45 protein-coding genes, 1 tRNA gene and 2 riboswitches are annotated in these 47,829 nt (G+C 67.2%); of the genes, 18 read left to right on the top strand and 28 right to left on the bottom strand.

Annotation, left to right across the window (positions count from 1 at the left end; genetic code table 11):
* Positions 1–344 precede the first annotated feature (344 nt).
* Positions 345–1,202, bottom strand: a complete 858-nt coding sequence (locus LQV16_RS10260) for an inositol monophosphatase family protein (RefSeq protein WP_229993788.1) — start codon at positions 1,200–1,202, stop codon at positions 345–347.
* Positions 1,203–1,279: 77 nt separating this feature from the next.
* Between LQV16_RS10260 and LQV16_RS10265 the strand changes: the two genes are divergently transcribed.
* On the top strand, positions 1,280–1,930 hold the full coding sequence (locus LQV16_RS10265; RefSeq protein WP_229993789.1) for a hypothetical protein: 651 nt from the start codon (positions 1,280–1,282) through the stop codon (positions 1,928–1,930).
* Positions 1,931–2,066: 136 nt separating this feature from the next.
* Here LQV16_RS10265 and LQV16_RS10270 read toward each other — a convergent pair whose 3' ends face one another.
* Positions 2,067–3,089, bottom strand: coding sequence for a hypothetical protein (locus tag LQV16_RS10270; protein WP_229993790.1), 1,023 nt, complete (start codon positions 3,087–3,089; stop codon positions 2,067–2,069).
* Positions 3,090–3,306: 217 nt separating this feature from the next.
* Between LQV16_RS10270 and LQV16_RS10275 the strand changes: the two genes are divergently transcribed.
* Positions 3,307–3,456 carry a hypothetical protein gene (locus LQV16_RS10275; protein ID WP_229993791.1) on the top strand — a complete coding sequence of 50 codons (150 nt, stop codon included), beginning with the start codon at positions 3,307–3,309 and terminating at the stop codon, positions 3,454–3,456.
* 89 nt (positions 3,457–3,545) lie between these two features.
* Here the strand turns inward: LQV16_RS10275 and LQV16_RS10280 are convergent, their stop codons facing one another.
* The 3 genes from LQV16_RS10280 to LQV16_RS10290 form a co-directional block, all read right to left on the bottom strand.
* Positions 3,546–5,078, bottom strand: a complete 1,533-nt coding sequence (locus LQV16_RS10280; RefSeq protein WP_229993792.1) for an EAL domain-containing protein — start codon at positions 5,076–5,078, stop codon at positions 3,546–3,548.
* Positions 5,068–5,637, bottom strand: a complete 570-nt coding sequence (locus tag LQV16_RS10285) for a hypothetical protein (RefSeq protein WP_229993793.1) — start codon at positions 5,635–5,637, stop codon at positions 5,068–5,070. The genes LQV16_RS10280 and LQV16_RS10285 overlap by 11 nt, the downstream gene beginning before the upstream one ends.
* 403 nt (positions 5,638–6,040) lie before the next feature.
* Positions 6,041–6,850: a hypothetical protein gene (locus LQV16_RS10290; RefSeq protein WP_229993794.1), complete on the bottom strand. Its 810-nt coding sequence runs from the start codon at positions 6,848–6,850 to the stop codon at positions 6,041–6,043.
* Between the two features lie 88 nt (positions 6,851–6,938).
* Here LQV16_RS10290 and LQV16_RS10295 point away from each other — a divergent pair.
* From LQV16_RS10295 to LQV16_RS10305, 3 genes are all read left to right on the top strand, one after another.
* A tRNA-Arg gene (locus LQV16_RS10295) sits at positions 6,939–7,011 on the top strand.
* A gap of 1 nt (position 7,012) precedes the next feature.
* Positions 7,013–7,570 carry a DUF6314 family protein gene (locus LQV16_RS10300; RefSeq protein WP_229993795.1) on the top strand — a complete coding sequence of 186 codons (558 nt, stop codon included), beginning with the start codon at positions 7,013–7,015 and terminating at the stop codon, positions 7,568–7,570.
* Positions 7,567–7,977, top strand: coding sequence for an NUDIX domain-containing protein (locus LQV16_RS10305; protein ID WP_229993796.1), 411 nt, complete (start codon positions 7,567–7,569; stop codon positions 7,975–7,977). Before LQV16_RS10300 ends, LQV16_RS10305 begins: the two co-directional genes overlap by 4 nt.
* 74 nt (positions 7,978–8,051) lie before the next feature.
* On the opposite strand, the gene LQV16_RS10310 is transcribed toward LQV16_RS10305, so the two are convergent.
* Together LQV16_RS10310 and LQV16_RS10315 are read right to left on the bottom strand one after the other, a co-directional pair.
* Positions 8,052–9,962, bottom strand: a complete 1,911-nt coding sequence (locus LQV16_RS10310) for an ABC transporter ATP-binding protein (protein WP_229993797.1) — start codon at positions 9,960–9,962, stop codon at positions 8,052–8,054.
* Complete coding sequence (locus LQV16_RS10315; RefSeq protein ID WP_229993798.1) at positions 9,959–11,626, bottom strand: ABC-F family ATP-binding cassette domain-containing protein; 1,668 nt, start codon at positions 11,624–11,626, stop codon at positions 9,959–9,961. The genes LQV16_RS10310 and LQV16_RS10315 overlap by 4 nt, the downstream gene beginning before the upstream one ends.
* Before the next feature lie 277 nt (positions 11,627–11,903).
* Between LQV16_RS10315 and LQV16_RS10320 the strand changes: the two genes are divergently transcribed.
* Genes LQV16_RS10320 through LQV16_RS10330 form a run of 3 tightly spaced genes read left to right on the top strand, consistent with a single transcriptional unit; the run spans position 11,904 to position 14,165 of the window.
* Complete coding sequence (locus LQV16_RS10320; RefSeq protein ID WP_229993799.1) at positions 11,904–12,650, top strand: hypothetical protein; 747 nt, start codon at positions 11,904–11,906, stop codon at positions 12,648–12,650.
* The gene (locus LQV16_RS10325; protein WP_229993800.1) at positions 12,647–13,378 is read left to right on the top strand and encodes a hypothetical protein; all 732 of its coding nucleotides are present in this window, start codon (positions 12,647–12,649) and stop codon (positions 13,376–13,378) included. Before LQV16_RS10320 ends, LQV16_RS10325 begins: the two co-directional genes overlap by 4 nt.
* 43 nt (positions 13,379–13,421) lie before the next feature.
* Positions 13,422–14,165 (top strand): hypothetical protein, encoded by a 744-nt coding sequence (locus LQV16_RS10330; protein WP_229993801.1) that lies wholly within the window; start codon positions 13,422–13,424, stop codon positions 14,163–14,165.
* Positions 14,166–14,409: 244 nt separating this feature from the next.
* On the opposite strand, the gene LQV16_RS10335 is transcribed toward LQV16_RS10330, so the two are convergent.
* The 9 genes from LQV16_RS10335 to LQV16_RS10375 all read right to left on the bottom strand — a co-directional run bounded on the left by LQV16_RS10335 (position 14,410) and on the right by LQV16_RS10375 (position 25,083).
* Positions 14,410–17,445, bottom strand: coding sequence for a glycoside hydrolase family 38 C-terminal domain-containing protein (locus LQV16_RS10335; RefSeq protein WP_229993802.1), 3,036 nt, complete (start codon positions 17,443–17,445; stop codon positions 14,410–14,412).
* Positions 17,446–17,534: 89 nt separating this feature from the next.
* Positions 17,535–18,407, bottom strand: a complete 873-nt coding sequence (gene fdhD / locus LQV16_RS10340) for a formate dehydrogenase accessory sulfurtransferase FdhD (protein ID WP_229993803.1) — start codon at positions 18,405–18,407, stop codon at positions 17,535–17,537.
* A 101-nt stretch (positions 18,408–18,508) separates the two neighbouring features.
* Positions 18,509–20,047, bottom strand: coding sequence for a molybdopterin molybdotransferase MoeA (locus LQV16_RS10345; RefSeq protein WP_229993804.1), 1,539 nt, complete (start codon positions 20,045–20,047; stop codon positions 18,509–18,511).
* Positions 20,044–20,331, bottom strand: a complete 288-nt coding sequence (locus LQV16_RS10350; RefSeq protein WP_229993805.1) for a DUF6457 domain-containing protein — start codon at positions 20,329–20,331, stop codon at positions 20,044–20,046. The genes LQV16_RS10345 and LQV16_RS10350 overlap by 4 nt, the downstream gene beginning before the upstream one ends.
* A gap of 21 nt (positions 20,332–20,352) precedes the next feature.
* Positions 20,353–21,030, bottom strand: coding sequence for an NTP transferase domain-containing protein (locus tag LQV16_RS10355; protein ID WP_229993806.1), 678 nt, complete (start codon positions 21,028–21,030; stop codon positions 20,353–20,355).
* 85 nt (positions 21,031–21,115) lie between these two features.
* Positions 21,116–21,616, bottom strand: a complete 501-nt coding sequence (locus LQV16_RS10360) for an HNH endonuclease (protein ID WP_229993807.1) — start codon at positions 21,614–21,616, stop codon at positions 21,116–21,118.
* A gap of 219 nt (positions 21,617–21,835) precedes the next feature.
* Positions 21,836–22,594: an NlpC/P60 family protein gene (locus LQV16_RS10365; protein ID WP_229993808.1), complete on the bottom strand. Its 759-nt coding sequence runs from the start codon at positions 22,592–22,594 to the stop codon at positions 21,836–21,838.
* 295 nt (positions 22,595–22,889) lie between these two features.
* Positions 22,890–23,073: riboswitch (cyclic di-AMP (ydaO/yuaA leader) on the bottom strand.
* A gap of 123 nt (positions 23,074–23,196) precedes the next feature.
* Positions 23,197–24,018, bottom strand: coding sequence for a M23 family metallopeptidase (locus tag LQV16_RS10370; RefSeq protein WP_229993809.1), 822 nt, complete (start codon positions 24,016–24,018; stop codon positions 23,197–23,199).
* Positions 24,019–24,022: 4 nt separating this feature from the next.
* A riboswitch (cyclic di-AMP (ydaO/yuaA leader) is annotated at positions 24,023–24,242 on the bottom strand.
* A 145-nt stretch (positions 24,243–24,387) separates the two neighbouring features.
* Positions 24,388–25,083 carry a metal-dependent transcriptional regulator gene (locus LQV16_RS10375; protein ID WP_229993810.1) on the bottom strand — a complete coding sequence of 232 codons (696 nt, stop codon included), beginning with the start codon at positions 25,081–25,083 and terminating at the stop codon, positions 24,388–24,390.
* A 360-nt stretch (positions 25,084–25,443) separates the two neighbouring features.
* Between LQV16_RS10375 and serC the strand changes: the two genes are divergently transcribed.
* Positions 25,444–26,574 carry a phosphoserine transaminase gene (gene serC / locus LQV16_RS10380; RefSeq protein WP_229993811.1) on the top strand — a complete coding sequence of 377 codons (1,131 nt, stop codon included), beginning with the start codon at positions 25,444–25,446 and terminating at the stop codon, positions 26,572–26,574.
* Positions 26,575–26,639: 65 nt separating this feature from the next.
* Here serC and LQV16_RS10385 read toward each other — a convergent pair whose 3' ends face one another.
* From LQV16_RS10385 to LQV16_RS10395, 3 genes are read right to left on the bottom strand one after another with little or no spacing between them, the layout of a single operon-like run.
* Positions 26,640–27,983, bottom strand: coding sequence for an MFS transporter (locus LQV16_RS10385; protein ID WP_229993812.1), 1,344 nt, complete (start codon positions 27,981–27,983; stop codon positions 26,640–26,642).
* A gap of 44 nt (positions 27,984–28,027) precedes the next feature.
* Positions 28,028–28,696: a DUF3027 domain-containing protein gene (locus LQV16_RS10390; RefSeq protein ID WP_229993813.1), complete on the bottom strand. Its 669-nt coding sequence runs from the start codon at positions 28,694–28,696 to the stop codon at positions 28,028–28,030.
* 8 nt (positions 28,697–28,704) lie between these two features.
* Positions 28,705–29,088, bottom strand: coding sequence for a cold shock domain-containing protein (locus LQV16_RS10395; protein ID WP_090582694.1), 384 nt, complete (start codon positions 29,086–29,088; stop codon positions 28,705–28,707).
* Positions 29,089–29,265: 177 nt separating this feature from the next.
* On the opposite strand from LQV16_RS10395, the gene LQV16_RS10400 reads away from it, so the two are divergent.
* The 6 genes from LQV16_RS10400 (at position 29,266) to LQV16_RS10425 (ending at position 36,416) form a co-directional block, all read left to right on the top strand.
* A complete protein-coding gene (locus LQV16_RS10400; RefSeq protein ID WP_229993814.1) occupies positions 29,266–29,499 on the top strand; it encodes a hypothetical protein in 234 nt (77 codons plus the stop codon).
* Positions 29,500–29,509: 10 nt separating this feature from the next.
* Entirely contained in the window at positions 29,510–31,999 is a 2,490-nt protein-coding gene (locus LQV16_RS10405; protein WP_229993815.1) for a helicase-associated domain-containing protein, read from the top strand.
* Positions 31,996–33,642, top strand: coding sequence for a DNA repair helicase XPB (locus LQV16_RS10410; protein ID WP_229993816.1), 1,647 nt, complete (start codon positions 31,996–31,998; stop codon positions 33,640–33,642). The genes LQV16_RS10405 and LQV16_RS10410 overlap by 4 nt, the downstream gene beginning before the upstream one ends.
* Positions 33,643–33,750: 108 nt before the next feature.
* The gene (locus LQV16_RS10415; RefSeq protein ID WP_229993817.1) at positions 33,751–34,461 is read left to right on the top strand and encodes a response regulator transcription factor; all 711 of its coding nucleotides are present in this window, start codon (positions 33,751–33,753) and stop codon (positions 34,459–34,461) included.
* Positions 34,462–34,463: 2 nt separating this feature from the next.
* Complete coding sequence (locus LQV16_RS10420) at positions 34,464–35,930, top strand: ATP-binding protein (protein WP_229993818.1); 1,467 nt, start codon at positions 34,464–34,466, stop codon at positions 35,928–35,930.
* A 198-nt stretch (positions 35,931–36,128) separates the two neighbouring features.
* Positions 36,129–36,416: a WXG100 family type VII secretion target gene (locus LQV16_RS10425; protein ID WP_229993819.1), complete on the top strand. Its 288-nt coding sequence runs from the start codon at positions 36,129–36,131 to the stop codon at positions 36,414–36,416.
* Positions 36,417–36,429: 13 nt separating this feature from the next.
* On the opposite strand, the gene LQV16_RS10430 is transcribed toward LQV16_RS10425, so the two are convergent.
* The 6 genes from LQV16_RS10430 to LQV16_RS10455 form a co-directional block, all read right to left on the bottom strand.
* Positions 36,430–37,455 carry a ribonuclease HI family protein gene (locus LQV16_RS10430; protein WP_229993820.1) on the bottom strand — a complete coding sequence of 342 codons (1,026 nt, stop codon included), beginning with the start codon at positions 37,453–37,455 and terminating at the stop codon, positions 36,430–36,432.
* Positions 37,456–37,601: 146 nt separating this feature from the next.
* Positions 37,602–39,239 carry a chaperonin GroEL gene (gene groL, locus LQV16_RS10435; RefSeq protein ID WP_229993821.1) on the bottom strand — a complete coding sequence of 546 codons (1,638 nt, stop codon included), beginning with the start codon at positions 39,237–39,239 and terminating at the stop codon, positions 37,602–37,604.
* A 295-nt stretch (positions 39,240–39,534) separates the two neighbouring features.
* Positions 39,535–40,803, bottom strand: coding sequence for an ABC transporter substrate-binding protein (locus LQV16_RS10440; RefSeq protein WP_229993828.1), 1,269 nt, complete (start codon positions 40,801–40,803; stop codon positions 39,535–39,537).
* Between the two features lie 59 nt (positions 40,804–40,862).
* Complete coding sequence (locus LQV16_RS10445; protein WP_026266832.1) at positions 40,863–41,066, bottom strand: cold-shock protein; 204 nt, start codon at positions 41,064–41,066, stop codon at positions 40,863–40,865.
* 158 nt (positions 41,067–41,224) lie between these two features.
* On the bottom strand, positions 41,225–41,848 hold the full coding sequence (locus tag LQV16_RS10450) for a LytR C-terminal domain-containing protein (protein WP_229993822.1): 624 nt from the start codon (positions 41,846–41,848) through the stop codon (positions 41,225–41,227).
* A gap of 94 nt (positions 41,849–41,942) precedes the next feature.
* Complete coding sequence (locus LQV16_RS10455; RefSeq protein ID WP_229993829.1) at positions 41,943–42,215, bottom strand: DUF3263 domain-containing protein; 273 nt, start codon at positions 42,213–42,215, stop codon at positions 41,943–41,945.
* A 202-nt stretch (positions 42,216–42,417) separates the two neighbouring features.
* Between LQV16_RS10455 and LQV16_RS10460 the strand changes: the two genes are divergently transcribed.
* Positions 42,418–43,200: a uracil-DNA glycosylase gene (locus tag LQV16_RS10460; protein ID WP_229993823.1), complete on the top strand. Its 783-nt coding sequence runs from the start codon at positions 42,418–42,420 to the stop codon at positions 43,198–43,200.
* 50 nt (positions 43,201–43,250) lie between these two features.
* A complete protein-coding gene (locus LQV16_RS10465; protein ID WP_229993824.1) occupies positions 43,251–44,090 on the top strand; it encodes a siderophore-interacting protein in 840 nt (279 codons plus the stop codon).
* Positions 44,091–44,339: 249 nt separating this feature from the next.
* Here LQV16_RS10465 and LQV16_RS10470 read toward each other — a convergent pair whose 3' ends face one another.
* Entirely contained in the window at positions 44,340–45,836 is a 1,497-nt protein-coding gene (locus tag LQV16_RS10470) for a threonine/serine exporter family protein (protein WP_229993825.1), read from the bottom strand.
* Positions 45,837–45,895: 59 nt separating this feature from the next.
* The gene (locus tag LQV16_RS10475) at positions 45,896–46,969 is read right to left on the bottom strand and encodes a peptidoglycan bridge formation glycyltransferase FemA/FemB family protein (RefSeq protein ID WP_229993826.1); all 1,074 of its coding nucleotides are present in this window, start codon (positions 46,967–46,969) and stop codon (positions 45,896–45,898) included.
* A 114-nt stretch (positions 46,970–47,083) separates the two neighbouring features.
* On the opposite strand from LQV16_RS10475, the gene LQV16_RS10480 reads away from it, so the two are divergent.
* Entirely contained in the window at positions 47,084–47,650 is a 567-nt protein-coding gene (locus LQV16_RS10480) for a TspO/MBR family protein (protein WP_229993827.1), read from the top strand.
* Between the two features lie 39 nt (positions 47,651–47,689).
* Here the strand turns inward: LQV16_RS10480 and LQV16_RS10485 are convergent.
* Positions 47,690–47,829 (bottom strand): L-serine ammonia-lyase, iron-sulfur-dependent, subunit alpha (locus LQV16_RS10485; protein ID WP_229993830.1); only part of this gene is annotated, 140 nt, incomplete at its 5' end.

Genomic DNA, 47,829 nt, shown 5'->3' on the forward strand with positions numbered 1-47,829 from the left:
GGTGGACATAATCCCCTTATGCCCAGCCCTTACCGCGAAGAATGAGCATGCCCTCTGCGCCCGTGCCCAGTGGACATTATCCCCCTATGCCCAGTCCTAACCGCGAAGAATGAGCATGCCCCACGGAGGCTGTCCTGAAGAATGGGCATGCCCCACGGAGGCTGTCCTGAAGAATGGGCATGCCCCACGGATACACCACCGCGGAACGAGCATGCCCTCCGCCGCCCGTGCCCAGTGGACATAATCCCCCTATGCCCAGTCCTGGTCGCGAAGAATGAGCATGTCCCCCGGACCCGCACCGCGGCACGGGCATGTCCTCCGGCCAGGTCCTGCCGGCGGGAAGCCTAGCCGACGGCGCCGGAGCTGAGCGCGGCGCGCAGCTGCCGCACCGCCGTCGCACCTCCCGCGATGAACCAGTTCAGTCCGTTGACGCGCACGACGTCGGTCGCCCCGCCCGCCGCTTCTACGATGGCCTTCCCGGGCAGCCAGTCCCATTCAGGGCAACTGTGCTGGAACCAGCAGCCGAGCTGCCCGTCCGCCACCCGGCCGAGGTCGCAGGAGCCGGACCCGAACATCCGAAGTGCGGCCGCCGACGTCGCTGCTGCGTGCCAGGGCATGGCACACATTGGATCGGCAAGCCACGTCGGGTGGATGTACGTTGCCGCGCCGAGTTCAGACACCGGGGTGTCAGAACGCCCCGTGCCGCCGGACGCGCTGGGGAGGAATGTGACCAGTTTTTCGCCGTTGAGCGTGGCCGGCCGGGACGTCCCGCCCAGCCAGAGTTTGTCCTCCTCCGGCTGGAAGATGGCGCCGAGCCCTGCACCGGAGGAATCCTTCAGGGCAATGGCCGAGCACCAGTACGTGGATCCGTGCAGGAAGTTGAATGTCCCGTCGACGGGATCAATGACCCAGGTCCGGCCGCTGCTGCCCGTCACGGAGGCGCCCTCTTCGCCCAAAACAGAGTCGTTGGGCCGGCAGCGCCGAAGCTGTTCCAGCACGTAGGACTCGGCGGCGTGGTCGGCCGCGGTGACCACGTCCGAGACCGACGTCTTCTGCCTGCCCTCAAGCCCCGCCTGCCGCATCAACAGCGCCAGCGTGCCGGCCTCGCGGACCAGGGCCTCGGCCAGTTGGTAGTCGTCCAGTGACGGGTCGAGATCTGCGGTGCTGTGCCGGCCAAGCCGGTGTTTTCCTAGTTCGGTCACGCGTTCCAGACTAACGGCGCCCGCTGGCACTGAACAGCCGGCGCGGGATGCTGTGCAGGACGGGCGATAATGGAGCCATGGCCAAGACACCCGCGCAGCGGATCAAAAAGCACGGCGCTAACGCGGCGGTCCCCCAGCACCATCTCCCGCCGGTGATCAATCCGACCACCAACCGGACACCGCAGAAGGCACAGAGCAACAGCACTCTGATTGTGATCGCCGGCGTCGTGGCCAGCCTCTTCCTGTTCTGGTATCTGCACCTCCTCACCCTCAACCAGCTCACGCAATTGTCGGACGGCCTGGCAATGCCGGACTCGTTGATCGGCGGTTTTGACCAGGGGTTCGTGGAGCAATTGCGCGCGGCCATGGACGCCGACGCCGTGGGCCAGCTGAGCTACGTCCACAAAACGGCCGGGACGCTCTTCCCGCTGATCTTTGGCTTCACCTGGCTGCTGCTGATCGGAACCAACGTGGCCCGGAAATCCCTGCGCTGGGCGCTGTGGTCACTGCCGCTGCTCTTTGCGGCGGTCAGGCTGTGGGGCAACACCGTGATCGATGCAATGATGTCGGCCGGAAACCTCGACGGCGGTCAGGTGGCCCTGGCGTCCATGCTGACCGTCGCCGGCTGGGTACTCCTGGCGCTGAGCCTCGTCGCCGGCGGTGCGGCCGTATTCCTCGGCCGCAAGGCCTCCGCTGCTTCCCCTGCCACGGGACATGCCCAGCCTTAGCCGCGGCGGCTGGAGTCTTCCCTTGCACCTGACCTCGGGCGCGGGACATGCCCAGCCTTAAGCCCGGCCGGCGGACATCTTGCCATTATGTCCAGGGCTCACGTCCAGCGGAGGGCATGTCCACCTCAGCGCAGGGTCAGGGCACGTCGTTCAGGAATTCAAGGGCCTGCTCCGCACGTTGCGGGGCTCCTGATTTCTCAAAGTGGTCGGCGGCTTCCATCAAGTACTTCCGGGCCTCGGCCCGGTTTCCCAAGGCGGCGTGGGACCGGCCCAGCAACAGAAATACCTCGCCCAGAATTTGCGGTGATGTTTTCTCGGGGACCGGGAAGATGCTTTCGAGGGTGTCGACCGCCGCTTTTTGGTCCCCGGCAAGGAAATTCCAGTGTCCGCGGTTTAGTTTGAGCAGTACGTGATCTTCCTCAGTGCCGCCAATGACGTCGGTGGCCAGCTCAGCGCGTTCGATGCAGCGCAGGGTGTCCGCGTCCGCAACATCGGCTGCGAGCCGCATGGCCGCGGACGCCTTGTTGAATTTTGCCCAGACAGTGAGGTTTCGGGCCGGTGAAAAGGTGGCAGCGGCGAGCTCGTGATAGTGGAGCCCCTCGGCGACTTTGCTGCAAAGGAATGCGACGTTTCCAATGACCCAGTACGCCTTACCTACGATTTGGTCATCAACTTCGCCCGAAATGATGTCGGCCATGACGAGGCTTTCCGCCCACGCTTCGTCAAGCCTACCGCTGTCGGCGAGAGCCGCAATGAGGGCCTGCCGGGCCTTGACCGCGATTTCTACGTCGTCCTCGTCGTCCATGAGGTCCGCAGCGATCCTGGCCTCATCGGCGGCCTCTTCGAGCAGACCCATGCCCCGTCGGGTCAGGGCCAGGAGGATATGTACCTGGGCCTGGAGCTGCAGGTTCCCGTCCCGGGGTTCAGCAATCAATGTGGCGGCAAGTTCCGCGCAAGCTTCAATTTCTCCGGCGGCAATGAGGCTCTCGGCCCGGAACAACGTCATGTGCCACCACGAAGACGAATCACCTTCGGCACTGGCAATGTCTGCCGCCGCCTGCGCGGCATTCGCGGCCTCGCGGAAGTCGTGGCTGGACCGGAACTCGCGCGCCTGCAGCTCTGCAGCGGCGTACGAGGGTGAAACGGAGCTTTGTTGCATGTCCCAATTATCCGTTGCCGCGGGAGCGGAAACGAACAAACCGCGCAAGCAAGACCTGCGCAGTATTGACTCAGGACTTCCGCAGCTTCGCGCGAATATCACGAATCCGCTCGCAGCGGAACGAATTGTTACCCAACGGCGTGTCGTTTGGCCCTATACTAAATCTGCACCACAAGTCACACGCGTCACATCAGCCTCTTACGTATCAGGAGTCCTTATGAAGAAGACCCTTGCAACACTCCTCGTCGCCGGTGCGCTGGCAGCCGCGGGCATGTCCGCCTCCGCAGCGATTTCTGCTGCAGCCGACACCTCCGGCCAGAGCTCCGTCGCCGCTATCGGTTGGTGGCCGGACTCCATCAAGAAGTAACGGAGACTGCTTTGACAGGCGGCGGGTGCTGGAAGTGATTCCAGCACCCGCCGCTGCTTAACTTCCGAAAATAACCATCAAGACCGGCGCTAAGAACCGAATTTACCCCGGTTGATCAGCGCCATAATCTCCTCGGCCGGTGCCGGCCGGCCGAAATAGTAGCCCTGGCCGCTGCCGCAGCCCATCTCCCGGAGCACATCGGCTTGCTCCACCGTCTCGATGCCCTCGGCCAACGCTTTGAGGCCGCAGGCGTGAATGAGGTGCAGCACCGCGGCCACAAAGTCCCGCTGTTGCTCGTCGGCACCGAGGCCGCTGATCAGGCTTCGATCGATCTTGACCACGTTCACCGGCAGCTTGCGCAGGTAGCTAATGGAGGAATAGCCGGTCCCGAAGTCATCGATTTCAAGCTGCACGCCGAGGCGCCGCAGGCCGTTGAGCGAATACTGGTCGACGTCCCCGCCGTTGACGGCCATAGACTCCGTCAGCTCCACGATCAGGTTTGATGCGTCGACGCCGGTTTCCCTGAGGATGTCGCGCACGTGTTCGATCAGTTCGAGATTCTGAAGTTCGGTGGTGGAAATGTTGACGCGGACGTTGAACGCGCTGTCCACCTGCAGATCCTGCTGCCATTTGCGCAATTGACGCACGGAATTGCGCAGTACCCAGTGGCCCAGGTCCACAATCATGCCGGTTTCCTCGGCCAGGGGAATGAACTGGTCCGGCATGAGGAGACCACGCTCCGGGTGATTCCACCGGACCAGCGCCTCGACGCCCTCGATCCGGCCCGAGGCGAGGTCCACCACCGGCTGGTAGTGCAGGGTCAGCTGGTCCTGCCGGATCGCTTCGCGCATTTCCGTGACCATGACGCTCTGCAACCGGCGGGCGTACAGCAGGGCCGGTTCGAACACTTTGATGCTGCCGTGCGGCTGGGCCTTGGCCGCGTACATGGCGGTGTCGGCCTCCATGACCAGGTCGTCCACGGACTGGCCAGGTTCCGCGATCCGCAGGCCGATGCTCGTTCCGCACGTGATTTTCAGGTCCCCGACGGCGAGGCTCTCGCTGAGCGCCGTGAGGATCCTGTTCGCCACCCTGCGTGCCCTGACCAGATTGGACTTCGGCAGCATGACGGCGAATTCGTCGCCGCCGAGGCGCGCCACAGTATCCGTTTCGCGGACGGCGTCCTGGAGCCGGCGTGCGATGACCCGCAGCACGTCGTCGCCGGCGCTGTGCCCGAGCGTGTCGTTGATGCCTTTGAAGGAATCGAGATCGAGAATCAGCAGTGCCGGGGGCATCTCGCCGCGCGAGGACTCCGCCAGGGCATGGCTCAGGGCCGAGTTCAGTGCCGTCCGGTTGGCCAGTTGGGTCAGGGGGTCGGTGAGCGCCATGCGTTCGAGTTCCACCTGCGCCGCTCGCAGCATGGCCGTACGGCTTTCGACCCGCTCCTCCAGCTCCTGGTATATGGTCTGCAGGTCATCGGCCATCAGGTTGATTCCGGCAATGACGGCGGCGACGTCGTCGCGGGCTCCGGAATGCGGGATCCTGGTGCTCAGATCGCCTCCGGCGATCCGCACGATGCCTTCTACGAGGGCGTGCAGCCTGGGGTCCGGCGCCTCATTCTTCACGGGTGTACTGCCTTAACCATTCGACGGCCGCGGATTCTGAGGTGAAGAACTGCGCGGGGATCGTCTCGCTTCTGGACCGCAGGAGATAGTGGGCAATAACCCGGTCCACGGGGCTCTCGCCCACCAGGGCGAACGCTGTCGCCGCTATGGAACCGCTGTAGACCCGCCGCGCCTCAATACTGACACCGACGACGCCGGTGATCACCAGGAGCACCGGCATCCGCCGTCCCGCGGCGAGCGTACGGACGGTGTCACCGGCGATGCGCGCCTCCGGACCCTCGATCTCCTCGTTGGCGGGCAGCAGGACCTCGATGATTCCGCCGTCGATCATCCGTACGCCAATGGCACGGGCCGCGGCGCCGTCAACACCACCGTCCACATCACGGTCCGCGAAGGCCCCGTCGATCGCCCGGGGCGCGGCCACAGCCGCCACTCCCAGGCCAGCGCCGGCTGCGGCACCGGCTGCCTTGTCCGGCAGCTGTCCGTCTGGCAGCTGTCCGTCTGGCAGCTGTCCGTCTGGCAGCCGCCCCTCGGGCCCGGCCAGGGCCTCGAGCGTCATCGCACCGCAATTCGACGGCGGCGGCCGGTGGAGCCCCGGAGGTCACGGTTCAGCCGTCGGTCGCCGTGGTAAGGAATCGTTTCCCCGTCGACTTCCTCGCTTGTCTTGGCAATCACGGGGCGCTCCTTCACTTTCTTGGGCCGGGAACTGACATACACGGAACGCCCCTCGGCGCCCCGTTGCAGGCGCCTGATCGCAACCTTCTGTTCGGTTGTCACGCTCTCCGCATCCAAGCGCGGCAAGACAAGCTGCTCTGGCATTCGTCCCCATAAGACTGCAAAGTCGGCATACTGGCGTGCGCCGACGGCAAATCCCGCACGCCCGCACCGGAATGTTCCGGTGAGTGCCCTCATGATAATGCAAGCTCAGACGGTTGCCAGTTATCAGACACACCGGAAATGCCTCAGCGGGCCTGGGCCCGGGCCAGCTTGCGCACTGTGCGTTCGTGCTGGACCCGCTGGGCGATGACCAGTCCGGCCGCGGCGATGCCAAGCGTTATGGGGTAGCCCATGAGTCGCTCCAGGGCGCCGGGTTCCGGCACGTGCATGCCCGTCAGGCCGCCCGCAATGAGCGCCGCCAGGGACACGGCGCCGCAGGCAAGAATGAACCACCCGAGCGGCGTCTGCCGCAGCCAAAGCCAACCGAGGACCAGGAGCGCCAGGGCACCGGCCGCGAAGTACATCAGGGCGCCGGCCACGTGCCAGGCTGATCCCGTGTCTTCAGGCACCAGCCCCACGATGACCGTTCCGGCCCCGGCGGTGCCGGTCAGCAGCCGTGCGGCGCCTGCTGCCACCGCTCCCGCGCCCCAGCCCGCCCGGCCGTGCGCCCGGGCAGCCATCCGGCCCGGCATCCGGCCGCGCCTGAGGGGCACGCCGGGCCGCGCGGCACAGCACAGAAGCGCAGAGCCGAGCAGGAGCGCACCGACCACCATGCCAAGGCCCTGGACCACAAAGGACGCGTTCATCAGCAGATGCGCCGGCGAGCAAACGTCCCGGCCGTCGAAATCCCCGCACGCCAAAGCACCGAGGTCGCTGATGTAGCCGGTGCGGCGGCTGTATGGTTCCGCTCCCGCCCAGGCGCCGATCACAGCCGCCTCCGCCACGAAATACTGCAGCACGCTCAGCTTCGCCAGGGCCCCGACGTAAAACCGGGTCGCGGCCACATCCGGGTAGTAGAGGGCTCCGGCGGAAAGCTCGGTGGTTCCTGCAGTCATGCCAAGAGCGTAGTACGCGCGCTCACCTTGTATGCTTATATCCGTGTCCGACCGGACCGGCCCCCTGGCCGCCCGCACGCGGATGCCCGCCCTCGTAGCTCAGTGGATAGAGCACGGCTCTCCTAAAGCCGGTGTCGTTGGTTCGATTCCAATCGAGGGCACTTGAACATTCCTGCCCCGGACGAAACCCCGGACACGGGTCCGGGCTTTGACCTCCGCGCCTACCTGCGCGGCTCCTGGTCCGTCGACCGCACCCTGCTGGACCGCAGCACCGGGACCAGCGGAACCTTCACCGGCGTCGTACGCTTCACGGCCAACGACGACGGCGGCCTGTTGTGGCGTGAAGACGGCACCGCGCGCTGGACATCCGTGGGCGGCGCGCCGTTCACCGGGCCGGCGAGCCGGGAATATCTGTTGCAGCCGGCAGACACGCCCGATGTCTTGGACGTGTACTTCCCGGACGGCCGCCCGTTCCACCGCATGGGCTTTGCCGGGGAGGCCAACCAGGACGTGCACTGGTGCGACCCTGACACCTACCGCGTGACCTACAGGTTTCTCGGGCCGGACGAATGCGGCTACCGCTGGGACGTCACCGGGCCCGCCAAAAACCAGCTGCTGGAGTCCGTCCTGCACCGGCTGGCGGCAGGACCAGACGAAGCACCCGACGCAGCAGGCGACGTAGCACCTTACGCCGCTCCGGACGCAAGGCGGGCTGAGTGAACCCGCGCATTATCGTCTCAGCCGTCTGCGTCTTCGATCGCTCCGGACGCCTCCTGACCGTCCGGAAACGGGGCACCGACAAGTTCATGCATCCGGGCGGCAAACCCGAGCCCGGCGAAACGGCGGCCCAGGCAGCGGCGCGTGAGCTCCAGGAAGAGGTGGGGATCGTGCTGGCCCCGGACCGGCTGGACCTGCTGGGCTGCTGGCTGGCGGATGCCGCCAACGAGGCGGCCACCCAGATTGAGGCCACCGTCTTCACGGCTCCGGGTGTGTGGAGCGCCCGGCCGTCGGCGGAAATCGCCGAGATCCGCTGGCTGGACCTCGCCGCCGAGCTGCCGGGCGATCTCGCCCCGCTGCTGACGGACCATGTGCTGCCGGCCCTGTCCGCCAAACCGTCAGCGGGCTAGGACCCGTCCCGCACGGGCCCCAAACACCCGCCCCCAAACACGCTGCCAAACACCGCCCCAAACACCCAGGCTCGTTATCCGGGCACAGCCTCCTGCGCGAACGCGCTGGCCTCGGAGAACTGCGTCCGGTACAGCTCCGCATAGCGGCCCTCGGCGGCGAGGAGCTCCTTGTGGGTGCCGCGCTCCACGATCGAGCCGTCCTCCACCACGAGGATCGCGTCCGCTGCGCGGATCGTGGAGAGCCGGTGGGCGATCACGACGGCGGTGCGGCCTTCCAGCGCGGCGCCCAGGGCCTCCTGGACGGCGGCCTCGTTGGTGGAGTCCAGCGCGGCGGTGGCCTCGTCGAGGATGACCACCCGCGGCTGCGCGATGAGCAGGCGGGCGATCGTCAGGCGTTGCCGCTCGCCGCCGGAGAGGCGGTAGCCGCGCTCCCCCACCACGGTGTTCAGGCCATCGGGCAAGGACAGGATCATGTCTTCGAGCCGGGCACGCCGCAGCGCATCCCACATCTGCTCGTCGGTGGCCTCCGGGCGGGCCAGGCGCAGGTTGGAGGCGATGCTTTCGTGGAACAGGTGACCGTCCTGCGTCACCATGCCGAGGGTTGCCCGCATCGAGTCGAACGTGAGGTCGCGGACGTCCACGTCCGTGCCGGGCGTGGTGCCGCCGAAGCGGATGGCGCCCGAGTCGACGTCGTACAGGCGCGACAGGAGCTGCGCGATAGTGGACTTGCCCGCTCCCGAGGAGCCGACGAGCGCAACTGTCTGCCCTGGCTCCACCCGGAAGCTGATGCCGTGCAGCACTTCCTCGCCGCCGCGGGTGTCCAGGGTCCGCACGTCCTCCAGGGAGGCCAGCGAGACTTTCTCCGCCGAGGGGTAGGCGAACCGGACGTTGTCGAACTCCACCGAGAGCGGACCTGGCGGGGAGGCCACCGCGTCCGGCTTCTGCTGGATGAGCGGATTGAGGTCCAGGATCTCAAAGACGCGTTCGAAGCTGACCAGGGCGCTCATGATCTCCACCCGCGCGTTCGAAAGTGCCGTGAGCGGCGCGTACAGGCGGGTGAGCAGCAGCGCGAGCACCACGACGTCGCCCGCGGCCAGCTGCCCGGAGAGTGCGAGCCAGCCGCCCAGGCCGTAGACCAGCGCAAGGGCCAGGGCCGAGACCAGCGTCAGCGCCGTGACGAAGGTGAACTGCAGCATGGCGGTGCGGACGCCGATGTCCCGGACCCGGCCGGCCCGGAGGGCGAACTCGCGGGACTCCTCGTCGGGGCGGCCGAAGAGCTTGACGAGAGTGGCGCCGGGTGCGGAGAAGCGCTCGGTCATCTGGGTGCCCATGGTGGCGTTGTGTTCGGCGGCTTCGCGCCGCAGATCGGCCAGTTTGGAGCCCATTCGGCGCGCGGGGATCAGGAAGATCGGCAACAGGATCATCGCGAGCACCGTCACAAGCCACGATTTGTTCAGCATCACCGCAAGGGTCAGCGCCAGGGCCACGACATTGCTGACCACGCCGGAGAGCGTGCCGGCGAAGGCCGACTGCGCGCCAATGACATCGTTGTTCAGCCGGCTGACCAAGGCCCCGGTCCGGGTCCTGGTGAAGAAGGCGATCGGCATCTTCTGGACGTGGTCGAAGACCTTCGTGCGCAGGTCCACGATGACGCCTTCACCGATGGTGGAGGACAGCCAGCGGGTCACAAGGCCCAGCCCGGCCTCGGCAACCGCGACGATGGCGATCAGGACGGCCAGCCAGAGAACCGTTCCGACATCCGCATGGGCGATGATCTCGTCGACCACCTGCCCGGCGAGGACCGGGGTGGCAACGGCCAGGACGGCCATCACAATGGACAGCAGCACGAAGGCGATCAGCCGGCTGCGGTGGGGGCGGGCAAAACTGAAGACACGCTTCAGCGTTTCCTTCGAGAACGGCTTGGACCCGCTGGAGGCGCGGGTGATGTTGTAGAGGGAGCTCCAGGCAACCCGGTCCATGCTCATTTGGTGTTGCCTTTCGGGGCATCGGCGTGCAGCTCGGTGACGACGCCGTTCTCGACGTTCCAGCGCGCGTCAAGGCGGACGTTTTCCAGCAGCCGGCGGTCGTGGGTGACCAGCAGCAGCGCGCCGTCATAGCTGTCGAGGGCTTCCTCGAGCTGTTCAATGGCGGGAAGGTCGAGGTGGTTGGTGGGTTCGTCCAGCACCAGCAGGTTGACGCCGCGGGCCTGCAGCAGCGCCAGGGCGGCCCGGGTCCGTTCCCCCGGGGAGAGGGAGTCGACGGACCGGTTGGTGTGATCGGCTTTAAGGCCGAACTTGGCCAGCAGGGTGCGCACCTCCGCGGGGGTCTGATCGGTCAGTACGGCTTCGACGGCGTCTGCGAGCAACAGCTCGCCGGCCAGCAGGCCGCGCGCCTGGTCGATCTCGCCGACGGCCACGGACGCACCCATGGAGGCGTCACCGGAGTCGGGCTGCTGGACGCCAAGCAGGAGCCGGAGCAGGGTGGATTTGCCGGCGCCGTTGGGGCCGGTGATCCCGATCCGCTCCCCCGCGTTCAGCTGCAGGTTCACCGGGCCCAGGGTGAAGTCGCCCTGCTGCGCGACGGCGTCGCGCAGGGTGGCGACGACGGCGCTGGAGCGGGGGGCCGCCCCGATGCTGAACTGCAGCTGCCATTCCTTGCGCGGCTCTTCAACTTCTTCGAGCCGGGCGATGCGGGACTCCATCTGCCGGACCTTCTGGCCCTGTTTCTCGGAGGACTCGGTGCTGGCGGCACGCCGGATCTTGTCATTGTCCGGGTTTTTCTTCATGGCGTTCCGTACGCCCTGGGAGCTCCATTCGCGCTGTGTGCGGGCCCGGGAAACGAGGTCGGCCTTGGTGTTGGCGTACTCCTCGAAGCGTTCCCGGGCGTGCCGGCGGGCGACGGCGCGTTCCTCCAGGTAGGCCTCGTAGCCGCCGTCGTACACCGCCACGGAGTTCTGCGCGAGGTCCAGTTCCACGATGGTGGTGACGCAGCGCGCCAGGAACTCGCGGTCATGCGAGACCAGGACGGCGCCGCCGCGCAGGCCCTGCACGAAGGCCTCGAGCTTGGCCAGCCCGTTGAGGTCCAGGTCATTGGTGGGTTCGTCCAGGAGCACGATGTCGAACCGGCTCAGCAGCAGGGCGGCGAGCGCCACGCGGGCCGCCTGGCCGCCGGACAGGCCGGTCATTCCGGCGTCCGGCCCCACCTCGAGGCCAAGGTCCGCCAGGACGGGCGGGATGCGGTCCTCCAGGTCGGCGGCGCCGGAGGCCATCCACCGGTCGAAGGCCAGGGAGTAGGCGTCATCGGAGCCGGGAGCGCCGGAGCCCAGCGCCTCGGCGGTGGACTCCATCTCCATGGTCGCCTGCGCGCAGCCTGTGCGCCGGGCGATGTAGTCTGCGACCGTTTCGCCGGCAATTCGTTCGTGTTCCTGCGGCAGCCAGCCCACAAAGGCGTCGGCGGGGGCCAGGCTCACTGTGCCTTCCTGCGGATTGTCGACGCCGGCCAGCAGCCGCAGCAGGGTGGATTTGCCGGCACCGTTGGCGCCGACGACGCCAACGACGTCGCCGGGCGCTACGGTCAGGGACAGCTTCGAGAAGAGTGTGCGGTGATCGTGACCACCGGAAAGGTCCTTGGCAACAAGGGTTGCAGTCATTAGTTCATCCTCTCACTGCGGCCCAAACGGGCCGTCCCGACTGGGAGAAACCGCCCGTCGCGGCTGGCCGAAAACCAGCCGGGCATAGAAGAACCCGCCGGTCCGGACTTGGGGGGTGTACGGACCAGCGGGTTCGACCATTTAGCATAGTTGAATTAGGACCTCACGTAAAATCCCAGCCCACGCCTCCACACCGCTTCCATCCCCCGCCCCAATCGCCGCTGCCCCACCGCATGACAGTAGCCATACTGCCCGTCGACTCCGCAGGAAGCCCTAGATGCCACTACCCGCAAAGGCGTTCCAACTCTGGCTTCACCGGGTTGCCCCGTCGGCGAGCACAGCCGATATCTGCAGGATCTCCGGGATCAAGCGCACCACCCTGGCCCAGCAGCTGGTGCGCGGGAAAGTGGCCGAGACCACCCTGGTCAGCATCAGCCGGGCCCTGGACTTGAGTCCGCTGACGGAACTGGCTTCCTTCGACCACTATGCGGAACTGGCCGCCCCGCCGCAGCCGCCGACCCCCGCCGAGCTTGTCAGCCAGGTTGCCACCATGGACCTGTTGCGCGCGGTCATTTCCCGTTCGTCCCCGGCCTACGGCGGCTACGGTGACCATGGCAGCTCCATGACTCCGCCGCTGAGCCCCGCCCCGCACGCCACTTCTGTCCGGAACTGGGTGGACGCGATTGACGACGGTGAGTTGCGCCACCGGGTTTCGGCTGCCACCGGCGTGGCACCCCAGAACTATTCGGCCCAGCTCACGGCCAACAGGCTGTCCCCCGAGCTGGCGGTCGCGACTGCCCGCGCGGCGGGCGTAGGATTCACGGCCGGGCTCGTCGCCACGGGCTTGATAACCGAGGATGAGGCCGGCTGGATGCCAGGGGCGAAGCAGGCCGCGCTGGATGCCCTCTCCGCCGGAGACCTTAGCGCCCTGGCCGGGGAGCGGCTTCAGGCGCTCGGAAAATCGCTGCGGCGCCATGAGCAGGAGCAGGCACAGACAGAAAAAATTTGGGAGAACCTCGGATGATCGCGATCCTGCAGTGGACCACGCTGGCGGTGTGCGGCGTCGTCACGCTCGCCCGCGTGCCCAGCGTCCTCCGCGGTGTGAACCGGTCCCTGTTCGCCATCTTTGCGCTGATGACCCTGGCGATCCTGCTCAGCATCGATGCCCCGTACCTGGCCGTGGACCAGATCCTGGGCGGCATGAACATCGCCAACGTGGTGCTGCGCTTCGTCATTTTCGCCGCCATCTTCTTTCTTGGAGTCCGGGTGGCCCGGGGCTTCAGCGCGGACGACGCCCTGCGGCTCATCACCGGTCCTGTTGGAATTGCGGTAGCCGCAGCCGCCTCGGCGGTGGTGGTGCTGGTCTTCCTCACAATGGACACCGCCGGCTCCTCGGCGGGGCTGGTCGCCCTGTCCGCCAAGGATGACCGTAATGCCGCCTTGGTGGAGTACTACGGGGCCGCCGGGCGCCTCTACCCGGCGTTCATCACCGTGGCCCTGTTTCCGGCCATGGTGCGGACCCTGCGCAGCGGCCTCCCCGTCCTGGTGCGGTCCAGCGCGGCGTTGCTCGCGCTGGGCACCGTGGCCATCTCCCTGAGCCTGCTCTCCCCGGTCATTCCTCCGTCCCTCGGATTCATGCGGTTCGTCTTCAACTACTCGGCCGTTCTGTGCCTGGTCCTGGGACTGTCCCTGATCTGGTTGGCCAAGACGCTTGCGAAGCGGGCGCCGAAGAAGCAAGCTGGCATGACCTGACCATCTCGGGGCTGAGCAGGCAAGTGACGTGGGAGAACCCGGAATGATTGCAACCCTCCAGTGGGGCACGCTGATCATCTGTTCCGTGGTGCTTCTCCTCCGCGTTCCGGATGCGATCCAGGGGCGGAACAGGACCGTTTTCTGGATCCTGGTTCTCGCGACCCTGTGCAGCCTGCTCTCGGTGCCCGGCCCCTACGAGGCGATCGACGCGGTGCTCGGCGGTTGGAACCTCACCCACCTGATCCTGCGCTTCCTCGTGTTCGCGGCGGTCCTGCTGGTCGGTCTGCGCGTCGCGACCGGGCTGGCCGACCCCCGCGGCTACCGCCTCGTCGCGGGCCCGGCCGGGCGCTGGGCCCTGGCCATCAGCGCTGCCGCCGTGGCGGTGACCTTCTTTCTCATGGACACCCGCGGGTCCTCGGCCGGCATGCTGGACATCACGGACAACGGCGGACCCAATGCCGTCCTGGCGCCGTTCTACGCCGCGGCAGGACGTACCTATCCTGCCTTCGTCTCCCTCGCCCTGCTTCCGGCTTTGCTGGCCACCACCAGGAGCCAATTGCCGCGGCTGGTGCGTGCCGCGGCCCTCCTGACATGCCTCGGCGCCCTCGCCACCGCCTGCAGCGTCCCAGCCTCCTTCGCACCTGGCCCCTGGTTCCTTGCGCAGCAGACGGTCAACTATTTGGCCGTCCTGGGCTACGTCCTGGGTCTGGGACTGTTCTGGGCTTCCGGGCTCGCCGCCAAGGAATCGCGTAACGCTCGCGCAACATTCCGCAAGAACAAAGGGTAAGGCATTCACAAAATCATTAGACCGTGAAAGAATCATGAATGTGTGAAAGCGGCATTCGCTTCGTGTACGGAAGTCAGCCGTGCGAAGCAGAGGCAGCCGTCCAAGCGCCATTGGGGGGATGAGTGGTAGCGGTCCGCAAGGACCGCTCCCACTCAGCCTGTTTAAGGGGTTTTCCGGTGTGGTCCCTGCTGTTTTGTCCCTGCTGTTTTGTCCCTGCTGGGGGCTGGGACCACGGCCCTGCCTGTCAGCGCACAAACCTCAGCGTGACCAGCTGGAACGGCCGCAACGTGAGCTCCGCGGAATCGAGGCCTGCCCCCACGCCCGGGGCGTCGACGGGCCGTTCCAACAAATCCACGGCGTGCAGCCCGCGGACCGGGAAGTTGGCCTTCAGGAGGCCTGCGGATCGTTCCCCCAGCGATTCGTACAGCCGGACTATTACGTCGCCGGAGCCGTCTTCAGCGAGTTTGACCGCTTCAATGACGAGGGCCGGATTGAACACGGTGACCAGCGGCTCCACCCCGTGGGCCCCTTGCACCACGCGCGGGGCCAGATTGGTGCGGTAGCCCTCCTCGACCGCGTCCGCGATGGTGGCGCCCGGCCGGATCGTGACGTGCAGCTCGTGCCTGCCCTGGTCCGCGTACGGATCCGGAAACTTCGGCGCCCGCAGGAGCGAGACCCGCACCGTGGTGGTGGTGCCGCCGTCGGCGCCCCGGACGTTGCGGGTGACATCGTGGCCGTAACTGGAGGCGTTGGAGATGGCCACCCCGTAGCCCGGCTCGGCGACGTGGATCCAGCGGTGGGCGCAGATTTCGAACTTCGCGGCCTCCCAGGACGTGTTGACGTGGGTGGGGCGGAACACGTGCCCAAACTGCGTCTCGGCCGCCGAGCGGTCTGCCCTGACGTCCAGGGCGAAGCCCAGCTTGAGCAGTTTTTCGCTCTCGTGCCAGTCCACGAGGGTGGTGATCGCGAGCGAGTCGGCGCCCGCGGCGAGCGCTATCCGCTGGGTCACGGGCGAGGAGCCGGCCATGCGCTCCACCACCACGACGGCGCTCGGGCTTTCCCCTTGGGGGCCGGGCTCCAGACTCACCGAACGCGCCTCGACCAGTCGGACAACGTTCCTGCGGTAGAAGGCGTCGATGTCCCACGCGTCCCATTCATTCGGCGTGTCCCGGTGCAGCTCCAGGAGGTTGCCGAATTCTCCGGGAGCAATCGCGTCGCGTCCGGTGCCACGGTCTGTGAGCGAGGCCAGCAGTCCGTTGGCGTCCACGACGGCCCGGATGATGCCGTTGTCCAGGATGTAGCCGCCGTCTGCTTCGGTGACCTCGACCGGCTGCCCGGGCCGGACCGGCTCGGCAGCGGCCAGGGCAGGCACGCCCTGGCGCTCCTGCGGGGCAGCGTTGAGGAGGAATTCCCGGCTGCCGGTGCCGAGGGCTGCGGCCGCGGCGTCCGTGATGATCGCCTCCAGCCCCCGTTCGACGGCGGCATAGTTCCGTTCGGCGTCCTGGTGGACCCACGCGATGGAGCTCCCCGGCAGGATGTCATGAAACTGCTGCAGCAACACCAGCCGCCAGAGGCGCTTGAGCTCCGCGGCAGGGTAGCTGTGCCCGGAACGCACGGCAGCGGTGGCACTCCAGAGTTCGGCCTCCCGGAGAAGGTGCTCGCTGCGCCGGTTTCCCAGCTTGGTCCTGGCCTGGCTGGTGTAGGTGCCGCGGTGCAGTTCCAGGTACATCTCCCCCACCCAGACCGGCAGGGGCTCATACTCGGCCTGGGCCTGGCCAAAGAAGCTGGCTGCCGAGCCGATCCGCACTTTCGGGGATCCTTCCAGGTCGGCCGTGCGCTGCGCCGAGGCCAGCATCTCGCGTGTTGGCCCGCCGCCGCCGTCGCCATATCCGAACGGAACCAGCGAGGAGCCTCCGCGTCCGTGGTCCCGGTAGTTCCGCTCTGCGTGCGCCAGGTCCCGGGCACTGAGATCGGAGTTGTAGCTGTCCACCGGCGGGAAATGGGTGAACACCCGGGTACCGTCGATTCCCTCCCAGTTGAAGGTGTGGTGGGGCATCCTGTTGACCTGGTTCCACGAGATCTTCTGGGTGAGGAACCAGCGGCTGCCTGCGGCCTTGATGATCTGCGGCAGGGCCGCGGAATACCCGAACGTGTCCGGGAGCCACGCTTCCTCGCATTCCACGCCGAATTCGGCCAGGAAAAAGCTCTTGCCCTCGAGGAACTGCCGTGCCATGGCCTCGCCGCCGGGCATGTTGGAGTCCGATTCGACCCACATCCCGCCGACGGGAACGAACCGGCCGCCGCGGACTTTGTCCCGGATGCGCCCGAAGAGCTCCGGATAATACTCTTTCATCCACGCGAGCTGCTGGGCCGAGGAACACGAAAAGGTGAAATCGGGATACTCGTCCATCAGCGCGACGACGTTGGAGAACGTCCGGGCGCACTTGCGGATGGTTTCCCGTACCGGCCACAACCAGGCCGAATCGATATGGGCGTGGCCTGTGGCCACGAGCTGGTGCGCCGAGGCGTAGGCCGGCCGGGCCAGGACGTCGGCGAGGGCGGCCCGTCCGGCCTCCGCGGTACCGCCAACGTCGTCGGGGTCCATGATGTCCAGCATGCGTTCGAGCGCCCGCAGGATTTCGTGGCGGCGGGGCAGGTCCATGGGCAACTCGTGCATGAGCCCGGCAAGGGTGAGGATGTCCTGCTGCAGTTCCCATACCGTCTGGTTGCGTTCAGCGATGGCGATCATGCCGAGGCGGTACTTCGGTTCGCTGCCCGACGTCGCCTTGTCGCCGTAGGGAGTGGCGGCGAATGTCCAGTTCTGGGACAAGTCGGGGTTGGCCGCGGCTTCGACGTAGAAGTCGACAGCCATGCCGGTGCCCAGGAGTTTGAGCGGAATGTGCTGGTTCCGAGGCGAAATCGCCTTGATAATGGTCCCGTCGGACCGCCAGGCAATGCCTTCGCACTGGAAGCCCGGGAGCTCGCCGCTGAATCCCAGGTCCACGAGGATTTCCACCGACGTGGCCGCCGCGGTTCCCCAGGTGTCCGGCACTTCACCCCGGAGCCGGAGCCACTTGGTGCTCCACGGGCGGCCCCAGGCCGCGCCGTGTTCCTGCGGTGTGAACTCGTGCCGCAGGGCGTCCAGCACCGGCACGGGTTCGTCCGGCGCGTCCCAGCTGCTCAGGGTCAGCGGGACGCTGCGCGGGTAGACCGCGGGGGCGACGCGGTCACGCAGAAAGCGGTCCAGCCGGACTTCCGTAAGACGGCGGTCATCGTGCAATGTGTTCCTCTTCAGCGCTGGCGGTCCGATTGGCTCCAATCGATGGATAAAACTTACGCCGCGGGGAACCTGTTGGCCAAGTGTTGCCCCTAGCCGGCCGCGGGGGCCGGGACCGCGACGCGCTGCTGGCCCGCATACACGTTCAGGCTGGTCCGGCGGCTGAACCCGGCCAGGGTCATCCCGCTGGCCTCGGCCAGCTCGACGGCCAGGCTGGAGGGGGCACTGACAGCGGCAAGGACCGGGATCCCGGCGAGAGCTGCCTTTTGGACGAGCTCGAACGATGCCCTGCCGGACACCTGCAGCACGGTGCCCCGGAGCGGCAGCAGGCCTTCGCGAAGCGCCCAGCCCACCACCTTGTCCACCGCGTTGTGCCTTCCGACGTCTTCGCGGAGGCACAGCAACTCCGCCGAGCCGTCGTCGGCGATCCTGAAGAGTCCGGCGGCGTGCACGCCGCCGGTGGCGTCAAAGACCTCCTGGGCGGACCGGAGGGTGTCCGGGAGGCCCGCGAGCGTTTCCACGGGAACGGTCAGCGGATCCTGTGCCGGGCTGTAGTGCGAGGACTTGCGCACGGCATCGATCGAGTCCGTCCCGCAGATGCCGCAGGAGCTGGAGGTGAAGACGTTTCGTCCGGTCTCGGGCCGGACGACGTCGGGCCGGAGTTGAGCCTCCACGACGTTGAACGTTTGGATGCCGTCGGCGTCTTCGCCGGCGCAGAACCTGAGCGAGACCAGCTGTTCGGGAGCCCAGATGATCCCCTCTGAGACGAGGAACCCTGCGACGAGGTCGAAGTCATTGCCCGGCGTTCGCATGGTGACGGAAAAGGACATGTCTCCGAGCCGGATTTCCAGCGGTTCCTCGACGGCAAGGACGTCCTCCCGGTGCCGGACAGGGAATTCGAGGGCCTGAGGGGACCCATCCAGGACGATCTTGTGCACTTTGCGGCGTTGCGTGACACGGCCCATCCGGTGCTCCTAAGCAACATGTTGTGCGGTTGTCGTGATTCTTTGGCTGGTTCCATCATTGTAAAGTGCCTGATCCTGAAGCCAGCGCAGGGGGCCAGGGCTCAGCCCAGGAGGGCACTCCAGTCCACCGGCCCGTCGCTGGCCGCGGCTTTCCTGGCGGTCCGCTTCGCGGCCGGCTTCTGCGCGGCGGAGGCTGCCGCCGGGTCCGGTAGCGGCGTCCCCCAAGGGAGTGCGAAGGCGGGGACCAGTTCCCCCAGCTGCACGCCATGGGGCGGGACCACCAGCACGCCGTCGGCGGCTGCCAGGCCCCGCATCATTCCCGGGCCGGTGTGCTGCGCCGGCGACGCCATGCCATAGAGCAGCCGGAAGGGCATGAGCCGTGTCCGGCCGGGATCGGCGTCAATCGTCGAGCCGCAGGGCACCTCGCCGAGCGGGGGAATTGGTCCGTGCCCCAGGGCCGCCAGGAGCGGGGCCCCGATCGTGGACAGTGCCATCATGGCTGCGAGCGGGTTCCCTGGCAGGCCGAGGATGTACCTGCCGTCCGGCAGCTCGGCCAGCACGGCGGGATGGCCCGGGCGCATGGCGACGCCGTCGATCAGCAGGCGGCCGCCGAGTTCGGTGACCGATCGGCGGAGGTGGTCCGTTCCGGAGCGACCCGTGCCGCCGGTGGTGATGACGACGTCGGCAGGCAGGTTTTCGGCGGCAGGATCGGTGTCCTCGAGCGCGGCGAGCCATTCGGCGTAGGTATCCCCGATTTTCACTTCTTCGGTGCAAATCCCGCCGAGCATTCCCACCACGGCTGCCAGTTGGGGTCCGAAGGTGTCCCGGACCTGCCCGGGTGCCGGCACCCCGGACGTCACCACCTCCGAGCCGGTGAAGACGAGCCGCACCAAGGCCTTGCCGAGCACCGGAAGGGTGTCGCTTCCGGCCAGCGCGGCGAGGGCCAGGTGGGCGGGGTTCAGGACGGTGCCGCCCTTGATCAGGACGTCTCCGGCGGCGGCTTCCTCCCCCGCTTTCCTGATGTGGTCCCCGTTCCGCGGGTCCCCCGGTTTCGCGTTGCCGCCCAGTTTCAGGACAGGCAGGCCGTCCTCGTCGGCGTCGATGATGCCGCTCTCGCTGCGCAGCACCGCCTTGGCCCCGGCCGGAATGAGGCCTCCGGTGGCAATCGGACTTGCCTGATGCGGTGCCAGCAGCTGGTTGGGTTCGGCCAGGATCCACGGACCGCTGCCGTTGACGGCCCAGCCGTCCATGGCAGAGGAAGCGTAATGGGGCATGTCCCGCAGGGCAACGACGTCCGCTGCGAGGGTCCGGCCCAGCGCCTGCCGGAGCGGGACGGGGGCAGCCGGGATGGGAACGGCGCAGTCGAACGCGAGTTGGCGGGCCTCCTGCCACGTGTGGGCCAGGTGCCGGTGCGGCTCCCCCGCCGTGTCCTGGCCGGCAGTGTCCTCGTCCGTTGAATCTTCGTCCGTTGAATCCGGGTCCGTCGGGTCCGGGCCCGCCGGGTCCTGGCCCGCCGGGTCCTGGCCCGCCGGGATGGGAGGGTCTGCGGGGCCCTCCGTGAAGCCCTCTCTGAGGCCGTCTTTACCGCCGTCGCTGCCTGGGACAGTGGGTCCGCTGCCGTCCGGGGCCGCCGCCGTCATGCCCCGGGGGCTTCGGCGGCTGCGTAGTCCTTGGCGAGCCGGCGCGCCACGGCCATCGCGGACTCCATGGACGCGGAGTCCGTGGCCTGCCCGGAGCCGGAGGCCAGACCCGCGGCAAAGCCGGCAATGAACGTCGTCAGCGGCGCCGCCGGGCGCACCACGGAGTGGGCAGCCACCCCGGCCAGGGCGAGGACCTCGTTCACGTCAATCTCAACGTCTTCCAGCTCCAGGGCCTGGAGCAGGGCACGGCACCAGTCTTCCAGCGTTTCATCCTGGCTTTTCACCGTTTGCCTCCATGGTCGAGTTCAGCTGCGGAGTTCCGGACCGGCGCCCGGACCGCGGTCTGGAAGCCTACCGGAAACGCCTAATGCGGACGCGTCATCCCAGGTGTCGACATCATCCGTGGAACCGGGGGGAACGCGAACTTCCCGCACGTCCAGCCTAGCAAGAAGGGCGAAGACCGACGCGTTTTCCAGGCTGCCCCTGGCCGCGGCGTCCGCAACACAACGTTGTAGCGCAGCTGTGCCATAAAACCCCGCGAGTGGTTGCTTCCGGCCTTCGGCCGAGACGGCCATGACGCCGTCGCCCCCGTCCCGTTCCGGCGCAACTGCAACAGACGCGGCCAGCGATTCGGCCAGGGCGCGGACTGCCTCGGCCGAGCGCGGCATGTCACAGGCAAGGACCAGGGTAAACGGCGCCGCCGCGGCTGCCCCGTGCCGGCCGGGGTGGTCCGCGTCCAGCGCGGCCAGTCCCGCGGCGATGGCTGCGGCCGGCCCCGCGAAAGGCGGGTCTTCCCTGCAGCTCAGCACGCCCCCGGGCAGGTCCCCGGGGTCAGGACCGACGACGACGGTGCGCTGCGCCCCGCCCGCGGCGCGCAGTGAGCGCTCAAGGAGGGTGGCACCGTCGTAGATCAGCCCGGATTTGGGCACGCCGCCCAGGCGGGAGGACCGTCCCCCGGCGAGAATAATGGCATCGAACTCCACCGGTTCAGCCTAGCGCGGCGCCGGCTGCCGCCGAATCAGCCATGAACTGCCCGGCAGCAGTTCAGGCAGCAGTCCAGGCAGCAGTTCAGGCCGCTGACTCAGGCAACAGGAACGGGTCCCAAGCCGGCGTCGGCTTCTCGAGCTCCTTGATTTGCCAGATGGCGCCCTTTGGCGGGCCCGGAACAAAACCGATCTTCCAGCCCATCTCCGCCGGGGTGTGGTCGCTCTTGGCGTTGTTGCACCGCAGGCACGCCGCCACCAGGTTCTCCCAGGAATCGGCCCCGCCCCGGGATTTTGGCTGGACGTGGTCGATGGTGTGGGCAGCCTTGCCGCAGTAGGCGCAGCGGTGGGCATCGCGGCGGAGCACGCCGCGGCGGCTCACCGCTGTCATGGTGTTGTACCTCGGCCGGATGTAGCGGTTCAGCAGGATCACGGACGGGCGGCCCAGAATATCCTGGGGGCCGACAACGGGGTCGTCCCCTTCGGCCACCACGCTGGCCTTTCCGGTTAGGACAAGGACGAGCGCCCGGCGGAAGGTGATGACCGCCAGGGGTTCATATCCAGCATTCAGAACGAGAGTGCGCATCCGCATACCTCTTCACGGCCGCACCCGCCAGCGGCACGAGGGCCGGCTGCCCTCTGCATGGTCGGGCTATGGATCGACAACACAAGAGTAAACACTCAGGTGCCGGATCACCGAATATTTTTTCACGGGCGCAGTCTTCAGCGCGGAAAGTTCACGGTGCGGCAACGCAAAAGACCCCCGCCAAGAGGCGGGGGTCTTTCGAAGGTGCTGGGATCTTGCTTAGGCGCCGACGCGGATGAAGACCGGGCCGGAGCCGACGTTTACGCTGTACAGCGCGGTGGTTCCGCCGTTCCAGCCGCCGTGGACTGCCATGCCGTTGCCGACGTAGACCGCGATGTGAGCCATGCCCACGCCGCCGTTCTGGTAGTAGGCGAGGTCGCCCGGGCGTGCCTCGGCGGCGCTCACGGTGCGGCCCAGGGACAGGTAACCTGCCGGCCAGCCGTGGTAGTGGATGCCGGCCGCGGCCAGCGCGTTGGTGGCGAGGGCGGTGCAGTCCTGCGCCACGCCGATCTGTGCGTAGGCAGCGGCGGCGATGGTTGCGCCGGAGCCGCTTCCGATGCCGGCGGGAGCCTGGGCAGCGACGCCGCCGCTGACACCAAGCTCGGTGCCACCGGCGCGGGAGGCGTTGGAATCCTGGACCTGCACGACGGGCTTGGGGGCCTCGACGACGGGAGCCGGCGACGTGGTCACAGCGGGCTTCTCGTAGGAGATCGCGATGGTGGAAGCGGCCGAGATTGTGGCCGGAGCGGCGGACTGGACTTCCAGGGCCGAAGCGGAGGTGGATTCGCGCTGAACATTGGTCTCAGCAGCGTTGGCTGCGATTCCACTGGTCAGAACCAGACCGGAAGCTGCGGCGATGACCGCGGCCTGACGGCCCACGCCGCCGGCGTTGTCGCCGACAGCCTTGGCAATAACAGCCAGCGAGTTGGTCTTGGTGACCTCGGCGCGGTGCCGTGCAACAGTTGCACGAGTAGTCATTAAGTTCTCTCTTTCGTGATCCTTGGACCGCGCGCTTTCGGGCACGGACTGAGGACGCTCCGGCATCTTGGGGGTACGCCGGATCGCCCCGAAATGGGTTACTTAGCGAAGGGTGTACTGCGAAGACGCGCCAAAAGCGGAAACTGCATGCTGTCCGGGCTCGGTAGAGAATGAGCCTGCGGAACGTGATCCAATCCGGGCGCCGGCAAGGGCGGCACGTGATGTGGATTCCAGCGGGCTCAAAAGAGCCTCGCCGGTGCGCATGCGCGCAGAATTGTGGCGTGAAGACACGAAAGTAGCCTCTCCCAATGCCTACGAGGTGAGCTGTCGGATTCGGATGGGAGTCACCCGGCCGCGCTGCTTCCTGGGAAGCTTTGCGACTTAACCCCAAGGCCTTCTTTCGAAGGCCAAAATTGGTTCCCCCGCCCCTGCCAGACGATGTAATGCGAACGGACCTTGAGCGGTGGCAGAGCTAGGCAATCCACTCAAGAGCGCCAACTTCGGAAAAGTTGGCGTGCTTCAAACCCTACAGGAGTCCGGACCCAATGTCACATTCAGATCACGGCGTGTCACAAGAATCTGAGAGTGGTCCATCGTCTTTGTTAGAGCCAGCCGAGGGGGTCAACGACGTCGCCGTTGACCATCACTTCAAAGTGAAGGTGGCAGCCCGTGGAGGCGCCGGTGGTTCCGCTCATGGCGACGACGTCACCGCGCGATACCTTCTGGCCGACCTCGACCGAGGCAGAGGACAGGTGGTTGTACGTGGTCTCCAGGCCGTTACCGTGGTCGATGACCACCCGGTTTCCACCGCCGAAGGGATGCCATCCATTGAAGGTCACGGTGCCGCTGGCGGCTGCATGGACCGCCGTGCCGCACTGGGCAGCGAAATCCTGGCCGCGGTGGAACTCCCCCGCGCCTCCGGTAATGGGGCTGACGCGGTAGCCGTAGGGCGAGGCCGTGACCAGCTGATCCAGCGGCCCGCCAAGTGTGCCCGCCGATGCGGCGCGGGTGATGCTGCCCACAGACTGGGCGCTCAGCAGCTGCTTGAGCTTCCCGTCCGGATCGCCCTTCGTGGTGACGGCAGTGCGGCTGAAGTCGACCTTTGCCGCGGCAGCGGCGGTGACATCCGGCTGAACGGCGGCCGAGAGAGCGCCGGATCCGCCGGGATTGGAGGCCATCACGGGGCTCGTGACGGGGACCGTCACGGTGAGAACCAGACCAGTTGCGGCCAGGGCGATCCCGGCTTTCTGCCCGACTCCGCTGGCCGAGGCAAACTCCGTTACCTGACGGAACGGACTGCGCCGGCGACGCCGTTCATCGCGGTGCGCGTCGCGCGGGCGTTCGGCCATATGCGCGACGACGGGACGCGGCTCCGGAGCGGGACCGGTCGCGCGGCGACGGCCCCTGGCGGTCTGGGTGGTCAAGAACGGTTCCTCTCTGGAGAGCCTGCGAAGTTAGCTGTCGGATTCGGGTCAGAGAGATCAAAGACCCGGTCCGCCGTTGCAAGCAGCCAGGCACAGGGGTATCCCCAGGGGATCCTTCGGTGGAAGCTGCTTGCCGCTGACGGACTTCACCCCAAGGCTGCTTAAGTAGCAGCCGAAAGTGGTTCCCCCGCCCCTGCCAGAAGGTGGTTCAGCGACTGATCCGCTGGCAGGGCTCGGCTTCGGATCAGGTAACGCTTTGGTATCGGTACTGGCCACTAACTATAGGGGATTAAGCCGCCCGGTGATAAATCCGTAATCGCAACTGTGCAGAACTCATGGGTCGTCCCACAACCGGCCCGTTGCGGCCGGTCAGGCGACCGTTACAAAGACGTGCGCGGCAACCTCGGGCGGCAGTTCCAGGGCTCCCTCGATATCGGGGACGCGGACCGAGATGTACTCCCCCACACGCTCCAGCGAGACCAGCGCGCCAGGCCGGATTCCGCCTTCGTCGAGCTGGGCCAGAAGCTCCGGCTCCACCTGGATCGGCTCCGCGAGCCGGTTGACCGTGATCCGCGAACCCGCACCGTAACCGGCCATGGCCTCCAGGAGGTTTACCGCCCTGTCCGCGGGGGCACCATTGGGCACCCCGCCAAGATCTGCCAGCCCCGGAATGGGGTTTCCGTAGGGCGAAACTGTCGGGTGGTTGAGCATCTCGAAGATTCGGCGCTCGACGCGTTCGCTCATGACATGCTCCCAGCGGCACGCTTCCTCATGGACGTAGGCCCAGTCGAGTCCGATCACGTCCGCGAGCAGTCGTTCGGCGAGGCGGTGCTTGCGCATGACACCGATGGCGCGTTTCCGCCCGGTTTCGGTCAGTTCAAGGTGCCGGTCACCGGAAACAACCACAAGCCCGTCACGCTCCATGCGGCCGATGGTCTGGGAAACGGTGGGGCCGGAGTGGCGGAGCCGTTCGGCGATGCGGGCACGGAGGGCAACGATGTTTTCTTCTTCAAGTTCCAGAATGGTCCGAAGATACATCTCCGTGGTATCGATCAGATCCGTCATTCAGCTCAGCTCCTCGAGCGCAGTCCTTGCGTCATTCCCACCGTACCGCGTGCGGGCTGCATGCAGGATGCGCCCTGGCGGGATCCGCCGTACGTTCGCATGCCAGCCTAGCCTATTTTGAATTACTCCGGATAATTTTCGTTCGGCCCGGGACTGCCCTCCCGGCGCCCGTAGGCCGGCAGCCCCCGGCGTCTCAATGACCTGACTGTGACAGGCCTTTTTCCGTATCGCCGGGACCCGTCAGGCAGAATGAAACAGGCAAAATAGAACAGGCAGAATGAAAAAGGGGTGTCCGTTGTAGCCATCCCTGCCAGGCCACCTCCCAGCCACGCTACGAACCCGCCGAAAATTGGAGCCACTGTGAGCGACACGAGCGTCACGATCCCCGCCAACCTCCTGCCCAAGGACGGACGGTTCGGCGCCGGCCCGTCCAAGGTCCGACCGGAACAGATGGACGCCCTCGCCGCGGCATCGGCGAAGCTGCTGGGGACCTCGCACCGCCAGGCACCGGTGAAAAACCTGGTCGGCTCGGTACGCAGCGGCCTCAGCGATTTCTTCCGCGCGCCCGAAGGCTATGAAGTCGTGCTCGGTGTGGGCGGATCCACCGCGTTCTGGGACATCGCCAGCTTCGGACTCGTAGAGAACAAGGCGCAGCACCTGTCCTTCGGCGAGTTCGGCTCGAAGTTTGCCTCGGCCACCAACAAGGCGCCGTTCCTCGCCGAGTCCTCCATTATCAAGGCCGAACCCGGCACCCGCCCCTCCGCCCGGGCGGAGGCCGGCGTCGACGTCTATGCGTGGCCGCAGAACGAAACCTCAACCGGCGTGGCTGCCCCCGTCCAGCGCGTGGCAGGCGCCGACGAGGGGTCGCTGGTGCTGGTGGACGCGACCTCGGCCGCGGGCGGGCTGGACGTGGACGTGGCGGAGTCCGACGTGTACTACTTCGCGCCGCAGAAGAACTTCGCGTCCGACGGCGGCCTGTGGCTGGGCCTGTTTTCCCCCGCGGCGCTGGAGCGGGCGGCACGGATCAAGGCCGGCAACCGCTGGATCCCCGACTTCCTGGACCTCCAGACGGCGATCGACAACTCCCGGCTCAACCAGACCTACAACACCCCGGCGCTGGCCACCCTGGTGACCCTGGATGCCCAGGTGCAGTGGCTGAACGCCAACGGCGGCCTGGACTTCGCAGCCGCCCGGACCGCGGATTCCGCCGGCCGCATCTACCGCTGGGCCGAGGCGTCCGGCTACGCCACGCCGTTCGTGGCCAAGGCCGAGGACCGTTCCAACGTGATCGCCACGATCGACTTCGACGAATCGATCGATGCCTCGGCCATCGCCAAGGTGCTCCGCGCGAACGGCGTCGTCGACACCGAGCCGTACCGCAAGCTGGGCCGCAACCAGCTGCGCATAGCCACCTTCGTGGCGATCGAGCCGGACGACGTCTCGGCACTGCTCGAGTGCATCGATTTCGTCGTGGCTGAACTGAAAAAGTAGCCTCAGCGCCCGGCGGCGCCGTCACGGCCCATGAGAACTCAGACCGCGGCGGCGCCGTCATCGTTTCAGGCCGGTCCGCCCGGCTGCACATTCTGTTGTGAGCCGCGCCGCGCACCCGACTGGGAACCAGGGCTGGCGCCGGCTGGACCGGTCCCGCTTTCGACGTGGAAGTACCGCAGCCCGCGCGCGCGACGGTTGAAGTGGAGCCGCAGGTGCTTCGCCCGGATGATCCACACCAGCCCGATCAGGGCCGCCAGCAGGCCGGCGCCCGCCGCAACCGCCATGGACCAGCGGGGGCCGGCGGTGTTTGCCACCCAGCCGACGAGCGGCGCCCCAATGGGAGTTCCGCCCATGAAAATTGCCATGTAGAGGGCCATCACCCGGCCCCGCATTACGGGGTCCGTGGTGGTCTGGACGTACCCGTTGGCGCTCGTCATCATGGTGATGGCGAACAGACCCACGGGCACCAGAGCGACGCCGTACCAGAAGTAGTTTGGGGCCATCGCGGCGATGCCGGAGGTTACGCCGAAGGCCGCTGCCGCCCCGAAAATGACCCGCAGCCGGGGCTTGCCGCGGCCGGCGGACAACAGCGCCCCGGCGACGGATCCGATGGCCATGATCGAATTCATCAGGCCGAAGGCCCCCGCGTCGAGGCCGAATTCCTTACCCACCATGGCCGCAATGAACAGGGCGAAGTTCAGCCCCAGGGTTCCCACGATGAAGATCGCTACGAGCACCACGACGAGGTCCGGACGGAACCTGACATAGCGCAGACCCTCCCGGATCCTGCCCTTGCCCGCCCGTGCCCGCGGCAGCCGCCGCAGCGACGCGGCCGGGATTTTCGCCAGGCTCAGCAACATGGCCACGAAGGTGAGCGTGTTGATGAGGAAGACCCAGCCGGGCCCGACAACGGCAGTGAGCACGCCGGCGACTGCCGGGCCGATCATCCGGGCGACGTTGAAGGAAGCACTGTTGAGGGCCACGGCATTGGGGAGGTAGTCGTCCTGGACCAGTTCCGAGACGAAGGTCTGCCGCACGGGAGCGTCCAGGGCGGAGACCACCCCGAGCATTAGGGCGAAAGCGTAGACGTGCCAGAGTTGCGCCGCGCCCGAGACCACCAGGATGCCCAGTCCGGCGCTCAGCAGCGCCATTGCGGACTGGGTCAGCACCAGCAGCCGCTTACGGTTGAAGCGGTCGGCGAGAAGTCCGGCCACGGGCGCCAGGAAGAGCTGCGGGCCCAACTGCAGGGCCATCGTGATCCCCACCGCCCCGGCATCGTGCGCCGTCAGGTGGGCGAACACCAGCCAGTCCTGGGCGGTGCGCTGCATCCAGGTGCCAATGTTGGAGATGAGCGCACCGATGAACCAGATGCGGTAGTTCAGGATGTGCAGGGACTTGAACGTGGACATCAGGCCCAGCCCTCCCTAGACACGCTCCCGGACGTTTTCAACCGTTAGTCGGCCTCGCCCGCAGAGCGTTCCCGCTCGTCGTCGTCGGTCTCCGAGGCGCCGGGCTCGGCAGCATCCTGGTCGGCAGTACCCTGCTGGTCTGTATCGTGCGTATCCTGCTGGTCAGTATCCGACTGGTCAGTATCCGACTGGTCTGTATCCTGCTGGTCTGTATCCTGCTGGCCTGGGGCCGACGCCGGCGACGGCGTTGGGGAGCCGGACGCCTCGTCGGCGGCCTCGTCATCTTGTGCGTCTTCCGGGCGGACCCGCTCAGCCCACGGAATCCACGCCGGCGCCAGGACGGAGTCTTCGGAGGGCAGCAGGCCGAGTTCATCCACCGTGACCACCTTGGACCGCGAGTTGCGGGTCAGTACGGCGTACCACTGCCAGCCCAGGTACCCGGGCAGCCTGGATTCGAAGAGGTGGGTCACCAGGCGGTCGCCTTCGCTGCGGGCACCGATGTGCTCGCCGATCTGCTCGGCGGGAGCAATGCCTTCCACCGCGGTACGGGCGACGTCGACGGCGGCGGCCAGGAAGGCGTCGGGCTTGCCGGTGCGCCAGACGGGCACGCCGGCGCGCGGGCGCGTTCCCTGCTTTGAGCCTGCTGTCTTGGATCCGGCAGGCAGGGTGGATCCGGCATCCGGCGCCGGCAACCGATCAGGTTCCTGAGTCATCAAGAGCCTTATACGTCCAGCTCGTCGGCAACCTTACGGAGAGCCGCTGCGATCGCCTTGCCCTTGTTGCCTTCCGGGTACTTGCCCGCGGACAGGGTCCCGGACAGGTTGTCCAGCACGCTGACGAGGTCCTGCACCAGCGGGGCAAGGTCCCTGGCACTGGGCCGCTTTGCCTTGGCGATGGACGGTGTCTTGTCCAGCACGCGCAGGCCCAGGGCCTGGGCACCCTTGCGGCCGTCGGCTACACCAAATTCAACGCGCGTTCCGGCCTTGAGCTCCGTGACACCCTCGGGCAGCGCGGACTTGGGCAGGAAGACCTCCTGGCCGTCCTCGCCCGCGAGGAATCCGAAGCCTTTTTCCTTGTCATACCACTTGACCTTGCCGGTAGGCACGTAATCAACCTTCTTCGTTCTGCGGGGACACGGCCGGCGGTCACCGCATCCGCATGGATACGCGGGTTCAGGGTATGACTGCCCGGACCGTGTTGGTCTGTACCTCCAAGGTTATCCTGCCTGGTTCACTTTAACGGCGTGAGGCGCGGGCGATGCTGGACTGTTAGCGTTGCCCACATGACACTGACGCGTTACCGGCGGCCTCTGATGATCATCGCGGCCACCCTTGCTGTGCTGTCCCTTGCCGCCGTCGGCGCTGTCATGGCCATGGCCTTCAACAATGTCGTGGCGCCCGCCTGGATTACCTCAACGGCCCTCTACGGGCTCCCGGTGGCATTCCTGCTCATGCTGGCGCTCGTTGTAGACGCGGTGGCCGCACGGCGCCGCCCGCGCGGGCCCGGCGAAAGGTAACGTTGGAGCGATGTCCCTCATCCGCGCGCTGAGCAAGGAACTTCAGGCACGAAGCGACGAGTCGCTGCGTGCCCTGTTCTCCGCGCGGCCGGACCTGATTTCTCCCGGCGTCCCGGACTTCCCCGCCCTCGCCGCCCGTGCCAGCGGACGCGTCAGCGTCCAGCGGGCGCTCGAGCGGCTTAACCGTCCACAGATGCAGGTCCTGGAAACCCTGCACCTGTGCACCAACGCCGATACCGGGCACAGCGCCTCGGCGGCGATGCTGAAGAAACTGATCAACGGCTCCTCGGCTGCCGCCATCGACCGGCTCCTCCATTCCCTGCAGGACCTGGCCCTCGTCCACCGCGCCGATCCCCCGCACGGTGCCGCCCCCGCCGCCGCCAAGCAGCGCCACTACCTCCCGGTGGGCAGCCTCAAGGATGTGATCGGCATCTACCCGGCGGGACTGGGGCGCAGCTACACCGAACTCGTGCGGCTCCAGCCGGCCTTTGCGCAGCGCGTGGTGCAGCTGGTGGGGGAACTGCACCGTGCCGGGGCGTCCATCTCCCCCGCCACGACGCCGATGGAAGCGGCCCTGTCGCTGCAGCACTGGACGGCAACACCGGAATCGCTCCAGCAAATCCTGACCACCGCACCGGATCGGACCGCCGCCCTGCTGGCCCGTTTCGGAAACTGGGCCATGGGCGCCGTTCCGCAGGCGCAGCGCCGGGCTTCCGTGCTCCACGAAAGCGCCGACGTCGGCCCCGTGGACTGGCTCCTGGCGCGGGGGCTGCTGGTGCCGCTGGACGCCGCCCACGTCGAACTGCCGCACAGCGTCGGAGTGTCGCTGCGCGGCGGGTTCGTCATCGAGAGCTTTTCCCTGATGCCGCCCGTCCCCCACCTTGGCCACACGAGCGCAGGGCTGCGCCGGAACGCCGCCTTGGGCGCTATTGCCGAGACGCTGCGGCTCGTGGGCGAAGTGCTCTACACCGTGCGCGAACAGCCCCTGGCGACGCTGCGCAGCGGAGGCGTCGGGGTCCGGGAGATGAAGCGGCTGGCGGATTCCCTGCGGATCGACGTGCACGAGGCCGGCGTACTCGCGGAGTTCTGCGGACTGGCCGGTCTGCTGCGGCTGGACGTCGACAGTTCGGCGTGGGTGCAGCCGCCGCAGCTGGAGTGGCTGGCGCTGCCGCGGCAGGAACAATGGCTATGGCTGGTCAATGCCTGGCTGGCCAGCGAGCGCGCGCCGTCCCTGGTGGGCCAGCCCGTGAATGCCGCCGGCCCGGCCGGCCATCGGGGCGCGGCCGGCACCACCATCAATGCGCTCTCTGCCGAGGCGCAGCGGCCCGACGCCCCGGTGGTCCGTAAACGGGTCCTGGAAATCCTGAATGAACTCACCCTCGAAGCCGCGGCGACCGACGGGCAGGCCCCCGTTCTCGATGCCGCCGCGGTGCTGGAGCGAGCCGAGTGGACCCAGCCCCGGATGGCCCGGCGCTTCAGCTCGCTGATCCGCGGCATCCTCACCGAGGCCGAGATGCTTGGCCTGATCGGCTCCGGGGCGCTCAGCCAGCTGGGCGCCGCGATCGCCGCCGAACAGCCGGATGATGCGTTGGGGATCCTGGGCGAACACCTGCCGGCAGCCCTGCAGCATGTGCTGCTGCAGGCGGACCTGACGGCGGTGGCTCCGGGTTACCTCGATCCCGAACTGAGCGAACGGCTCCTGACCATGGCCGCGGCCGAAGGGCAGGGCCCGGCAACCATCTACCGTTTCTCCGTCGCCTCCGTCCGCCGGGCGCTCGACGCCGGCCAGGACGCAGCGGCGATCCTGGACTTCCTGCGCCAGCATTCCGCCACCGCCATTCCGCAGCCGCTCCAGTACCTCATCGAAGACACCGCCGCGCGCCACTCCCGGCTCCGCGTGGGGACAGCAGCCAGCTTCATCCAAAGCGAGGACGACTCTGCCTTGCTGGAACTGCTCAACGCCCCGGCCGCCGCCAGCCTGGGTCTGGTGCGCATCGCGCCCACCGTGGTCGTCTCACACGCCGCACCCCGGGAAACCGCCCAGATCCTCAGAGCCCTGGGTCTCGCCCCCATCCTGGAGGAAGCAGCATCCGCCGTCGTCCGGCTGCGCCGCAGCACCCCGGGTCCCGGCAGCGGCCGGCCCGTCTACACCGCCCCGCGGACCGCTCCGCCGGAAGCCGACATCGACGCCCAACTGGCCGTGCTGCGCGGTGACGGGTCCCGGGCCCCTGGCTCCGGCGCTCACTCGCCGGCGGCTGCCCCTGGCAGCGAGGAAGCAACCCAGCTGGGGCTGGAGACCCTCCTGAAAGCGATCCGCCTCCGGCAGCGTGTGGTCATGAACGTCGTGGACAGCATGGGGAATGCCAGCCGCGAGACGGTTGTTCCGGTAGCTGTGAATGGCGGGCGGGTGCGCGTGTTCGATCCGGTCAAGGAGATCGAGCGGGTCCTGTCCATCCACCGGATTATCGACGTAGAAGCTACAGAGGAATTGTTCCAGTGAATGACGGGCCCCTGATCGTCCAGAGCGACAAGACCATCCTGCTGGAGGTCGACCACGAACTCGCAACCGAGGCCAGGCACGCCATCGCGGCGTTCGCCGAGCTGGAACGGGCCCCGGAGCATGTGCACAGCTACCGGCTGACGCCGCTGGGTCTGTGGAATGCCCGGGCGGCCGGACTGGACGCCGAAAAAGTGCTGGACACCCTGCTCACGTACTCCCGGTTCCCCGTGCCGCACTCCCTGCTGATCGACGTCGAAGAGACCATGTCCCGGTACGGCCGGCTCCGGCTGGAAAAGGACCCGCAGCATGGCCTGGTCATGCGCACGTCCGACTACCCCGTGCTCGAGGAGGTCAGCCGTGCCAAGAAGATCGCCCCACTGCTCGGGCCGCGGATCGACGGCGAGACCGTGGTGGTGCATTCCTCCCAGCGCGGCCAGCTCAAGCAGCTGCTGCTCAAGATTGGCTGGCCGGCCGAGGACCTCGCCGGCTACGTGGACGGCACGCCGCACCCCATCATGCTCAACGAAACCGGCTGGAAGCTGCGGCCTTACCAGCAACTGGCGGCGGAGAACTTCTGGGCCGGCGGCAGCGGCGTCGTCGTCCTTCCCTGCGGCGCCGGCAAGACGCTGGTCGGGGCGGCCGCCATGGCCACAAGCTCCACCACCACGCTGATCCTGGTGACCAATACTGTCGCCGCGCGGCAGTGGAAGGACGAGCTCATCAAGCGCACGTCACTGACCGAGGAGGAGATCGGCGAGTACTCCGGCTCCGTCAAGGAAGTCCGTCCGGTCACGATCGCCACCTACCAGGTCCTGACCACGAAGCGCGGCGGCCTGTACCCGCACCTGGAGCTCGTGGACGGCAACGACTGGGGTCTGATCATCTACGACGAGGTCCACCTGCTGCCGGCACCGATCTTCCGGATGACGGCCGACCTGCAGGCCCGGCGCCGGCTGGGGCTCACGGCCACGTTGGTGCGGGAGGACGGGCGGGAGGGCGAGGTCTTCAGCCTGATCGGTCCGAAGCGCTACGACGCGCCGTGGAAGGACATCGAGACCCAGGGCTACATCGCCCCCGCCGATTGCGTGGAGGTCCGGGTGGACCTGCCGCGCGAGGAACGGGTGGCCTATGCCATGGCCGAGGACGCCGACAAGTACCGGCTGTGCGCCACGTCAGAGACGAAGACCCGGGTGGTGGAAGAACTTGTCGCCGAACACGCCGGCGAGCAGCTCCTGGTGATCGGGCAGTACATAGACCAGCTAGACGAGATCGGCGAACGCCTGGGCGCGCCGGTGATCAAGGGCGACACGTCGGTCAAGGAACGCCAGCGGCTCTTCGACGCCTTCCGCGCAGGCGAGGTGCAGACCCTGGTGGTGTCCAAGGTGGCCAACTTCTCCATCGACCTGCCCGAGGCGTCGGTCGCGATCCAGGTCTCCGGGTCGTTCGGTTCCCGCCAGGAGGAGGCCCAGCGCCTGGGCCGGCTGCTGCGCCCGAAAAAGGACGGCCGCTCCGCCAGGTTCTACTCGCTCGTGGCCCGGGACACCCTGGATCAGGACTTCGCCGCGAAGCGGCAGCGTTTCCTCGCCGAGCAGGGCTACGCCTACCGGATCATGGACGCCAAGGACGTCGGCACCGCCGGATAGGCGGGTGCCGTCCCTGGTGCGTGCCCCGGCGCGGCCGCCGGGGCACGGCCCATGCAACACACATCTGCCATTCAGAAAACTCCCAGAGTCTGGGAGCATCATGGGAACATGAAAAAGAACGGACCCGAAGCCAAGCTGCTCGTCGTCGATGACGAACCGAACATCCGCGAGCTGCTGTCGACGTCCCTGCGCTTCGCTGGTTTCGAGGTTGTCTCGGCCGGCAGCGGGCGTGAGGCACTGGCCGCCGCAGAGCTGCACGCCCCCGATCTGGCAGTGCTGGACGTCATGCTGCCGGACATGGACGGCTTCACCGTCACCCGCCGCCTGCGCGCCGCCGGCAAGCACTTCCCCGTCCTGTTCCTCACGGCCAAGGACGACACCGAGGACAAAGTCACCGGCCTGACCGTGGGCGGGGACGATTACGTCACCAAGCCCTTCAGCCTCGACGAGGTGGTGGCCCGCATCCGCGCGGTGCTCCGGCGCACACAGCCCCAGGTCGACGACGACGCCGTGATCCGGGTCGATGACCTCCAGCTCGACGACGACGCCCACGAGGTCCGCCGCGGTGGCACCGTGATCGAGCTGTCGCCCACCGAGTTCAAGCTCCTGCGCTACCTCATGCTCAACCCGAACCGGGTCCTGTCCAAGGCCCAGATCCTCGATCACGTGTGGGAGTACGACTTCAACGGCGATGCCTCGATCGTGGAGTCCTACATCTCCTACCTGCGCCGCAAGGTGGACATCGATCCCGATGCGCCGGCACTGATCCAGACCAAGCGCGGCGTCGGCTACGTTCTGCGGACTGCCGAGAAGCGCTGACCTTGTTGCACCGCTGGAAATCGGCCTCGCTGCGCTCGCAGCTCGTGGCCATCATGATGGCGCTCATGCTGGTGGCCCTCACGGCCACTGGTGCGGGCACGCTGACGCTGCTGCACAGCTTCCTGCAGGGACAGGTAGATGACAAGCTGCGGGCCGCCGTCGAATCCGTGCGGCTGGAGAAGTCCTTCACCCAGCTGCAGGAGACCAGCTCCACCGTTCCCACCGACTACTCGCTGATGCTCTTCAGCCCGGGCCTGCCGCCCATTCCGTTCGGCGGCGACAAGGACTCCCACCCCGCCATCAGCACCTTTTCCACGGTCGAGGCCCGGGAACGCCAGCAGGTACCCTTCCAGGTCCCCGGCTCCGAGGGCGGCAACTGGAGGGTTGTGGCCCTGAGCGTCGTGGACAACAACCAGCGCAGCGCGGTCGTCGTCATCGGGTTGCCGCTGGACCCCGTCGATTCCGTGATGGAACATGCCGCCCTGGTGGTGGTGGGGGTGGGCCTGCTGACGCTCGTGCTGGCGTTCTTCATTGCCACCTGGACCGTCTCGAGGTCCTTCCGGCCGCTGGCCCGGGTGGAGAAGACGGCCGCCGCGATCGCCGCCGGAGACCTCTCCAGACGTGTGGAAATCGAAAACCCCAATACCGAAGTGGGGCGGCTCGGGAGCTCGCTCAATGCCATGCTCGCGCACATTGAGACAGCGTTCGCCGCCCGGATGGCGTCCGAGGCACGGATGCGTCGCTTCGCCGCCGACGCCTCGCACGAACTGCGGACCCCGCTGGTGACCATTCGAGGGTTCTCCGAGCTGTATCGGCACGGGGCGCTGTCCACCCCGGAAGACGTGGCCACGGCGATGGGGCGGATCGAAAGCGAAGCCAAGCGCATGGGAGCCATGGTGGAAGACCTGCTGCTGCTGGCCCGGATCGATGAGCAGCGCCCGCTGCAGCAGAAACCCTCGGATCTGCTGCTGCTGGCTAACGACGCGGTGGTGGACACCCAGGCGAGTGACCGCAGCCGCACCATCACCCTCTCCGGGCTCGACGGGGCGGCCCCGGCGCCCGCCCCGGTCCTGGGCGACGAAGCCAAGCTGCGCCAGGTGGTCAGCAACCTGGTCGGCAACGCCCTGCGCTACACGCCGGAAGGTACTCCGATCGAAATTGGCGTCGGGACCCGGAGCGCACCGGACGGAACACGGCAGTCCGTGATCGAGGTCCGGGACCACGGACCGGGCGTCCCGGATGAGGAAGCGGCCCGCATATTCGAACGCTTCTACCGGGCGGACACCTCCCGGACCAGGGAGACCGGTGGCAGCGGACTTGGCCTGGCGATTGTGGCCGCAATCGTCGGTTCGCATTCCGGGTCCGTGCGGGTCGGGGAGACTGACGGGGGCGGTGCCACGCTGGTGGTCAGCATCCCGTTCCTGGACGAAGACGCCAAGGAACTGTCCACAGCCGATTTGTCCACATAGGGCCCGACGGCGGTGTCCGGCCGGTGCGCTGCCCGCCTACGCTCGGGGTGTCCGGAAAATCCGGACGAGGCAGCCGCTCCCCCACAAGCCTTCACCGCAAATTCTCACCGCAAGTTCTCACCGCGGACCCCCGCGGCTGACGTTCACCGTGCTCCGCCGGGCCGCGGCTGCCTCCCCGAACATTCGAGAGGCATTCCCATGAGCATCATCTCCGTCGACACGGAACTCCTCCAGCTCAAGTCCGCCAACGTGCAGGCCACAGTGGAGCGGATCAGCGCGGACGTCCACGCCATGAAACGAGGGCTGGACGAACTCCAGGGCAGCTGGCGGGGCTCCGCGGCGACAAACTTCCAAACGCTGGTCACCGAGTGGACACTGACCCAGGGCAGGGTCGAGGCCTCCCTGGCGTCCATCAACCTTGCGCTGAATTCCGCCGCTGCCACCTACGCGCAGGCGGAGCTGGGCAATGCCCAGCGCTTCAAGTGAGCCTCACAGGGTGTCAGGCCTCGGGTGTGCCCTGATGGAAGCGCAGACGCCATTGCGCGCCTTCAAGGACCCACAGGGAGCTGCGCAGGGCTGATCCCTCACGGGTGTGGCTGCGGTAGGTCAAGAGCATGGTCTTCTCGCCCAGCCGGTCCGCGCCCAACAGTTCCAGGTCCACAGGTCCGCCCGGGTTGTCCTCCAGTGACATCATCATGGCGTCGCGGGTCCAGATCCGGCCGGAGCTGCCGATTTCGGTGAAGTCCGGATGGAGCAGGACGCCTGTGCGCCCCACGTCCGCCCGGGTTTCCGGGCGGAGCAGTTCCCGCTCAAGGGATTCGACGACGGCTTCGGGGCTGGTCTCCGCCAGGGCCGCCAGTTCTTCTTCGAGTTCGCTGAAGAGGTCCGGTTCGTCGTAGGCCCCCGGTGCGCCAAAGAGTTCCTGCTGGCCGGAAGGCGCCGGGGCTGCCGGTGCCCGGGTTGCGGCCTGCGATGGGGCGGGTTGTGCTGGGGCCGTCCGCGGGGCGGCCTGCGGCATCATGGAGTCCGCCTGGCCTGCCGACGGCGTCCCGCCCTCCGGCGTCCCGAACCCGGGGCCCTGCCGGACGGCCACGTCCTGCTGGTACGCCGTGGCCGCTGCCCGGGCGCGGACGTCTGCCGCTTCGTTGAGCTCGTGCCCGGCATGGCCCCGCACCCATTCGAAGGTGTACTTGCGGCCCACGAGCGCCTGGTCGATTTCCTTGAGGAGGTCCACGTTCAGCACCGGCTTGCCGTCGGCCTTGCGCCAGCCCTTGCGTTTCCAGCCCGGCATCCACTTGGTCACGGCGTTGATGACGTACTGGCTGTCGCAGAGGATCAGCAGGTCTTCCCCGGGTACGTGTGCCGTCGCCCGGAACAGGTCCAGCACCGCCATCAATTCGCCCTGGTTGTTCGTGCCGTGGGGCCAGCCACCGGCCCGCCAGCAGTCGTCATTCACGTACCAGGCCCATCCGGCCGGGCCGGGATTTCCTAAGGCCGAACCGTCGGCCGCTGCTGTAATCGTCACTGACCTATCCTGCCAGAGACTGCCGACACCCAGCGCAACGGCTGCGGGAGGGTGCTGGCCGGAGGCTGCGTTAAACCGGCAACGGCGGCCCCACCCGAAGGTGGGACCGCCGTCGTCGAACAGCCGGTGGAGGCTGGCGCGGGTGGTTAGAAACCGCCCATGCCGCCCATGCCGCCCATGTCGTCGCCGCCGCCCATCTGGGCGCCAGCCTTCTCGGGCTTGTCAGCTACAACGGCCTCGGTGGTGAGGAACAGGCCGGCAATGGAAGCCGCGTTCTGCAGGGCAGAGCGGGTTACCTTGACCGGGTCGTTGATGCCGGCGGCCAGCAGGTCGACGTACTCGCCGGTGGCTGCGTTGAGGCCGTGGCCTGCGGGCAGGCCGCGGACCTTGTCCACTACGACGCCGGGCTCGAGGCCGGCGTTGAAGGCGATCTGCTTCAGCGGGGCGTCGATGGCAACGCGGACGATGTTCGCGCCCGTTGCCTCGTCACCGGAGAGCTGCAGGTTCGCGAATGCCTTGGCGCCAGCCTGGATCAGGGCAACGCCACCGCCGGCGACGATGCCCTCTTCGACAGCAGCCTTGGCGTTGCGGACGGCGTCCTCAATGCGGTGCTTGCGTTCCTTGAGCTCGACCTCGGTTGCGGCGCCGGCCTTGATGACTGCAACGCCGCCGGCCAGCTTGGCCAGGCGCTCCTGCAGCTTCTCGCGGTCGTAGTCGGAATCCGAGTTCTCGATCTCGGCGCGGATCTGGGACACGCGGCCGGCGATCTGGTCGGCGTCGCCTGCACCTTCGACGATGGTGGTCTCGTCCTTGGTGACAACAACCTTGCGGGCCTTGCCAAGGAGTTCGAGTCCGGCGGTCTCAAGCTTGAGGCCGACTTCCTCGGAGATGACCTGGCCACCGGTGAGGATGGCGATGTCGGCCAGCTGCGCCTTGCGGCGGTCGCCGAAGCCCGGGGCCTTGACGGCAACGGACTTGAAGGTGCCGCGGATCTTGTTGACGATCAGGGTGGCCAGGGCCTCGCCCTCGATGTCTTCGGCAATGATCAGCAGCGGCTTGGAAGACTGCATGACCTTTTCCAGGACAGCAACCAGTTCCTTGACGTTGGAGATCTTGGAGTTGACGATCAGGATGTACGGATCCTCAAGGACCGTTTCCTGGCGCTCGGCGTCGGTGACGAAGTAAGCCGAGATGTAGCCCTTGTCGAAGCGCATGCCTTCGGTCAGCTCCAGCTCGAGGCCGAACGTGTTCGACTCCTCGACCGTGATGACGCCTTCCTTGCCGACCTTGTCGAGGGCTTCGGCGATCAGGGCGCCGATCTCGTTGTCGCCGGCGGAGATGGACGCGGTGGCGGCGATCTCTTCCTTGGTCTCGATTTCCTTGGCGGAGGCCAGGAGCTCGACGGTGACGGCGTCAACAGCCTTCTCGATGCCGCGCTTGAGGGACAGCGGGTCAGCGCCGGCCGCGACGTTGCGCAGGCCTTCCTTGACCAGGGCCTGTGCGAGCACAGTTGCCGTGGTGGTGCCGTCGCCTGCGACGTCATCCGTCTTCTTGGCAACTTCCTTGACCAGCTCGGCGCCGATCTTCTCGTAAGGATCGTCCAGCTCGATCTCCTTGGCGATGGAAACACCATCGTTGGTGATCGTGGGGGCGCCCCACTTCTTTTCGAGGACGACGTTGCGTCCCCGCGGGCCGAGGGTGACCTTGACGGCGTCGGCGAGGATGTTCAGGCCCCGCTCAAGACCGCGGCGTGCCTCTTCATCAAATGCAATGATCTTGGCCATAACGGCAGTAGTCCTTTCGGGACAGTCGTTAAGAATGAACCTTCGCTGTGGTGCCCGCGACGGACGATCCCTACCCCGCGGCCTCTGTATGCCGCTGGGTCCGGGATCTCACCCCAGCAAGGTGTTCCTTTAGCTCCTGGACCGGCTGCCCCACTTCGCGGCCGGGCGGACCGGGCGTCGTGTTAGCAGTCAGTGCGCTGGAGTGCTAAATCAATAATTAGCACTCCCCCGGGGAGAGTGCAAGCAGTGCCCGGCCCGAACCGCCCGCCACGCGGGCACAATACGCTAGGAGCGATCAGCCGCCACTGCTGCTGGCGGTCTCCATGCCACTCATTGTGGGCAGGTTGTCCTCGCCGTAGGTGTAGACCCTGTGGTTCGCTTCGGTGATGTCGCCGTGGGAATCAAAGTTGATCCGTCCGGACTGGCCGTCATAGTCCGGGCGCTTGCCTGCCCGGAGGACGTCGACGCAGCCCTTGTAGCTCGTGCACGGCTCGCTGGCGGGCTGGCCGCCACCCGCGGCATTACCGCCTGCTGCCGCAGCTCCGCCGGAGACAGCCACGAGGGACGCCGCGATGGAGGTTCCGGCGTCGTCTTCCGCCGCCGCGGCAGCGACGGCGGCGAGGATGACCGCGTCGTACGTCTCGGCGGCAAACACCATGTCCTTCAGTCCGGGGTCAACGGCAACAAGGTCCTTCTGGAAGGCGGCCGAGGGGAACACGCCGGGCAGGACCCCGCGCGCGCCGTCGAGTGCCCGCGCGCCCAGGCCGGAGCCATACCGGCTGACTGCCGCGTCGCTGAGGACAAGTTTCTTGCCGGCGAGGCCGGCATTGTTCAGTTCGGCGATGGCACCCTGCGCGCCGTCGCGCGAGACCAGGACGACGGCGTCGGGATTTGCGGCCTTCGCGGTGGCGGCGGCCTGCTGCGCCTGGCCGGCGGTGAACTCCGCGTCCGCCACGACTTCCAGTCCGGACTGTTTCGCCGCACCCGCGACGGCGGCGGCGACATCCTTGCCGTAGGCGCCGTCCTCGTGCACCACAGCCAGGGTCTTGGCGCCGCCGTCCTTGGCCAGCTTGGCGAGGACAGAGGCCTGGGCGACGTCGGCCGCCGAGGTGCGGAAATAGTAGCCGCCGCTCTTGTAGTTGCTGAGCGCGCTGGCAGAGTTGGCCGGTGAGATGACAGCCACCTTGGCGTTGGCCAGCACGTCGATCGCGGCCGGGGCACGGCTGGAATCGGTCGGACCGATAACGACGTCGGCCTTGGCGGCAACCAGCGCTTTCGCCTGGGCGGCGGTGTCAGTGCTGATGGTTTCCGGCAGCAGCTCCACCGGTTTGCCTTTGTGGCCGCCGGCGGCGTTGATCTCCTTGACGGCGAGTTTGGCCGCCGCGAGCTGTGGGGCGTTGAGGAAGTTCTGCCGCCCCGTGTTGTCCAGGATCAGGCCGATGCGCAGGGTGCCGTCACCGCTCGCGTCTGCGCTGGCCACGCGGGCGCTGCCTGCAGGACCCAGGCAGCCCGTCAGGGCCACGGCCGCGAGTGTGCCCGCCGCCAGGGCGCGGCCCAGCGGCAAAGCTCCTTCCGGACGCCCTGCCGCGTTCCGCGGGGCGTTCTTGACGGCAACCAGTGCCACTAGGCGGGCCGGACGCTTTCAGCCTGCGGGCCCTTTTCGCCCTCGCCGACTTCCAGCTCCACCCGCTGGCCCTCGTCCAGGGCGCGGTAGCCTTCCCCGACGATCGCGGACCAGTGCACGAAGACGTCGTTCTCGGAACCGTCCACGGTGATGAAGCCGTAGCCTTTTTCGGCGTTGAACCATTTGACGGTTCCCAGTGCCATGGTGTCCACACTTTCAGCTAGCTTGCGTGCGGCCCACCTCGATGTGCACCGCGGACTGCGAAGAGAAATCCGCAGATACTGTACCCACAGCGTCCCTCAGGAACGCCGACGGCGGGCAGGTCCTCCCCCGAATAGTTATTGAGGCGTAACCGGAATAGTTACTGGAAGCCGGGGCCGAGCACAACCACAAGGGGCAAGTTGAACTCGGCGGAGTCCACGAGGGTGTCGATGCCCAGGAGCGTTCCGAGTGCCTCCGCGTTGCCCTTCTGTTCCACGCCGCTGTAGAAGATCACCGACGTCTGCTGCGGGACGCCGCCCCAGTTGCCCGTCTGGCCCAGGATCCAGCCGTCGGAGCTGATGGTGCCGCCGACCCGGTTGGCGAGGCCAGCGGTGGTGGTCCCGTTGTAGACCGTCACCGGCGCCGTCTTGTCCACACCGGCGGCAGTGGCGCTGGGCGTCGCTGTGGGTGCTGCCGCGGGGGCTGTGGCGGCAGGTTCCGTGCTGGCCGGCGCCGGGCTCGTCGGCGCGGGGCTGGGGCTCGCGGGGCTCGTTGCGGACGCGCTGGCGGTTGCGTTGTCACCGACGGCCGCGGCCTGGCCAGCGGAGAATCCGAGCTTCGGCAGGATCAGGAACGCCACCAAGCCGATGGCCAGCGCTACGAAGCCGGCCGCCAAGATGGGGGTCAGGCTCCGGCTGCGCGATTCGGCGACGGCCCGGTGGACACCCTGCCGGGCAGAGGTCTCCGGGACCCGATCAAATTCATCCCGAGCGTATTTGGTCATGGTAAAACGACGTCCTTGCTGATTTCAGACGGGGTGCCCGAGGCCGGAAGCGGGCGCAACAGGACGTGCGCATCCGGCTGCGCGTGACGCGACTTTACGAATCTGTTCCCAGACGACGGGCAGTGCGGGCACGTTGGCGTGATGTACGTAGTCTACGCAATCTCTTGACCAGCATGGGATCGTGGGCCAGCGCATCCTCGGTATCAATCAGGGCATTGAGGATCTGGTAGTAATGCGTGGCGGAGAGATCGAACAGCTCGCGGATGGCCTGCTCCTTTGCCCCTGCGTACTTCCACCACTGCCGCTCCAGGGCCAGCATCTGTTGGTCGCGGGCGCTCAGCGGAGACTCCGCGGACACCTCGTCCAGGCTCGTGCCGGCAGCGGAGAATCCGGCAAAATCCCCCGCGAGCACGTGCTCTTGCGCTGCTTCGGCCACGACACACTCTCCCTGTTTGCTTCCGAAAAACCGGCTGGATCCGGTAAAAAGCCATTCCCATGCTACGGCCGAATGACAGGGTTGTCATTCGGCGGGGTGCCGGGGCGGACTTCGTCTGCGGAAGAATGGGGCTGTGGCTGATTCCGAGTTTGATTCCGACGCGCTGTTCGAGCTGGAACCCGCCGCCGACGGCCCCAGCTTCGCGGACCTGGCGCGCCGGCCGCTGAGCGAGCTGGTCGCTCCGGACTGGGCGGAAGCGCTGGCGCCGGTGGAGGCACAGTTGCGGGAGGCGCTCACCTTCCTCGCCGGCGAAGTGGCCGCCGGGCATGGCGTGCTGCCGTCGCCGCCAAATCTACTGCGGGCCTTCCGTCAGCCGCTGGCTGGTGTCCGGGTGCTGGTGGTCGGACAGGACCCCTACCCGACGCCGGGGCACGCCGTAGGGTTGTCCTTCGCCGTGGACGGCGCCACCCGGCCGATCCCCCGCAGCCTGGCGAACATCTACAAGGAACTTCAGGCCGATCTGGGCGTCCCGCCGCGCGTCCACGGGGACCTTGGCCGCTGGGCGGAGCAGGGCGTACTGCTGCTGAACAGGGTGCTCAGTGTCCGGGCAGGCGCGGCGGGCTCGCACCGGAACAAGGGCTGGGAGGCCGTCACGGCGGCCGCCATCCGGGCCGTCGCGGACCGCGCATCCGCCGCCGGCGCGGGCCGTGCTCCCCTGGTGGTGATCCTGTGGGGGAAGGATGCCGAGTCCGTGCGGCCACTACTGGGATCCGCTGCCGTGATCGCCAGCGCCCACCCCAGCCCGCTCTCAGCCTCGCGCGGTTTCTTCGGGTCCCGGCCCTTCAGCCGGGCCAACGCCCTGCTGCAGGAACAGGGCAACGGGACGGTTGACTGGGAACTGCCGCCGCTGCCGTAACAGGCTTCCGGCCGGGAGCTCCGGCCAGGGTTCTTGGTTAGGCTTACCTCATGACCTCCCTCCCCGCCGCCACTACCGCATCCCGGAACTCGCGTCCCCAGACCGATTTGACGGTCCTGCGCAGGGAACAACTCTCCCCGCACATGGTCCGGATCATCGCTGGCGGCCCTGGCTTCGCCGGGTACGTCAACAACGACTATGTGGACCGGTACGTCAAGATCGTGTTTCCGCAACCCGAGATCGAGTACCCGGAGCCGCTGGACCTTTGGGCCATCAGAGAAGCCATGCCGCGCAGCCAATGGCCGCACACCCGGACCTACACGGTCCGGTGGGTGGACACGGCGGCGCAGGAACTCGCCATTGATTTTGTGATCCACGGCGACGAGGGCCTCGCTGGCCCCTGGGCGGCCTCGGCCCAGCCCGGCGATCGCCTGACGTTTACGGGCCCGGGCGGCGGTTACAACCCGGATCCGGCGGCGGACTGGTACCTGTTTGCCGGCGATGAATCCGCGCTGCCGGCCATCGGCGCCGCGATCGAATCCCTGCCGGAGGATGCCCGCGGCCTCGCCCTGCTCGAAGTGGACAGCGACGCCGACATCCAGGCCATCGCAGGGCCAGCCGGCGTCGAACTGCGCTGGCTGCTGCGCGGTGGCGTCCCCGCCGGAGAGAGCGAGCTGCTGGTCACGGCCGTGCGCGATGCCGAATGGCCCGGGGGCCGGGTGCAGGTCTTCGCCCACGGCGAGCGGGGCTACATGAAGGGCCTCCGGGACGTCCTCTACGTGCAGCGCGGACTGGAGCGGGCCCAGGTTTCCCTCTCGGGCTACTGGGCCAAGGGCCGTGTGGAGGACGACTTCCAGGCGGAGAAGAAGCTGCCCATCGGGAAGATCTAGCCGGGAAGATTTAGCAGGCAAGATTTAGCCGGCAAGATCCAGCGGCAACATTTAGCGGCAAACAAAATGTCGCCGAATTTCCCCACGTTTGCCGCCACGACGCCGGGACACGCCGGCGTGGCGCGACGACCCGCCGTCGGAATCTGGCAAAGGCCGGGAAACCCGGCAGGGCAGGGAAATCCGGCAGGGCAGGGACACGGACGGCCCCGGCGCCGGAGGCAAAACCCGCCAGCCGCGTTCGCAGTCTGCTTAGCGGCGGCGGGCCCTGCGCCGCTCGTTGCTCGCCAGGCTCCGGGTCAGGGGCCGCGCCAGGGTGTCACCGAGCACGATGCCTGCAGCGACTCCGAGCACGATCGCCCCGGCGTTGAGCATCCCGCCGGCACCCATAAGAATCTCCGATTCCTCGATGGTCAATACATACATGGACCGGAATATAGTGAGCCCCGGGAGCAGGATCAGGGCGGCGGGGACGGCCACGACCAGCTGGGGAGCACCCATCCGGAGGGCCACCACACGGGCCAGGAGGCCGATCACCACAGCGGCGAGGGCCGGCGCGAAACGGGACCCGATGCCCAGGGCGTCGCCGCCGATCAGGACCAGATAGCCCACCACGCCCACGGCCGCCGTCGGCAGCAGCAGCTTCCAGCTGGTCTGTTCGGTGATGCCGATCATCAGCACCGCAATGGCGATCAAAATGACCACCACCCACAAGTCGTACGCGGGCGGGAATGTTTTGGTGACGTCTATTGGGTCCATGCCGGTCATGTCTCCCACGACAAACCCGACGGCAATGCCGGCCACCAGCGCCCCGAAGGTCAGCATGGTGGACAGGAACCGGCCGGCGGCCGTGACCGGGAAGCCGTTGATCGCATCCTGCACCGAGGACACTAGGCGTCCCGTCGGCAGGAGCAGCAGGATCCCGCCGACCACCACGATCTCGGGGGGAATCTGCACTCCCAACGGGGTGCCGAAGCGCCACAACAGCAGGGCGACGATGGTCACCAGGAACGAACATGAGGCGGTGATGAAGAAGTCCGGGGTGCGCCAGCGGCCCAGCTGTCGGGCCAGCAGGCTCACCAGCAGGTTGGAGAGGAACGCGACTATTGAGGCACCCAGCCCGCCGCCAAGGACGCCGACGAAGACGGCAGAGAACACGCCGAAGGCCACAGTGACCATCCACCGCGGGAAAGGCTTGGGGCTACGGGTAATGTCGTCGAGCCGGCGCGCGGCTTCCTCGCGGCCCACGCCGCCGGCCACGATGTCCGTCACCAGCTGGTGCACCTGGGAGAGGCCCGCATAGTTGTTGGTCCAGGACCGTACTACGCGCAGCAGCGAGATGGGCGTCTGGTCTCTCGGGGCATAGTTGATGGCCACCGACTGGTTGGTGATGTCCACCTCGATGTTCTTAAGCCCCAGCGCGGCGGTGATCGCGATGATGCTGGTCTCAACTTCGAGGGCACCTGCCCCGTACCGGAACATGGATTCGGCCAGTTTCAGGGCGAAGTCGATGGTCTTGCGGGCTGCTGCGTCCACCCCGCCGACCTGGATCATCGGGTTGGCGTAGGGGCTGCCGGCGAGCCGGTCCACGATGCTCATCGGCGCCGTCGGCGGGTTTTCGCCCTGGACCAGCCGGCGCAGCATCCTCTTGGCCGCGGCGTTCTGGCGCACCTGCGTTGCCGACATCGGCTGCGTCCGGGGCAGGCCGTCCGTGGGCGGCCTGCGGTGGCCGTCGTTTCCGTTGTTCATTCCGGCCTCCTCACTGTCCTAGGCTGTCCTTGCCTGTCCTTGATTGTCTTTGTCTCGGGTTAGTAGAACTGCTGGCCCGTGCGCCGGGTGTAGAGCTGGCGTGCCACGCGCTCCCCCGCCGTCAGCCAGGCCTTGTACTTCAGCGGGCTCAGGACCTGGTCATAGCAGCCGACGAAGTCGGTCACGGTCTTGCTGAAGCTGGTCTTGAACAGGCCCAGCCCATGGAACGGGTTCGAGGTGTCCTTTAGCTTGTCGCTTGGCGGGGTGCCGCAGAAGTCGTATTCGGTGCAGCCGAGTTCCTTGACCTGGCTGATCGCAGTCCACTGCACAAGGTGCGAGTCCCCGTACTGGCCGCGCTTTTGCAGGGAGCCGCCGTCTTTGTACGTTCCCTTGCGGCCGTAGTTGATCACAAACGCGCCAACCGAGGGCACGTCGTTTTCGTACACGAAGAGCAGCCTGCCCTGGTCACGGGCCAGGAAGTTGCTCCAGAACTGGCGGTAGTACTCGTACTCGCGCACCCGGACCTGGGATTTGGCCTCCACCGTGTTGGTCATCAGGGCATACATGGCCCGGAAGTTCTCTTCCGTGGGCTCGACGTTGTGGACTTCCACGCCCTCGCGGATGGCGCGGCGCACGGCGTTACGGCCCCGGGAGTGGAGATTGCGCAGCAGCTGGTTTTCCTCGGGCGCAATATCGAGCAGCGCAGTGGAGTCGTTGGGTTGCAGGTTGTGGGTCTTGACCAGGCCTGCCCCCTCGAGGACCCGCGCGGCGTCGTCCGACAGGACAATATCCGGCTCGATCTTGATCGCGAAGACGCCCAGTTTGGCCCTTTTCACGAAGTCCGCGTTCGCCGCTGCGATCCCGGGGATGTCCTCGACGGACGCCACATCGGGTCCCTTGATCAAGTACCAGAGCTTGCCGAGAAGCGGAAACGACTTCTCCAGGATCAGGTTGTAGCTCGTGTAATCGGCCGACTCATAAACAAGGTGCAGGGGCCTCCAACCAAAGTGCTGCTTGACCTCGGCGAACGCTTCCGATTGAAGGAGGTTGCCGCCATTGGGGTTCGCGGTGACGTGGGCATCCCAGTTGTCAATCTCCTTGGCAGAGGCAAAGCGGGCAGTGAATTCACGCAAGGGTGCGGTATCCAATCATTGCGGTACGAGCTTCGGCGGCATGCGGACATGCAGCCCCAAGTCTATCGGCCCGGACCCTGCCGCCGGCCCGGGCAAGGCGGTTACGCTGGTCTCATGCAGGCTCAGCAACAACCGTTGGAAGGCCGTCCCGGGGCGCACGGCGGCCGCTCCCGAGGTGCCGGCAGAGGTGCCGGCAGCGGCTCCCAAGTGATCGCGCTGCTCCTGTTCCTCGGCGCGTCGGCCCTCGTTGCGGCCCTCGGCGGCCTGGCCACGGCCAAGCACGTTAACGGCTGGTATGCCTCAGCCGACACGGCGCCCTGGTCCCCGCCCAACTGGGTCTTCGGTCCGGTTTGGACGGTCCTGTACGCCGCCATGGCGGTCGCGGCGTGGCTGGTCTGGCGCAGCCACGCCGAGGGATCCAAGGCGGCCCTGACGGCTTACGGCGTGCAGCTGGTGCTGAACCTGCTCTGGACCCCGGTCTTCTTTGCCCTATACCCGGTGCTCGGGACGCCGGCGCTGTGGATCGCGTTCGGGATCATCATGGCATTGGCCGTAGCCGTTGCCGTTACGGTGGTGCTCTTCGGCCCGATCAGTCGGACGGCAGGACTGCTGATGCTTCCCTACCTGTCCTGGATCGTGTTCGCGTCCTCGCTGAACCTATGGGCCGCCCTGCATAACTAGCGCCAGTTCAACTAGCGCCTGCCAGCCGCAATCAGCTCCCTAGCACTCCACCACGTTGACGGCGAGGCCGCCCATGGCCGTTTCCTTGTATTTGGAGCTCATGTCCTTGCCGGTTTCCCGCATGGTCACGATGACCTCGTCGAGGGAGACCCGGTGCGTGCCGTCGCCCCAGAGCGCCA

This window comes from Arthrobacter sp. Bi26, from assembly GCF_918697925.1.
GTDB lineage: Bacteria > Actinomycetota > Actinomycetes > Actinomycetales > Micrococcaceae > Arthrobacter.

Coding starts and splice junctions, on each gene's coding strand:
- LQV16_RS10275 (WP_229993791.1), top strand. CDS start 3,307: ATGAAGAAGACCCTTGCAACACTCCTCGTCGCCGGTGCGCTGGCAGCC.
- fdhD (WP_229993803.1), bottom strand. CDS start 18,407: ATGGGCCGTGTCACGCAACGCCGCAAAGTGCACAAGATCGTCCTGGAT.
- LQV16_RS10390 (WP_229993813.1), bottom strand. CDS start 28,696: ATGACTCAGGAACCTGATCGGTTGCCGGCGCCGGATGCCGGATCCACC.
- groL (WP_229993821.1), bottom strand. CDS start 39,239: ATGGCCAAGATCATTGCATTTGATGAAGAGGCACGCCGCGGTCTTGAG.
- LQV16_RS10400 (WP_229993814.1), top strand. CDS start 29,266: ATGACACTGACGCGTTACCGGCGGCCTCTGATGATCATCGCGGCCACC.
- LQV16_RS10480 (WP_229993827.1), top strand. CDS start 47,084: ATGCAGGCTCAGCAACAACCGTTGGAAGGCCGTCCCGGGGCGCACGGC.
- LQV16_RS10470 (WP_229993825.1), bottom strand. CDS start 45,836: ATGAACAACGGAAACGACGGCCACCGCAGGCCGCCCACGGACGGCCTG.
- LQV16_RS10385 (WP_229993812.1), bottom strand. CDS start 27,983: ATGTCCACGTTCAAGTCCCTGCACATCCTGAACTACCGCATCTGGTTC.
- LQV16_RS10320 (WP_229993799.1), top strand. CDS start 11,904: ATGCCACTACCCGCAAAGGCGTTCCAACTCTGGCTTCACCGGGTTGCC.
- LQV16_RS10465 (WP_229993824.1), top strand. CDS start 43,251: ATGACCTCCCTCCCCGCCGCCACTACCGCATCCCGGAACTCGCGTCCC.
- LQV16_RS10425 (WP_229993819.1), top strand. CDS start 36,129: ATGAGCATCATCTCCGTCGACACGGAACTCCTCCAGCTCAAGTCCGCC.
- LQV16_RS10290 (WP_229993794.1), bottom strand. CDS start 6,850: ATGACTGCAGGAACCACCGAGCTTTCCGCCGGAGCCCTCTACTACCCG.
- LQV16_RS10315 (WP_229993798.1), bottom strand. CDS start 11,626: ATGACTGCAACCCTTGTTGCCAAGGACCTTTCCGGTGGTCACGATCAC.
- LQV16_RS10415 (WP_229993817.1), top strand. CDS start 33,751: ATGAAAAAGAACGGACCCGAAGCCAAGCTGCTCGTCGTCGATGACGAA.
- LQV16_RS10310 (WP_229993797.1), bottom strand. CDS start 9,962: ATGAGCATGGACCGGGTTGCCTGGAGCTCCCTCTACAACATCACCCGC.
- LQV16_RS10375 (WP_229993810.1), bottom strand. CDS start 25,083: ATGACGGATCTGATCGATACCACGGAGATGTATCTTCGGACCATTCTG.
- LQV16_RS10325 (WP_229993800.1), top strand. CDS start 12,647: ATGATCGCGATCCTGCAGTGGACCACGCTGGCGGTGTGCGGCGTCGTC.
- LQV16_RS10365 (WP_229993808.1), bottom strand. CDS start 22,594: ATGACTACTCGTGCAACTGTTGCACGGCACCGCGCCGAGGTCACCAAG.
- LQV16_RS10265 (WP_229993789.1), top strand. CDS start 1,280: ATGGCCAAGACACCCGCGCAGCGGATCAAAAAGCACGGCGCTAACGCG.
- LQV16_RS10285 (WP_229993793.1), bottom strand. CDS start 5,637: ATGACGCTCGAGGCCCTGGCCGGGCCCGAGGGGCGGCTGCCAGACGGA.
- LQV16_RS10445 (WP_026266832.1), bottom strand. CDS start 41,066: ATGGCACTGGGAACCGTCAAATGGTTCAACGCCGAAAAAGGCTACGGC.
- LQV16_RS10345 (WP_229993804.1), bottom strand. CDS start 20,047: ATGACGGCGGCGGCCCCGGACGGCAGCGGACCCACTGTCCCAGGCAGC.
- LQV16_RS10405 (WP_229993815.1), top strand. CDS start 29,510: ATGTCCCTCATCCGCGCGCTGAGCAAGGAACTTCAGGCACGAAGCGAC.
- LQV16_RS10330 (WP_229993801.1), top strand. CDS start 13,422: ATGATTGCAACCCTCCAGTGGGGCACGCTGATCATCTGTTCCGTGGTG.
- LQV16_RS10360 (WP_229993807.1), bottom strand. CDS start 21,616: ATGCGCACTCTCGTTCTGAATGCTGGATATGAACCCCTGGCGGTCATC.
- LQV16_RS10270 (WP_229993790.1), bottom strand. CDS start 3,089: ATGCAACAAAGCTCCGTTTCACCCTCGTACGCCGCTGCAGAGCTGCAG.
- LQV16_RS10450 (WP_229993822.1), bottom strand. CDS start 41,848: ATGACCAAATACGCTCGGGATGAATTTGATCGGGTCCCGGAGACCTCT.